At 39.2% G+C, this 57,671-nt stretch carries 59 protein-coding genes (1 of these 59 running past the window's edge); 8 read left to right on the top strand and 51 right to left on the bottom strand.

The annotated features are described in order from the left end of the window. Window positions 1-105: 105 nt before the first annotated feature. The 21 genes from spoIID to AB3M96_RS09700 form a co-directional block, all read right to left on the bottom strand. On the bottom strand, window positions 106-1,125 hold the full coding sequence (spoIID, locus tag AB3M96_RS09600; RefSeq protein WP_412967382.1) for a stage II sporulation protein D: 1,020 nt from the start codon (window positions 1,123-1,125) through the stop codon (window positions 106-108). A gap of 347 nt (window positions 1,126-1,472) precedes the next feature. Beyond that, a complete protein-coding gene (gene murA, locus AB3M96_RS09605) occupies window positions 1,473-2,771 on the bottom strand; it encodes a UDP-N-acetylglucosamine 1-carboxyvinyltransferase (RefSeq protein ID WP_412967383.1) in 1,299 nt (432 codons plus the stop codon). A 1,206-nt stretch (window positions 2,772-3,977) separates the two neighbouring features. Next, a complete protein-coding gene (locus AB3M96_RS09610) occupies window positions 3,978-4,211 on the bottom strand; it encodes a DUF1146 family protein (protein WP_412967384.1) in 234 nt (77 codons plus the stop codon). 293 nt (window positions 4,212-4,504) lie between these two features. Then, a complete protein-coding gene (nuoN, locus tag AB3M96_RS09615) occupies window positions 4,505-6,013 on the bottom strand; it encodes an NADH-quinone oxidoreductase subunit NuoN (RefSeq protein WP_412967385.1) in 1,509 nt (502 codons plus the stop codon). A 5-nt stretch (window positions 6,014-6,018) separates the two neighbouring features. Then, entirely contained in the window at window positions 6,019-7,530 is a 1,512-nt protein-coding gene (locus AB3M96_RS09620; RefSeq protein ID WP_412967386.1) for a complex I subunit 4 family protein, read from the bottom strand. Further along, the gene (gene nuoL, locus AB3M96_RS09625; RefSeq protein ID WP_412967387.1) at window positions 7,527-9,395 is read right to left on the bottom strand and encodes an NADH-quinone oxidoreductase subunit L; all 1,869 of its coding nucleotides are present in this window, start codon (window positions 9,393-9,395) and stop codon (window positions 7,527-7,529) included. The genes AB3M96_RS09620 and nuoL overlap by 4 nt, the downstream gene beginning before the upstream one ends. 124 nt (window positions 9,396-9,519) lie before the next feature. Further along, window positions 9,520-9,834, bottom strand: a complete 315-nt coding sequence (gene nuoK, locus AB3M96_RS09630) for an NADH-quinone oxidoreductase subunit NuoK (RefSeq protein ID WP_412967388.1) — start codon at window positions 9,832-9,834, stop codon at window positions 9,520-9,522. Further along, the gene (locus tag AB3M96_RS09635) at window positions 9,831-10,346 is read right to left on the bottom strand and encodes an NADH-quinone oxidoreductase subunit J (protein WP_412967578.1); all 516 of its coding nucleotides are present in this window, start codon (window positions 10,344-10,346) and stop codon (window positions 9,831-9,833) included. Before AB3M96_RS09635 ends, nuoK begins: the two co-directional genes overlap by 4 nt. 2 nt (window positions 10,347-10,348) lie before the next feature. Next, window positions 10,349-10,768, bottom strand: coding sequence for an NADH-quinone oxidoreductase subunit NuoI (gene nuoI, locus AB3M96_RS09640; protein WP_412967389.1), 420 nt, complete (start codon window positions 10,766-10,768; stop codon window positions 10,349-10,351). 354 nt (window positions 10,769-11,122) lie between these two features. Then, complete coding sequence (gene nuoH / locus AB3M96_RS09645; RefSeq protein ID WP_412967390.1) at window positions 11,123-12,124, bottom strand: NADH-quinone oxidoreductase subunit NuoH; 1,002 nt, start codon at window positions 12,122-12,124, stop codon at window positions 11,123-11,125. After that, entirely contained in the window at window positions 12,124-13,224 is a 1,101-nt protein-coding gene (locus tag AB3M96_RS09650; protein WP_412967391.1) for an NADH-quinone oxidoreductase subunit D, read from the bottom strand. The genes nuoH and AB3M96_RS09650 overlap by 1 nt, the downstream gene beginning before the upstream one ends. Window positions 13,225-13,227: 3 nt before the next feature. After that, complete coding sequence (locus tag AB3M96_RS09655; RefSeq protein ID WP_412967392.1) at window positions 13,228-14,622, bottom strand: NADH-quinone oxidoreductase subunit C; 1,395 nt, start codon at window positions 14,620-14,622, stop codon at window positions 13,228-13,230. A gap of 1 nt (window position 14,623) precedes the next feature. After that, window positions 14,624-15,136, bottom strand: a complete 513-nt coding sequence (locus AB3M96_RS09660) for a NuoB/complex I 20 kDa subunit family protein (RefSeq protein WP_412967393.1) — start codon at window positions 15,134-15,136, stop codon at window positions 14,624-14,626. Then, entirely contained in the window at window positions 15,127-15,504 is a 378-nt protein-coding gene (locus tag AB3M96_RS09665) for an NADH-quinone oxidoreductase subunit A (RefSeq protein ID WP_412967394.1), read from the bottom strand. The genes AB3M96_RS09660 and AB3M96_RS09665 overlap by 10 nt, the downstream gene beginning before the upstream one ends. A 188-nt stretch (window positions 15,505-15,692) precedes the next feature. After that, the gene (locus AB3M96_RS09670) at window positions 15,693-15,962 is read right to left on the bottom strand and encodes a hypothetical protein (RefSeq protein WP_412967395.1); all 270 of its coding nucleotides are present in this window, start codon (window positions 15,960-15,962) and stop codon (window positions 15,693-15,695) included. Between the two features lie 340 nt (window positions 15,963-16,302). Continuing rightward, window positions 16,303-17,115: an MBL fold metallo-hydrolase gene (locus tag AB3M96_RS09675; RefSeq protein ID WP_412967396.1), complete on the bottom strand. Its 813-nt coding sequence runs from the start codon at window positions 17,113-17,115 to the stop codon at window positions 16,303-16,305. A gap of 52 nt (window positions 17,116-17,167) precedes the next feature. After that, complete coding sequence (locus AB3M96_RS09680) at window positions 17,168-18,220, bottom strand: alpha/beta fold hydrolase (protein WP_412967397.1); 1,053 nt, start codon at window positions 18,218-18,220, stop codon at window positions 17,168-17,170. Window positions 18,221-18,345: 125 nt separating this feature from the next. Continuing rightward, window positions 18,346-19,695, bottom strand: coding sequence for an MFS transporter (locus AB3M96_RS09685; protein WP_412967398.1), 1,350 nt, complete (start codon window positions 19,693-19,695; stop codon window positions 18,346-18,348). Next, window positions 19,670-20,677, bottom strand: coding sequence for a DMT family transporter (locus AB3M96_RS09690; protein WP_412967399.1), 1,008 nt, complete (start codon window positions 20,675-20,677; stop codon window positions 19,670-19,672). Before AB3M96_RS09690 ends, AB3M96_RS09685 begins: the two co-directional genes overlap by 26 nt. A 228-nt stretch (window positions 20,678-20,905) precedes the next feature. Then, window positions 20,906-21,508: a short chain dehydrogenase gene (locus tag AB3M96_RS09695; RefSeq protein WP_412967400.1), complete on the bottom strand. Its 603-nt coding sequence runs from the start codon at window positions 21,506-21,508 to the stop codon at window positions 20,906-20,908. A 35-nt stretch (window positions 21,509-21,543) separates the two neighbouring features. Then, window positions 21,544-22,095 carry an NADPH-dependent FMN reductase gene (locus AB3M96_RS09700; protein ID WP_412967401.1) on the bottom strand — a complete coding sequence of 184 codons (552 nt, stop codon included), beginning with the start codon at window positions 22,093-22,095 and terminating at the stop codon, window positions 21,544-21,546. 142 nt (window positions 22,096-22,237) lie between these two features. Between AB3M96_RS09700 and AB3M96_RS09705 the strand changes: the two genes are divergently transcribed. Beyond that, the gene (locus AB3M96_RS09705) at window positions 22,238-23,968 is read left to right on the top strand and encodes an ABC transporter substrate-binding protein (protein ID WP_412967402.1); all 1,731 of its coding nucleotides are present in this window, start codon (window positions 22,238-22,240) and stop codon (window positions 23,966-23,968) included. A gap of 169 nt (window positions 23,969-24,137) precedes the next feature. Here AB3M96_RS09705 and AB3M96_RS09710 read toward each other — a convergent pair whose 3' ends face one another. The 12 genes from AB3M96_RS09710 to upp form a co-directional block, all read right to left on the bottom strand. Next, window positions 24,138-24,542 carry a F0F1 ATP synthase subunit epsilon gene (locus AB3M96_RS09710; RefSeq protein WP_412967403.1) on the bottom strand — a complete coding sequence of 135 codons (405 nt, stop codon included), beginning with the start codon at window positions 24,540-24,542 and terminating at the stop codon, window positions 24,138-24,140. A 25-nt stretch (window positions 24,543-24,567) separates the two neighbouring features. Continuing rightward, window positions 24,568-25,989, bottom strand: a complete 1,422-nt coding sequence (gene atpD / locus AB3M96_RS09715) for a F0F1 ATP synthase subunit beta (protein WP_412967404.1) — start codon at window positions 25,987-25,989, stop codon at window positions 24,568-24,570. A gap of 134 nt (window positions 25,990-26,123) precedes the next feature. Then, entirely contained in the window at window positions 26,124-26,981 is an 858-nt protein-coding gene (locus tag AB3M96_RS09720) for a F0F1 ATP synthase subunit gamma (protein ID WP_412967405.1), read from the bottom strand. Window positions 26,982-27,340: 359 nt separating this feature from the next. After that, the gene (atpA, locus tag AB3M96_RS09725; RefSeq protein ID WP_412967406.1) at window positions 27,341-28,849 is read right to left on the bottom strand and encodes a F0F1 ATP synthase subunit alpha; all 1,509 of its coding nucleotides are present in this window, start codon (window positions 28,847-28,849) and stop codon (window positions 27,341-27,343) included. Between the two features lie 18 nt (window positions 28,850-28,867). Continuing rightward, complete coding sequence (locus AB3M96_RS09730) at window positions 28,868-29,404, bottom strand: F0F1 ATP synthase subunit delta (protein WP_412967407.1); 537 nt, start codon at window positions 29,402-29,404, stop codon at window positions 28,868-28,870. Beyond that, window positions 29,401-29,934 carry a F0F1 ATP synthase subunit B gene (gene atpF / locus AB3M96_RS09735; RefSeq protein ID WP_412967408.1) on the bottom strand — a complete coding sequence of 178 codons (534 nt, stop codon included), beginning with the start codon at window positions 29,932-29,934 and terminating at the stop codon, window positions 29,401-29,403. The genes AB3M96_RS09730 and atpF overlap by 4 nt, the downstream gene beginning before the upstream one ends. Window positions 29,935-30,188: 254 nt before the next feature. After that, complete coding sequence (gene atpE, locus AB3M96_RS09740; RefSeq protein ID WP_412967409.1) at window positions 30,189-30,407, bottom strand: F0F1 ATP synthase subunit C; 219 nt, start codon at window positions 30,405-30,407, stop codon at window positions 30,189-30,191. Window positions 30,408-30,494: 87 nt separating this feature from the next. Then, window positions 30,495-31,229 (bottom strand): F0F1 ATP synthase subunit A, encoded by a 735-nt coding sequence (gene atpB / locus AB3M96_RS09745; protein WP_412967410.1) that lies wholly within the window; start codon window positions 31,227-31,229, stop codon window positions 30,495-30,497. A 72-nt stretch (window positions 31,230-31,301) separates the two neighbouring features. Next, window positions 31,302-31,670, bottom strand: coding sequence for an ATP synthase subunit I (locus AB3M96_RS09750; protein ID WP_412967411.1), 369 nt, complete (start codon window positions 31,668-31,670; stop codon window positions 31,302-31,304). A gap of 6 nt (window positions 31,671-31,676) precedes the next feature. After that, window positions 31,677-31,898 carry an AtpZ/AtpI family protein gene (locus AB3M96_RS09755; RefSeq protein ID WP_412967412.1) on the bottom strand — a complete coding sequence of 74 codons (222 nt, stop codon included), beginning with the start codon at window positions 31,896-31,898 and terminating at the stop codon, window positions 31,677-31,679. 535 nt (window positions 31,899-32,433) lie between these two features. After that, window positions 32,434-34,677 carry a S8 family serine peptidase gene (locus AB3M96_RS09760; protein WP_412967413.1) on the bottom strand — a complete coding sequence of 748 codons (2,244 nt, stop codon included), beginning with the start codon at window positions 34,675-34,677 and terminating at the stop codon, window positions 32,434-32,436. A gap of 141 nt (window positions 34,678-34,818) precedes the next feature. Next, window positions 34,819-35,448, bottom strand: a complete 630-nt coding sequence (gene upp, locus AB3M96_RS09765) for a uracil phosphoribosyltransferase (protein WP_412967414.1) — start codon at window positions 35,446-35,448, stop codon at window positions 34,819-34,821. A gap of 315 nt (window positions 35,449-35,763) precedes the next feature. Here upp and AB3M96_RS09770 point away from each other — a divergent pair, with 315 nt between their 5' ends. After that, on the top strand, window positions 35,764-36,606 hold the full coding sequence (locus AB3M96_RS09770) for an SPFH domain-containing protein (protein WP_412967415.1): 843 nt from the start codon (window positions 35,764-35,766) through the stop codon (window positions 36,604-36,606). A gap of 12 nt (window positions 36,607-36,618) precedes the next feature. Continuing rightward, window positions 36,619-36,780, top strand: a complete 162-nt coding sequence (locus AB3M96_RS09775) for a type II toxin-antitoxin system antitoxin (protein WP_412967416.1) — start codon at window positions 36,619-36,621, stop codon at window positions 36,778-36,780. A 209-nt stretch (window positions 36,781-36,989) separates the two neighbouring features. On the opposite strand, the gene glyA is transcribed toward AB3M96_RS09775, so the two are convergent. Next, the gene (glyA, locus tag AB3M96_RS09780) at window positions 36,990-38,231 is read right to left on the bottom strand and encodes a serine hydroxymethyltransferase (protein WP_412967417.1); all 1,242 of its coding nucleotides are present in this window, start codon (window positions 38,229-38,231) and stop codon (window positions 36,990-36,992) included. Window positions 38,232-38,408: 177 nt separating this feature from the next. Between glyA and AB3M96_RS09785 the strand changes: the two genes are divergently transcribed. Then, complete coding sequence (locus tag AB3M96_RS09785; protein ID WP_412967418.1) at window positions 38,409-38,813, top strand: GNAT family N-acetyltransferase; 405 nt, start codon at window positions 38,409-38,411, stop codon at window positions 38,811-38,813. Window positions 38,814-38,843: 30 nt separating this feature from the next. Here the strand turns inward: AB3M96_RS09785 and AB3M96_RS09790 are convergent, their stop codons facing one another. Then, window positions 38,844-39,851: an anti-sigma factor C-terminal domain-containing protein gene (locus AB3M96_RS09790; protein WP_412967419.1), complete on the bottom strand. Its 1,008-nt coding sequence runs from the start codon at window positions 39,849-39,851 to the stop codon at window positions 38,844-38,846. 2 nt (window positions 39,852-39,853) lie between these two features. Beyond that, complete coding sequence (locus AB3M96_RS09795; RefSeq protein ID WP_412967420.1) at window positions 39,854-40,396, bottom strand: sigma-70 family RNA polymerase sigma factor; 543 nt, start codon at window positions 40,394-40,396, stop codon at window positions 39,854-39,856. Between the two features lie 536 nt (window positions 40,397-40,932). Here AB3M96_RS09795 and lepB point away from each other — a divergent pair. Next, a complete protein-coding gene (gene lepB, locus AB3M96_RS09800) occupies window positions 40,933-41,472 on the top strand; it encodes a signal peptidase I (protein ID WP_412967421.1) in 540 nt (179 codons plus the stop codon). Window positions 41,473-41,608: 136 nt separating this feature from the next. Here the strand turns inward: lepB and AB3M96_RS09805 are convergent, their stop codons facing one another. The 8 genes from AB3M96_RS09805 to spoIIR all read right to left on the bottom strand — a co-directional run bounded on the left by AB3M96_RS09805 (window position 41,609) and on the right by spoIIR (window position 48,067). Continuing rightward, window positions 41,609-42,178, bottom strand: coding sequence for a TIGR01440 family protein (locus AB3M96_RS09805; protein WP_412967422.1), 570 nt, complete (start codon window positions 42,176-42,178; stop codon window positions 41,609-41,611). A gap of 133 nt (window positions 42,179-42,311) precedes the next feature. Continuing rightward, window positions 42,312-42,764: a ribose 5-phosphate isomerase B gene (gene rpiB, locus AB3M96_RS09810; RefSeq protein WP_412967423.1), complete on the bottom strand. Its 453-nt coding sequence runs from the start codon at window positions 42,762-42,764 to the stop codon at window positions 42,312-42,314. A 171-nt stretch (window positions 42,765-42,935) separates the two neighbouring features. Next, complete coding sequence (locus tag AB3M96_RS09815) at window positions 42,936-44,225, bottom strand: methyl-accepting chemotaxis protein (RefSeq protein ID WP_412967424.1); 1,290 nt, start codon at window positions 44,223-44,225, stop codon at window positions 42,936-42,938. A gap of 15 nt (window positions 44,226-44,240) precedes the next feature. Then, window positions 44,241-44,678 carry a low molecular weight protein arginine phosphatase gene (locus tag AB3M96_RS09820; RefSeq protein WP_412967425.1) on the bottom strand — a complete coding sequence of 146 codons (438 nt, stop codon included), beginning with the start codon at window positions 44,676-44,678 and terminating at the stop codon, window positions 44,241-44,243. A gap of 152 nt (window positions 44,679-44,830) precedes the next feature. Beyond that, window positions 44,831-45,391: a manganese efflux pump MntP gene (locus AB3M96_RS09825; protein ID WP_412967426.1), complete on the bottom strand. Its 561-nt coding sequence runs from the start codon at window positions 45,389-45,391 to the stop codon at window positions 44,831-44,833. Between the two features lie 69 nt (window positions 45,392-45,460). Further along, window positions 45,461-46,504, bottom strand: coding sequence for an L-threonylcarbamoyladenylate synthase (locus AB3M96_RS09830; protein WP_412967427.1), 1,044 nt, complete (start codon window positions 46,502-46,504; stop codon window positions 45,461-45,463). A gap of 399 nt (window positions 46,505-46,903) precedes the next feature. Beyond that, on the bottom strand, window positions 46,904-47,347 hold the full coding sequence (locus tag AB3M96_RS09835; RefSeq protein WP_412967428.1) for a GNAT family N-acetyltransferase: 444 nt from the start codon (window positions 47,345-47,347) through the stop codon (window positions 46,904-46,906). 78 nt (window positions 47,348-47,425) lie between these two features. Further along, window positions 47,426-48,067, bottom strand: coding sequence for a stage II sporulation protein R (gene spoIIR, locus AB3M96_RS09840; RefSeq protein WP_412967429.1), 642 nt, complete (start codon window positions 48,065-48,067; stop codon window positions 47,426-47,428). 172 nt (window positions 48,068-48,239) lie between these two features. On the opposite strand from spoIIR, the gene AB3M96_RS09845 reads away from it, so the two are divergent. Next, window positions 48,240-48,446, top strand: a complete 207-nt coding sequence (locus AB3M96_RS09845; protein ID WP_412967430.1) for a helix-turn-helix transcriptional regulator — start codon at window positions 48,240-48,242, stop codon at window positions 48,444-48,446. Further along, complete coding sequence (locus tag AB3M96_RS09850; protein WP_412967431.1) at window positions 48,443-48,916, top strand: hypothetical protein; 474 nt, start codon at window positions 48,443-48,445, stop codon at window positions 48,914-48,916. Before AB3M96_RS09845 ends, AB3M96_RS09850 begins: the two co-directional genes overlap by 4 nt. 257 nt (window positions 48,917-49,173) lie before the next feature. Here the strand turns inward: AB3M96_RS09850 and prmC are convergent, their stop codons facing one another. Continuing rightward, window positions 49,174-50,043, bottom strand: coding sequence for a peptide chain release factor N(5)-glutamine methyltransferase (gene prmC / locus AB3M96_RS09855; protein ID WP_412967432.1), 870 nt, complete (start codon window positions 50,041-50,043; stop codon window positions 49,174-49,176). Further along, window positions 50,043-51,110, bottom strand: coding sequence for a peptide chain release factor 1 (prfA, locus tag AB3M96_RS09860; RefSeq protein ID WP_412967433.1), 1,068 nt, complete (start codon window positions 51,108-51,110; stop codon window positions 50,043-50,045). Before prfA ends, prmC begins: the two co-directional genes overlap by 1 nt. A gap of 386 nt (window positions 51,111-51,496) precedes the next feature. Here prfA and AB3M96_RS09865 point away from each other — a divergent pair, with 386 nt between their 5' ends. Beyond that, window positions 51,497-52,012 carry a helix-turn-helix domain-containing protein gene (locus tag AB3M96_RS09865; protein WP_412967434.1) on the top strand — a complete coding sequence of 172 codons (516 nt, stop codon included), beginning with the start codon at window positions 51,497-51,499 and terminating at the stop codon, window positions 52,010-52,012. Between the two features lie 81 nt (window positions 52,013-52,093). Here AB3M96_RS09865 and AB3M96_RS09870 read toward each other — a convergent pair whose 3' ends face one another. The 5 genes from AB3M96_RS09870 to murA (AB3M96_RS09890) all read right to left on the bottom strand — a co-directional run. Further along, window positions 52,094-52,714 carry a thymidine kinase gene (locus AB3M96_RS09870; RefSeq protein ID WP_412967435.1) on the bottom strand — a complete coding sequence of 207 codons (621 nt, stop codon included), beginning with the start codon at window positions 52,712-52,714 and terminating at the stop codon, window positions 52,094-52,096. Between the two features lie 253 nt (window positions 52,715-52,967). Next, window positions 52,968-53,168, bottom strand: a complete 201-nt coding sequence (gene rpmE / locus AB3M96_RS09875; protein WP_412967436.1) for a 50S ribosomal protein L31 — start codon at window positions 53,166-53,168, stop codon at window positions 52,968-52,970. Between the two features lie 218 nt (window positions 53,169-53,386). After that, window positions 53,387-54,664 carry a transcription termination factor Rho gene (gene rho, locus AB3M96_RS09880; RefSeq protein WP_412967437.1) on the bottom strand — a complete coding sequence of 426 codons (1,278 nt, stop codon included), beginning with the start codon at window positions 54,662-54,664 and terminating at the stop codon, window positions 53,387-53,389. 851 nt (window positions 54,665-55,515) lie between these two features. Further along, entirely contained in the window at window positions 55,516-56,478 is a 963-nt protein-coding gene (glpX, locus tag AB3M96_RS09885) for a class II fructose-bisphosphatase (RefSeq protein ID WP_412967438.1), read from the bottom strand. 462 nt (window positions 56,479-56,940) lie between these two features. Beyond that, window positions 56,941-57,671 carry the 3' portion of a UDP-N-acetylglucosamine 1-carboxyvinyltransferase gene (murA, locus tag AB3M96_RS09890; RefSeq protein ID WP_412967439.1) on the bottom strand. Its footprint extends 556 nt past the window's final position, so the window shows 731 of its 1,287 coding nt (coding positions 557-1,287); its start codon lies off the right edge, out of view; the stop codon is at window positions 56,941-56,943.

The raw sequence follows: 57,671 nt of genomic DNA on the forward strand, positions 1-57,671 counted from the left end.
CCAAGAGGGGCTTTTTTTAATACATCGCTATAAGCTTTCCGGAACCATACGCCTAGCGTATGGTTTTCTTTTAACAATAAAGCAGAGGCCACACGCCTCTGCATTCTACTTTTTAACAGTCAGTTTATTCATAAAATCAGTAGCAGATGAGATCTGAACCCCTTGATAATAGTGGCTGACGATATCCTTATATGTTTTGCCTTCCTTCGCCATACCATCTGCACCAAACTGGCTCATTCCCACACCATGCCCATATCCCTTTGTTTGAATAACAACATGATTCCCTTTACGTTCCCATGTAAAATCGGTTGAACGGAGTCCAAGAGCAGTTCGAATCTCTCTCCCTGTAAACGTCTTTCCACCAACTTCAACACTTGCAACACGATTTGTGCTAGTTCTCGCTGTTACCTTACCAACTTCATTACTATCTCCAAGCTCAATACCTAATCTCTTTTCAAACTCTGAAATTGTCATCTCTGTTTGACTATGAAATTTTTCTGTATTTACATCCCACGGACTTTCAACGCTTTTTAAATATGGTAACTCTGCTTGATAATAGTCCTCCGAATTTTCCGTATAGCCATTGCTCGTTGAGAAAAATAATGCATCAATTGGCGCCCCATCATACGTTAAAATTTGTCCTTGAGTTTCTGCTACTGCCTTGGTAATCTTTTCAATTTTCCAGTCATAGTCTTCTTTATGAATTTTCTTTAATTCTTCACGATTATGATATACCTGGTGATCTGTTGTATCTGTAACAACTGCTCCCTGTGGTACTTCAGGTTTATTTTCGCTTAACATTTGCCTTACTATGTATGTTCTCGCTGCAAGCGCTTGTGCCTTAAGTGCTTCAAGTTCAAACTCTGCTGGCATCTCAGAAGCAAGAACACGAATGACGTACTCTTCTAAAGGTACATTCTCAATATTACTTGAACTTGCACGGTAAACAGCTACCTCGACTGTTGGACCTGATGCAATTTGAGGTGTTTCAGGATTGGACTGGTGCTCTTCCGCTAGTTTACCGGCTTCCTTATCAGAGAAAGGAAGGACTAGCATGGTTGGGATCACTATTGTCATGACGAAAAGAACTGAAACTAGTACAATGATTGGTTTTATTGGTTTCATGTATGTCGAGCCTCCATAATTAAATTAATGCACATTCCCCGAACATGCACCTATATATCAATACTATGGTGGTGGACAAGCATTTATGACACCAAAATGAACAATAAAAAATATGGGGGTGAGATTAACCTTGCTTACCTCATTCACAATATTCCCTTACTTAAGAGTACGATTTTCCTCTCAGTTATCAAGATTTACCTTTTACTTTTTCCGATGTACTGCCCAAGCACTCACCACAGCAAACTTTCAAACCAAAAACAAATCACCAAATATACCCAATGCATAAAAACTAAAAATGCTAGAGATATTACCATTTGTGGGTAATGTCTCTAGCTTTTTGTGGTTAGTCAAAAGTTTACGTTTGCCTCTTCAACTAGGCTTTCAGTTACTTCATTGATTCGTTCAATGTCTGCGCCTAGTGCAGAGAGTTTTTGATGGAAGTCCACATAACCACGATCTAAGTGCTTTAGCTCAGTTACGCGAGTATAGCCATCAGCAACTAATCCAGAAAGAATTAAGGCAGCTGCTGCACGTAAGTCTGTTGCTGCAACTTCAGCACCTTGAAGCTGTGACTCTCCATTTATGATAACGGAACGGCCTTCTATTTTGATATCACCATTCATGCGGCGGAATTCTTCCACGTGCATGAAACGATTTTCAAATACAGTTTCAGTAATCATGCTAGTGCCTTGCGCACGTAGTAATAATGCCATCATTTGCGATTGCATGTCGGTTGGGAAGCCTGGATGTGGCATTGTTTTAATATCCACTGCCTTTAGCTTCTCTGGTCCAATAACACGTAGACCATCTTTTTCTTCAATAATTGTAACACCCATCTCTTCCATTTTTGCAACTAGTGAGCTTAGATGTTCTGGAACTGCTCCTTGAACAAGGACATTTCCTCCGGTAATAGCTGCTGCTACCATAAATGTACCTGCTTCAATACGGTCAGGAATGATATTATGAATAGCACCATGTAATTCATCGACACCTTCAATACGGATTGTACCAGTTCCTGCTCCGCGAACTTTTGCTCCCATAGCATTTAGGAAGTTAGCCAAATCGACAATTTCAGGTTCTTTCGCACAATTTTCAATTGTAGTAGTCCCTTCAGCAAGTGTTGCAGCCATCATGATGTTTTCAGTAGCTCCTACACTTGGGAAATCCATATATACTTTAGCTCCACGAAGTCTTCCTTTGACTTCTGCATCAATATATCCATTTCCAACCTTTACAACTGCACCCATTGCCTCAAAGCCTTTAAGATGTTGATCAATTGGTCTTGACCCAATTGCACAGCCGCCAGGTAGAGCCACTCTAGCATGGCCATTACGTGCAAGCAATGATCCCATGACTAAAACGGATGCGCGCATTTTACGAACATACTCAAAAGGTGCTTCTGTTTTTAGCTCTCTTGATGCATCTACAACGATTTGATTGTTTTCGAAAGTTACATCTGCGTTTAAGTAACGCAACACCTCATTAATCGTATACACATCTGAGAGCGTGGGTACTTCGTTTATAATACTTTTTCCATTACTAGCTAACAAGGATGCAGCGATTACTGGCAAAACGGCATTTTTTGCGCCTTCTACTTTGACAGTGCCGTTAAGCTTACGACCGCCACGGACGATGATTTTTTCCAAGGTATTCCCCTCCGCGTCCCATTTTCTCTATATTAATATTCATGCATGACAATTGGTGTTCCTACTTGCATGTCTTTATGGAACCCAATCTTACACGTTTCATTTCTGATAGTGGAAAATTTATCTTTCACACTGCTGTAGTATATGCAAACACCCGGGCAAATGTCTCTACTCAAAAAATCGGGGTTGCAATGCAATGTAGATCTTTTTATGAACGATCGTTTTTCACAAAATCATTTTCATCATATCATTCAACCATCTCTGTGTACAAGTGAAAATTGTGGGATTTTCTAATAACGTGTCGACATTTGTCTTTTTATATGGAAGGATGATAATAGTACAATAACGAATAAATTCTAGTCATTCTTCACATGATACATTAAATTCGAAAGGAACTTCTTCTTTATGAGGGTTTTACGATGAGAAATTTGTCACATTACTTGCTATAGTACAAAAGTATTGTTTAGCAGTAGGTTCATCACATTAGAAAAAAGTCCTTTCTCCTTACAATATCAACCATTTCCCAATAATTGGTCATACTTCCTAGGTTTTCTTTTCCCTTATAATTACTGCGCTAAACCAACTTCACCTGGTCTGTTCCATAAAAAACCAACGTATTTTTCTTTATCATTGGCATACTAGGAAATGTTTTAATTCTACCTTTTCACTACTTCCTCTCCATAGTAACATTTTTGCCAAAACCACCATTCAAATACGTGGAATATAGTGGAGAAGCCTATACTATCCTTTACTTGAGCATATAGATTTCCACAATATCCACACTATCCCCAATGTGTTGTTCAGCTTCAGCGCCTAGCCAGTTTTCCTACCTGAATTATCTTCTTCGAGTATCTTGCGCAAAAGCTTTCGGAGCAAGCATAGCTTGCACCTGCGAAGGTTACTCTCCTAGAAGTCTTCCTTAGTGCTTTTAAGCAGCTCGAGACTAGCTTCACCCTTCCTGCGGAGGCTTGAGCCTCCTTCGTCAGGGTTTCGAAGCACAGGACGTGCAAGTGCCGACGAAGACATAAGGACGTGGCGACATTAGTCGGCCAGCACTTCTCGGACTTGCACATGATGTGCTGACATCGACGTTCGCCACAGGACGTGGCGGGTTTTAGTCGATGTTCCTATAAAAAAGCCTCAGCATTTCGGTGTGTCAGGCACCACAAAAAGACATTTGTATTTCTGGAGAGGACACTCCTCGTTTTAAAATAGCATCGGTAGTTGTTGGGACCATAGTAGGTAGTCTAGAAAGAAGTTGCTTACGGTTGAGCCGATTGCGATGGTTAGTAGGATTAATAAGATACGCGCTTGGATCACGTGATTGGGTTTAATTAGTTTTTCATAGCGGATACCTTGTAAGGCCCACCAGGTAATGATGATAAATATTAAATGAGAGATTATGCTAATTAGTGCTTGGTATCCAAAACCTGCAAGCATGAAAACACTCCTTTATGTATAATTTCAATAACAGTTATAAGTTAAATAACGCCGCGTTTAATTCCACACGATTTCTATTTTACAACACTCCATACATAAAATCCCTTGTTCAATTGTAAAATTTATTTCTTCTGTATTAACATCAACATCTGATAATACGTTTTAATCCTCTGTTCAACGTGCGTACATAAAAAAAAGAAGAGGCATCCCCATACCTCTTCCTTGTATAACACCCCTGCAATAATGAAAACTGCAGCAGCTATAACTCTCATATAGCTGCCGCTAAAAATATTTTATCTAATAAAGTCGGCAAAGTTCCCGAATTGTTGGATGAATTCAAATGCAACTCCTGGGAAAATACCGAAGCCGACTGTTCCTAATACTGCGATAATCACTACTGCTAGTACTCCTGCTGGGAGCTTAACTTTGCTATCATCGGTAGCAGGTCTAAAGAACATTTGAGTAAGGATTCCAAAGTAATAGAAATAAGAGATTACTGTTGTTGCAATCATAACCGATGCAAGTACATAGTGTGCTGGATCTGTTATAAAAGCACCGATAAAGATTTTAAGCTTCCCAATAAATCCTGCAGTACCAGGTATTCCAGCTAATGAAAGGATGAATACTCCTAACGCAACTGCAGTTACCGGTGAACGCTTATAAAGTCCCGCGAATTGGCTAATATCCTCAGAACCTGATTTTTGCGTAATCACTTGGAGTATCGCAAAGAAACCAAGGTTCATGAACAGATATGCTACGAGGTAGAACCAGATTGCATCCATCATAAAATAAGAGAAAGTGACAAATGCTACTAATAAGTATCCTGCATGCGCAATACTTGAATACGCCATTAAACGCTTGATATTACGCTGTCTTAGAGCAATTGTATTACCAATAATCATCGTTACACCAGCTAGAATAGCTAAGTAATCCTGAAGGTGGAACAATAAGTATGGTGCTTCTCCATCACCTGATGGCGCCTGAACGAACAGAGTGATTATCAGACGTAAGATAATGACAAAGCCTGCTGTCTTAGATACAACACTTAAAAATGCCGTAACTGGTGTTGGAGCCCCTTGGTAAACATCAGGTGCCCACATATGGAATGGAGCAGCTGCAATTTTAAAGGAAAGACCAACAAACATCATAAATAGTGCAATTGCCATCAAGTAAATATATTGGCTATCGGCCGGAGTACTAAGTACTAAAAAAATCTCTCTAATATTCGTTGTACCTGCTAATCCATATACATAACTTACACCGAATAAGAAGATTGCGGTTGAAATACTTCCATTAATAACGTATTTCATCGCCGATTCATTTGATAGCTTATTACGCTTTCGAAGTCCAGCCAAGACATAAGAAGAAATAGATAGTAATTCCAAACCGACAAATAATGTTATTAAATCTGAGCTTGACGTCATAATCATGGAGCCTAACAAAGCAGTTAGGAATAAGTAGTAAAACTCTCCACGGTGCTCGAGACCGTCGTTTGGTTCATAATTCATTGCTAAAAGTAAAACCAACCCAGCTCCGACCAGTAGTACTAATTTAAACGCAATTGAAAAGGAATCGAGACGGAATGTATCAAATAAGATAGACGTTACATCATTTCCAATGAAGGAAACGGTAAAAGCAATCGCCGCAATGATTCCTGCAATTCCTACCCACGCCAGTGGCTTACGATCCTTGTCTTTTCCCATAAATAAGTCTAATAATGACAGAAGGGTTGCAACACCGAGGATGATAAACTCTGGTGCCATGACTCCCCACTCATAACTTAACAGTGTATCTATATCCATCCGGCTTACCCTCCTAACCCAAGCATGATAGTTTCAAGTGTAATCTGCAGTGGCTGTGTAAGCACGTTAGGATAAACACCAATTAATACGATAAAGCCGAGTAAAACAAATACTGGTACCATTTCGATTGGACGTATATCGAATGCACCATCATACAAATTGTTTGCTTTTCCGTACGTCACATTTAGCACAGCTCGTAATAAGTACACAGCTGTCATAATTATACCGATTGCCCCGATGGCAGCAAGTACCGGCATTACTTTAAATAGACCTAAGAAGGCCATGAATTCACTTACGAACCCAGACATTCCTGGTAGCCCAAGTGATGCCATTGCACCTACTAGTAAAAAGCCTGCAGTAAGCGGCATAACTTTTGCTAGACCACCAAGTTTTTCGATATACGATGTTCCTACACGCTCATACATAACACCAATGAGGAAGAACAATAGTGCCGAAATTAATCCGTGAGATACGACTTGGAAAACCGCACCTTGAATTCCTGCTTCATTCATTGATCCAAGTCCGATTAAGACAATCCCCATATGCGAGATACTTGAGTATGCGAGGACCATTTTTAAATCCTTTTGTACAAACGCTAAAAATGCACCGTATAGAAGATTCACCACACCTAATACGGCGATGATTGGAGCCAGTGTCGTAAATTCTTCAGGGAAAAATCCCATACCAAAACGGATAATACCGAATGCCCCAATTTTAAGTAAGATACCTGAGTGAATCATAACAATTGCAGGTGGTGCTTGTACGTGAACCCGAAGCATCCATGTATGCAATGGAAAAATCGGAAGCTTGATTCCAAATGCAATTAGTATTGCGACTAACAATCCGTAACGTAAATCCTCTGAGAACTCACCTGGAATTGGCAGCTTATCAGGAGGACTCGCAAATATAGATGTTAGTGCTGAAATATTGGTTGTTCCTGCTTTAGCAAAAATTATCATGATGACAATTAATAATATTGCTGAACCAATTCCGTTATAGATTAAAAAGCTGAACGCTGCTTTTTCTTTTTCAAAGTAACCCCATTTCCCAATCAAGAAGAACATGGAGATAAGCGTCATTTCAAAGAAAACAAAGAATAAGATTAAGTTACTTGCGGTGAATACTCCAAGCATTCCTAGTTCAAGTAAAAGGAATAACATGAAATATCCTTTCCATTCCTTTTTAATATGAATGGAAGCAAGTGCTGCAAGTGTAGCAATCACCGTTGTTAACAGAACTAAAACTAACGACAGACCGTTTACTCCTAATTCATAGTTAACTTCCCATGGATTGCCCTTTGGTAAAAAGCCAAACCAATAAAGGCTTTCCTTAAACGTATCAAGCTCGCCGCCACCGCGGTAAAATCCGTACACATAGAGTGCAAGAGCAAGTGATGGTAAAGTAGCTAAAAATCCAACCAGCTTTAGTGTTTTTTCTTCTGTCTTTGGCACAAAAGTAAGAACAATTATACCTAAAAGTGGGAAGAATACTAAAAGTGAAAGTATGAATGAACTCATTTTAAGTACCCCCCTGTTAAAGCCATAACTAGTAGAAGAACTGCCAATCCAACAAACGCGATTGATGCATATGTTTGTGTTTGACCGTTTTGAATCTTAGCTCCAAGCTTACCAATACCTTGAGTTGCTGCAGCAACACCTTTGACAATTCCACCTACTAAGAATTCATCGATATAACGTAGGAAAATACTAAATACCTTTGTCGCATACACAATTGACATATTGTAGAACTCATCAATATAGTATTTGTTGTAAACAATGTTGTACAGAATTGGTGCTCGTGAGCTAAGCCAGTCTCTTGATACTGATTTTTTACTATACATTAAATAAGCTAATAAAATTCCTAGTAATGACACTACTGTAGCCACAATCATGATCCAAGCTGGACCTTCAATATGGCCATGTCCGTACGCTTCTGTACCTTCCACTAACCAGTCACCTAAAAATGTACCAAACCAAGGTGTATTCACATACCCAGCAACAACTGCAAGGATACCTAACACGATCATTGGAATTGTCATAACAGATGGAGACTCATGTACATTTTTTTGCTTTCCTCTTGATTCACCTGTAAATACCATGAAGAACAAGCGGAACATATAAAATGCCGTGAAAAATGCAGCAATAACTGCTAACCAGAATAAGACATAATTACCGTGTGCCCAAGTGGCAATTAAAATTTCATCTTTACTAAAGAAACCAGAGAATAACGGAACACCACTAATCGCTAATGTACCGATTAAAAATAACGGTCCAGTTACGCGAAGCTTTTTCCATAATCCGCCCATTTCTTCAATGTTCTGTGTATGAACTGCATGGATAACACTACCTGCAGCCAGGAATAGTAATGCTTTAAAGAATGCATGTGTCATCAGATGGAACACACCCGCTACATAACCTGCAGAACCTAAAGCTAACATCATATAGCCCAACTGACTTACAGTTGAATATGCTAACACACGTTTGATATCCTTTTGAGCTAAACCAATTGATGCTGCAAAGATAGCAGTGATTCCTCCTACAACCGCCACTGTTAACATAGCTGTTTCACTTGCTGCGAATAACGGGAAGGTTGTAGCTACCAAATATACCCCAGCCGCAACCATAGTTGCTGCGTGGATTAAAGCTGAAACAGGTGTAGGACCTTCCATCGCATCAGGTAACCATGTATGAAGTGGAAACTGACCCGATTTACCAACTGCTCCAACAAAGATTAAGATTGCCGTTAATGTGATCATTGTTGATGAAATGGCTCCTGCTTCTACTGCAGAGAAAATTTCATCATATTCAAAGCTACCTACTTGCCAGAATAATAGGATCATCCCGATTAATAAGCCAACATCTCCAATACGCGTCATAATAAACGCCTTTTTCGCTGCAGCCTTAGCTTCTTCTTTAAAGAAGTAGAAACCAATTAATAGGAAGGAACCGACACCAACTAGCTCCCAGAAAATATACGTTTGCAGAAGGTTTGGCGAAATAACTAAGCCAAGCATCGCAAATGTGAATAGACCAAGGTACGCATAAAATACTGGAAAGCGCTCGTCATCGTGCATATATCCCTTCGAATACATATGTACTAAAAAGCTGACAAGCGATACTACGACTAACATAAGTGCATTTAATTGATTGACTTCAAAACCCGCTGTTAAGTGAACATCCCCAATTGATAACCACGTGCTCTCATATTTATATGTTGGATTCCCAAAGCGATCAAAGAGAACCAACACCGAGTATACGAATGAAACAAGAGTTAACAGAATGCCTACGTAGGCACTCGACTCCTTCAATCGTTTACCGAATATAAGAAGGAACAAAAAAGAGATAAGCGGGAAAAGCGGTATGATCCATGCATTTTCCATCATCGTATCACAATCCCCTTCTTTGACTTACGGTTAAAAGTGTGGAATTCCTTCCACTATTCTTTTTACCGGTAATTTTCTAATACGATATCCCTTACTAACGATGTAAGGACTTGTTTGATTAAAGTTAATGCTTCATTGTGTTCATTTCATCAATATTAACTGTACGGCGGTTTCTGTATAACGCCATTAATATCGCTAATCCTACAGCAAATTCAGCTGCCGCAATTGCAATTGTAAATAGAGAAAAGATTTGACCAGTTATTCCTGGCGCAGCTCCGTATTTACTGAATGCCACAAAGTTGATATTCACTGCATTTAGCATCAACTCAACCGAAATCAATACAATTACAGTATTTCGCTTCGTAAGAGCACCATATAGGCCGATACAAAACAGCATTAATGCTAATACAAGGTAGGCTGCTAATGGAACTGAACTCATTCCCCATCCGCCTCCTCTTCATTGTCTTTTTTCGCTAAAATAATGGAACCAACTAGCGCAACGAGTAACACAACAGATGTTAATTCAAATGGAATCACATATTTAGAATAAAGCTCGATTCCGATTTGTTCAGTATTGTTTACATGTAATTCTGTTGCCTGCTGACCAAAATCTAAATTATAAATTCCAAAGTATACTGCAACACCGAATGTAAGAATTCCACCGATTACTAAAATCTGACGACCAACACTAACCACAGGTTCGCTTGTATCATTGTGGCGTGTAAGCATGATTCCAAATAACATTAGAATGGTAATTGCACCTGAGTAGATAAGCACCTGTACAGCTGCGACAAATTCTGCATGAAGCAATACGTACAAACCCGCGATACTAATAAAGGTGAAAACCAGTGCGATAACCATGTGTACGACTTTTTGGAGGTTAAGCATTAAAATACCGCCGCCAAGCGCACTAATTGCCAGGACTATAAATGCTAAAAATTCTCCAGTCAAACTCACGCTTTATTCTCCTTTCGCAAGTTTGTATCGTTTTCGTCTAACCATTGCAAGTTCTTAAACAAATCATCACGGCTGTACTCAGCTAGTTCGAAATTATTTGTCATGATAATTGCTTCAGTTGGACAAACCTCTGTACATAGGTCACAAAGGATACAAATTTCAAAGTTAATGTCATACGTATCAATGACCTTCCCTTTTTTCGATGGGTCAGGGTGCTTTTTACCAGTTAACTGAATACAGTCAGTTGGACAAATATTGGCACATTGATTACATACGATACACTTTTCCGGATAGAACTTCTGAATACCACGGAAGCGATCCGGTAGTGGTAGCGGCTCATTCGGATAATCATATGTTACTTTCTTTAACGTCAATTGATTAAGGGTATATTTCATACCTTTCAGTAAGCCAATCATGTATTGTCACCCCTTTTTTAAAAGTTGAGCATCTACGAATGGTAAAACAAATTAATTTCTTTTTTAAAAGTGTGCTATTTCTTGCTTTTTCAGTAAGGTGCGGATTAGAAGGTTTGGTGATTTCCGCTCCTGGCACTCGCTTTCCGCGGGCGGACCGTGAGCCTCCTCGTCGCAGGCTCCTGCGGGGTCTCACCTGACTTGCACAGGATGTGCTGACGTCTACGTTCGCCACAGGACGTGGCGGTTTTTAGTAGACGATCCTATGACTTTCCCGCAGGAGTCTCGTGCCATACGCTCCAATCACCCTTCGGAAAACATAGAATTCAGTTATTTATTTCCCTACTAAAGCAGCCCTTAATAAAACAATTCCTTAATTAACGCTGATAGGAATATATTCGCTAAAGCGATTGGTAAAAGTACCTTCCAGCCGAATTCCATTAGTCTGTCCGCACGTAAACGCGGGAAGGTTGAACGGAACCAGATTAGGATAAATACGATTAAACCAAATTTTAATGAGAACCAAACTGCACCAGGTATAAAGTCTAAGAATAAAACCGGCTTCCAGCCACCTAAGAACAGTACAGTTGTTAAAGCTGCCATTGCAAACATATATACATATTCAGCTAGCATAAAGAAGGCCCATCTAAAACCAGAGTATTCAACATGGAAACCTGCAACAATTTCAGATTCTGCTTCAGGTAAGTCAAATGGAACACGATTCAACTCTGCCACTGATGCGATAAAGAAGACGACAAATGCAATTGGCTGCGCAAAGATGAACCAAACCTTGTCCTGTGCTTCTACGATATCTGATAGATTTAAGCTTCCAGATAATAAAATAACTCCGATTACAGACATAACAAGTGGAATCTCATAAGATATCATTTGTGCCGCAGCACGCATTCCACCCATGAGCGCATATTTGTTATTGGATGCCCAACCACCTGCTACAATTCCAATTGTAGTGATTCCAGATATGGCAATATAGTAGAGTAATCCAACTCCAATATCAGCAAATTTATAGTTATCTGTAAAAGGAAGTGTTGCCACAACCATGAAAGCAGGAGCAAATGCGATTACCGGTGCTAAAATGAATAGCGGTTTATCCGCAACCTTTGGAATCACATCTTCTTTTAGTAGAAGCTTCAAAACGTCGGCTACTGTCTGTAAAAGTCCCCAACGTCCACCAACTTGGTTCGGACCTTGACGCGCCTGCATGAAACCCATTACTTTACGTTCAGCAAGTATCGCGTAAGTAACAAAGCCAAGGATAACTAAAAGTAATACGGTCGCTAATAAAAAGTAAATACCAAAATTCGCCCAGCTTGGAGGTGAATTTAATAAACTATCGATCATTAGCCGTCTACCTCCCCAAGAACAATATCAATTGCACCTAAGATTGCAATTAGATTTGCCATATTCTCACCTTTTAAAAGTTTCGGGAGGATTTGGAGATTGTAAAATGACGGACGTCGGAATTTCAAACGATATGGCTCTTTTTTACCATCACTTGCAATATAGCAACCAATTTCTCCACGAGGTGACTCGATTCTTACAAACGCTTCACCTTTTGGTGCTTTAATGATTTTCGGTACTTTTGCCATGATTTCTCCCTCTTCAGGGAATTGTTCAACAGCTTGCTCAATAATTTTTAGTGACTCTTCAATCTCAGCCATACGACAATGGTAGCGTGCCCACGCATCTCCACCATCTCTAGTTGGCACATCAAAGTCGAATCGATCGTAAATGGAGTATGGCTCATCTTTACGTAAGTCCCATTTAACTCCTGTACAACGAAGGTTCGTTCCACTTAATGAGTAGTTTAATGCATCTTCTTTCGTGTATTTTCCTACACCGATTACACGGTCACGGAAAATCTCATTCCCTGTTACAAGCTGATGATACCCAGGAAGTTGACTTCTCATATAAGGAACAAATTCTTTTACTTTTTCAATCCAGCCTTCTGGTGCATCCCACTTAACTCCTCCTACACGCATGTAGTTGAACGTTAAACGAGCTCCTGAAAGTTCATTTAATAGGTTGATAATCATTTCCCGTTCTCTAAACGCATATAAAAACGGTGTCGTTGCTCCGATATCAAGCAAATACGTTCCCCACCATACCAGATGGCTTGCAACTCTTCCTAACTCCATTGCAAGAACACGCAGATACTCCGCTCTCTCTGGTACTTGAATATCCATCATTGTCTCTACAGCATGACAAAGTACATAGTTATTTGTCATTGCTGATAGGTAATCCATGCGGTCTGTATAAGGAATAATTTGAGTATATTGCAGATCTTCTGCTAATTTTTCGGTACCACGGTGTAGATACCCAATTACCGGTGTAGCTTCCTTAATTATTTCCCCGTCAATTTTTACAACAAGGCGGAATACTCCGTGAGTACTTGGATGCTGTGGTCCTACGTTTAGGAGCATTTCTTCTGTACGAATCAAATGCTACACCTCCACATCATACGGTTCATAATCTTTTCTAAGTGGATAACCCACCCAATCATCTGGTAATAGAATTCTTGTTAAATTCGGATGACCAGTAAAGCTTATACCTAATAAGTCAAACGCTTCTCGCTCTGGCCAATTCGCACCTTCCCAAAGTGGCTGTAACGATTGAATTGTCGGTTCATCCCGGTCAATCTTCACCTTAAGAGCAACTGATTGTCTATTTTTGTATGAGAATAGATGTACATACACTTCCATATGCGTTTGAAAGTCGGTTCCGTGTAATTCGGATAGATAATCAAAACCCAATTGCTCATTATACTTTAAAAATTCTGCTATTTTAAAATATGTATCTGGCTTTGCCACTAGAGTAGGTACGTCTTTTGATAAAGTATTAATATATGAGTCTTCTAAAACTTCACCTAAATGTTCTTTTATTACTTTTACATACTTTTCTAGATATGGTTGATTTGGAGAAGGCTTTGTTTCTTCAACAACCTCATCTGCTCCAGCGTTTGCTGATTTAGCTCTAGCTGCTGCCGCTGCCTTTGCTTTTGCTGCTGCAATTGCCTTCGCTTTTTCTTTTGCAAGATCATCAGCATCTCCAGCTTCTCCACCTGCGGCTTTCGCTTTTGCCTTTGCCGCCGCTGCTGCTTTTGCCTTTGCTACTGCCGCTGCCTTGGCTTTCGCTTTTGCAGCCTCATCATCACCAGAATCTGCTCCAGCACCTTCCATTGCCTTTTGCTTTGCAAGTGCTGCCGCTTTTGCCTTCGCAGCTGCTACTGCCTTCGCTTTGGCTTTCGCTAAGTCGTCATCGTCGGATGAACTTCCCTTTGCAGCCTCTGCCGCTTTTTGCTTAGCTAATGCAGCCGCCTTCGCCTTTGCTGCTGCTACAGCTTTTGCTTTTGCCGTTGCAAGGTCGTCACCATCTGATGACTCTTCTTTTGAAGCTTCTGCTGCTTTTTGTTTCGCTAATGCCGCTGCTTTCGCTTTCGCTGCCGCTGCCGCCTTTTGCTTAGCAAGGTCTTTATCATCAGAAGAAGTTTCTTCATTTTTCGGCTCAGCCGCTTTCTGTTTTGCGAGTGCCGCTGCTTTCGCTTTCGCCGCTGCTGCCGCCTTCGCTTTTGCTAGATCAATATTTTCTTCTTGTGAAGTGTTTTCTTCACTTACAGGTTCAGCTGCTTGTTCTGCTGCTTTCTGCTTCGCAAGTGCCGCCGCTTTGGCTTTTGCTGCAGCTGCTGCCTTCGCTTTCGCTATATCTATGTTTTCTTCCTTAGGCTTTTCTTCACTCTTTGCCTCAGCTGCTTGTTTCTCAGCTAGACGTTGCTTCGCAAGCTCCTTCGCTCGCTCCGCAGCCTCACGTTTTTGTTGTTCCAGATCTTTTTCATCGCTCACGCTAGATCACCTTCTTCCCTGTCTTAGCCTCATAGCGAATCTTCTCTTTTAATTTATTAATCCCGTAAATAAGTGCCGCTGGATTTGGAGGACAACCCGGAATGTACACATCAACTGGTACGATTTGGTCTACCCCTTTAACCACCGCGTATGATTTTACATAAGGACCCCCTGCAGTCGCACAAGACCCCATCGCAATAACCCACTTAGGTTCAGGCATTTGATCATATAATCTCTTTAAAACAGGAGCCATTTTCTTCGTAACAGTACCCGACACAATCATACAGTCTGACTGACGTGGGGAAGTACGGAAAAACGATCCAAAACGGTCTAAATCATAGTGAGAAGAGCCTGTACCCATCATCTCAATCGCACAACAAGCCAGACCAAATGTAAGTGGCCATAGTGAATTACTACGTGCCCATCCCTTCACTTGCTCCAGCGTCGTTATGAATACACTTCTCTTCAATTCTTCCATCTCTAAATCTGAAATACCATCAATTTTTAAATCCATTTCAACACGCCCTTCTTCCATGCATAAACTAAGCCGATAACGAGCATTACAACGAAAATGAACATCTCAATTAACGCAAAAATACCAAGTTTATCGTAAGCAACAGCCCATGGATATAAAAAGACTGTCTCTACATCAAAAATAACGAATAATAAAGCGAAAATATAATACCTTACATTAAACTGTACACGTGAATCATGAAATGGTTCAATCCCACTCTCATATGTAGTAGCCTTCGCTTCACTCGGCGCATGAGGTCTCAAAAAACGACCAAGAGTCAATGCCACAATAGGTAAAATAATCCCCAACAACAAGAAGACAACCACAATTAAGTAATTGTTCAAGTACTGATTCAAAAAATCTTCCATGCAGCCCCCTCCGATATTCTCGAAAAATTTGTAGTGATAAAAATATTTAAACATGTAACCGATAACATTATAGCACTTTTACCAACAAAGTGTCGACCAAACCTGGCACATATTCACGGAAAATACCTTTTCAATAAAATGAATGAGAATGCCGCGGGAAAAGCTAGCTTTTCCAAGCAAATTCTCATTCATTTTATTGTTTCAGCCGATAGGCTGAAATGATGAAGCGTAGCTTCATCAAAAAGGTAATTTCCACCCCATATAGAAAGCCGTACCCAACTTGTCGACACCTTGTCCCCTCCCCCTAGCCAAAAAGCCGCCAGGCTTTTTGGCGTACTACCAGACTCAGAATTACTAGAATCTAAAAGGTTTTTTTCTTTTCTGGAATCTAGGGTTTTAAAGGAATTCATCATCTGGAACGAAGTTCCAGCTAATCTAATAATTCCACCTGTCCCCAATCCCCCAAACTATCGCACTAAAACATTATCCACCCCTAACCCTATTAAACTATTCAAAAATCGTCAATGACATGCATCACATCTTTCATATGAAATTTAACAATCACCTCCGTCTACTACCCAGCGCTTTTTAAATTTACCCATAATCACAAAAAATCCCTTTAATTTAAAGACCCGCAAGGGTCCATCCACCATTCTCACATTAACTCCAACCCCACAAAGTAACCAAAACCAAAAACCCCAAAAGCACTCCCGCTTCTGGGGTTAAATATAATATTCAATTCAATGCTAGCAGTTTTAATTAGCACTAACTCCTTTAGAACCAACTATCTTCCTAAATTTAATTACCTCTCTCAAGATGATAGATATAACGATCTGCTGATTTTATAACGGAACTTTTCCCATCCTTTTCAATTCTACTTTCGAAAGCACCATAAATAGAAGTGAATTCATATTTTTCTAGTATCTGTTTTATCTTTTTCACTTCATGAACAGGCAAAGGAATACGGTTTGGGTGACTATACATAAAACTAACCCAACCGGGGTCTGGTACAATAAAAATGGTATCTCCAACCAATAATGTCCCATCTGATTTCGAACCCTTTTTCCAATGTAACACGGAGCTCCCCTTAAAATGTCCACCAGTGTTAATAAGCGTTATATCTGGCATTAACACAGATTCCTCTCCATCCCACAAATGATAGCGAGGACTTTGTCTTGTAATCCATTGTTGATCTGATTGATGAATATAAACCGGGCAACCAAATACATCCGCCCATTCTACAACCGTGCTGTAATAGTGAGGGTGTGATAGAGCAATTGCCTGTATTCCTCCTAAATCATTGATTGCTTCAATCGTTCTACTATCTAGGTAAGTAATACAATCCCAAAGGACATTACCCTCAGGCGTTCGAACTAAATAAGCTCTTTGTCCTATGGCTATTTGTGGCTTTGTTTGAATACTATAGAGATTTTCTTCCAATTTGGTAATTTCATTCATATATGGTTCCTTCAAATAATCTTCCAACCTGGTCCATTCTTGACCACTGCTAGGAACATATTGTCTATCATCAGAACAAATGATACAGAGTTTTGGTTCCTCTTTCGTTGCGTCATACTGTACACCACATGTATTGCATATAAAATTGGTCATACAATCCCTCCTTTTTAAGGTAACCTTACTTAATCGTTTACCAATCTTTTAATTAGCCATTTACTACATAATCCACATTCTCTACTTGCCCCTCAAATCCGATTGGCAAAACCTTATTAATCAATAAATCAATAAACTTCTCTTTTTCCTCAAAGCACGCATAATGACCAGATTCTTCAAAAATTACGAGTTGTTTGTATTCCGCTTTTAAAAATAAATAATATTCCTCTATTAATTCTGGAAAGACAATGCGGTCGTGCTGTCCAGCAATCAAAAATACCGGAACTTTTACTTCAGGAACCAACTCAAAAAAGTTTAGGGCTGTTATTTCATCCCACAGATTTTTGGAGGAGAACCCAAATCCCTTCATAAAGGATACCTTTTCCTTTAACGTAAGATGAGTACTCATAATGTAACTCAGATTAACCAATGCAGCATTCATTTTATAAGTAACACCATTAAACTTTGTTAGCCATTTCCGTTGCAAAACCATATCCTCAATTTTTTGATAAACACCATTGGAAGGAGGCCCAATTTTTTTCAGTTCTCTTTGTGCCTTTCTATTTCCCTTTCTCTTTGCCATCTCATACGCATACTCATATGATCTTTTTTCTTCCTCCTCACGATGAATAGGTTGATTAATTCCTATATAGGCGTTAACTATTTCGGGGTACCTATGTACAAACAAAAGTCCATACGCAGCACCAACTGATTGACCCATTATGTATAATTTTCGCTTATAAAATTGGGCAAGTAAGTATTGGGAGAGCTCGTAGGCATCTGCTACTATTTGATTTACATTCATACTCTCTGGTGATACTCGAGAGGAATATGACTTTCCAGAACCACGTTGGTCCCAATTAACTACTACAAATTTTTCTTCCAGCTCAGCCAGGTACTTCCGCTGTGCACCTGTTTGGGGACTCCCGGGTCCGCCATGAAGAAATAATAATAGCGGTAAGTCTTTGTGTTTTCCTCTAACGGTAATCCATTGGTCCACACCTCCGAGATTTATTTTTTCTATTTTTGAAATGCTATTTTCAATTATATGACCCTCTTTGTCTAAAAATCGCGGTAGGTAGCCACCTATTACTTGCTTTATCACTATCATCACTCCTGTTTTTTACTAACGTTAGTTAGTATTATAAAATGAATAAACAACTGCTTTTTACGAGTTTTACGTATTATCTTTTTGATAAAAGGAATCTGAAATAAGCCCTTGATTCTCTATTACTTTGCTGTCTTCGCCACATTTTCTAAAAACATCCCAACAATTAATATGCTCAGAATAGATACCACCGAACTTAAAATAAATAAGTAGGAAAAACCAGATGGAAAGGCAACAATGAGTGCTCCTCCAATTACAGGTCCTAATGTTGATCCAATCGATCTTGTCAGGCTTAAATATCCCATCGCCAGACCGGTTTCTAAAGGATTAATTTCATTCATAATTAGAATGTTCAAAGGTGCACCAATAATAATACCTACTCCAAATCCCATAATCGTGATGACAACCATAAATAACTCAAGCGACGAAACAATAGTAGCCAACGATATTGAACCTATTAGTGAAATGAGGAATCCTAGGATTAGTACTTTCTTTGCACCTACTTTATCACTTAAAATTCCTGCAACTAGAGAAGCAATGGTTGATGAAACCGCAAATGGTGTAGCAAAAATTCCCGAACTACCTTTTTCTAAATGAAGGATTGCTTCAGAAAAATACGGTAAGAAGTTAATCGAAGTTGCCATTACAACACCTGAAAATAAAGACGTAACTAAAATGACAAGTGTTGACTTTCTTGTAAAATACGCACTGTTTAACACTGGGTCCGTTTGTTTCTTCTCAATTCCTAGCAGGATAGGAATTAATAGAATTCCTATTCCAATGAAAACTAGATTGCCGCTTGTTATCCCATACATGGTTGCTAATATTGTAATACTTACTAAAAAGATTCCTTTATAATCAATTGGTTTAACGATAACCTGCTGAGTTTGCTTGTACCTTGCAACCATCATTAACACAATAAATGAGATTGGAAGATTAATTAGAAAAATCCATTGCCATTCGAAGTAGGAAATAATGAGTCCTCCTACTGATGGTCCTAAAATCGTACCGATTCCAAACGCAACTCCTACATATCCTAATGCTCTTCCCCGTTTCTCTGGTGGATAGGTAGCCACAATCTGAGCCGATGTTATTGGGAATATTCCACCACTCCCCATAGCTTGTATAGCTCTCCCTATTAAAAACATTGGAAAATTGGCTGCAATTGCTGCAATTGTGGAGCCAATTGCAAATAATGATATCCCCAACATAAATGTTTGCTTTCTACCAATCCGATCAGAAAGTTTACTTAAGATAGGTATACTTATTGCAAACGTAAGAGTATATATCGTAAAACTCCAAGTTCCCCATGAAGCAGAAACATTGAAAGCCTCTAGAATAGAGCTCAGTGCAGGGCCAACAATCCCATGGTCAATCGCCCCCATAAAAACACCCATTAAAAATATAAATACAATGCTTTGATCTGATAGCCGATTTGCATTTTGTTTAATTCCTACTGTCTGTGTGTGCACGATTTTTACTACCTCCATTTATTACATATAATTTATGAAATTTTGATTCAGTGACCGACTCATTAATACTTCTCTTGCTAAGATTTGTACCTAAGACACCCATAATAATCATGAAGGAACCTATTATATGATATAAGTAAATTTCCTCATTAAGGATTAGTGCCCCAGCTGATATTGAAATGATTGTTGATAAATTCGAAAAGATACTCATATTGGTAGCCGAAAGCTTCGATAAAATGTAATTAGATAAATATGAGGTCAAGAATGTTGCAAGAACTCCTAAAAATAACACTGAAACTGTAAAGTCTACCCTCGTAATTAATAGGAAATACTCGATAAGAGTACCTTGAATTAACCGAGTAACAATGTTAAAACCGTTAAAGAAAACTAACCCGAGGGTTACCATCACATATGTTAACTGAATTGGAGTGTACGATACCGAGAGATACCTTGAAATTACAGCATAGCCAGAAAGGGAAATACATGAAATAATTAAAAATCCAATTCCCATTAACTTCAGATTTGAAACCTCAAGTGAGATACCATTGTTATAAAAAATATAGACAACTCCAGAAATTGATAGCGAGATAAACAGCAACTGAATCATGTTTATTTTTTCTTTCAGAAAGAAGAAGGCTAATATACTTGTTAACGCAGGAGAAAATGCTAAAATAATTCCTCCTTCTGCTGAAGAGGCAAAATTGACTCCAAATGCTTGAAAACTAAAAAACAGTACCGGGTAAAATAATGCCAATAAAGAGAGGGAAAGTATTGATTTATTGTTTGTAAGACTCAATTTTTTCCGGTCCTTGACCAAATATTTTCTATATAAAGTCAAGGCGATCCATGCAATTAAAAAGCGGTAGCCTAATGTATCCATAGGTGACGAAACTTCAATAGCGACCTTTGTAAACATAAAAGATAATCCCACTATCGTTGCATTCACGATAGCAGCAATATACACTCCAGTTAACTTATTCATATCGTTAACCCTCCAACTTTTTCTTGTTACTTTTATTATAAAATCCCTGTTTTAAACAAAAAGGGAACAAGTTAAGAAAATCTGACCTCTTTTAAGTAATCCAAAACCAAAAGATGTTTTATCGTTTCTATTAGAAAAAGCACCACAATTGGGGTGCCTTTTTTGATACATATCCATATTTAAACTCTTACTAAAAACAGGTAACGGAAAAACGTAAACGGTTATTTTCTAATACACTTTGTACGTTTTTCCAGTTTGCCCACCTTCCACACTTTTTCTGTATGCTTGTGCCACTCGTTCAACTGGTACCGGTACAAACCCAGGAAAGTATGTCCCATACTTCTCAATAGATTCCTCTAACACATTGGGACTAACTTCGTTAATACGGATACCACGAGGCATTTCTAACGACGATGCATGAACAAATGCTCTTACACCCCCATTTGCCATTGCAGCTGAGCTCCCAGCAATAATTGGATCATCTAAAATAACCCCAGTCGTTAACGTAAAACTGCCGTTATCATTTACATAGGATAAGCCATAAAGAACAAGGTTTATTTGGCCTTTTAATTTACTATCAATTGAGACTTCATTTTTCTCTGTTGTTAGTTCTTCAAGTGGTCCAAAATGAGTTGCACCCGCAGTACTAATTACAGAATCAACTTTCCCAACACGTTCATACAGTGCTTTTATGCTATTATGTGAAGTTATGTCGACATAGAAATCCGCCCCATTCCTGCCCGCTGTGATAATTTCATGGCCCACTTCTTCTAAATTCTTACGCACAGCACTTCCTAACGTTCCCGTTGCGCCAATAATTAAGATTTTCATTACTATCTCTACCTCCATCCAATAATGTGATTTTATTAAACTTTAGTCAGGCTAAAATTAACTTTTTTCATTAACTGTTGGACCAGTTCTTCCATAATAGAGAGTGCCCTTTCATCTGTTAGATGGCCATGTTCATTAAACTTCTGTAATGCTTGACCGATGAGTAATTCAGGTCGTCTTACAAGGTCCATATTTAAAGCAAAAAGAATCTCTCTTAAATGCATCTGTGCTCGAATCGTTGCTAGTACCCCTGGTGTTGCCCCCATAATTGCAACTGGTTTGTTCACTAGTGGCGTTCCAGTTACTGGCCTTGATAGCCAATCGAGTGCGTTTTTTAACGCGCCAGTAATCGAGGAATTATATTCTGGACAACTTATTAAGTAACCATCTGCATCACTAACGATAGCAACAAGCTCTTTTACAGAAACGGGTAAATCTCCCTCCAAATCTGAATCGAATAACGGTAAATTTGATATATCTGCAATTACCAGTTCAGAATCATTAGGAAGAAACTTGCTCGCTTCAACTAACAATGCCTTATTTATGGAATTACTTCGTAAACTTCCACAAATACCTACAATCTTCATATCCCTTCCACTCCATTTCCAAAAATGTATTTCTACATTAACTATACTTTTTGAAAAATTCCATAAAAAGGGTATAATAAACTTGAAATTGTCCTCTTTTCCTACCATTTAATAAAAAAATCTGAATGACACGGGTGTATCTATGAAACAATTAATGTACTATGAAATGCGTGCATATTTTTATCCCCGAGAGATTACTAATTCCGTAGAGTTTAAATTATCTGAGCTCGAAACTCTCTGGTTTTGTTCGCTTAAGAACGTAAAAAGGAAATTAAAGCAGCTTGCTGAAGAAGAAAAAATTGTTTATTCTCCAGGGTTAGGTCGTGGAAACTCCTCAACGATTACGTTCAAGCAACCGTTTCAAACAGAAATCGAGGAGGAAGCAAAAAAACTCATTCGTAAGGATCAAATCGAGGACATTATTCAGTTATTGCAGCTACCTATACCGAAAACATGGATTGCCAATATCTCAAGGGAAGTTCAGGAGTTGTTTGGATTACAAACGTCTACGGATTCAGGCGATATATTACGAACCATCATCTCACGAAAAATCACAACGCTAGACCCTTTACATACTTCAATGAACTTCGAGTCCTACTTACTTCAACAACTTGGTGATACTCTTGTAACGTACGATGACAATGAGGATTCTATTCACCCTCACTTAGCTCATCATTGGGAAAGCAGTGATGACCATAAAAATTGGATTTTTCACCTGCGTAAAGGGGTACGATTTCATAATCAGAGCTATCTTACAAGTGAGGATGTAAAACATACCTTTCAGAGATTTCAACAGAATTCGTCTTCGTTTCAATGGTTAATCGAGGATATTATCGAGATTACTTGTCTATCACTTTATAAAATTGAATTTACATTAAAAAGATCAAACCCCTTCTTCCTTAGATACATTAGCTCTCCTAATTTAGCAATTTTGCCAAAGGATGAACCGTTTGATGAGAGAATCTGGATCGGGTCGGGTCCCTTTCAAATGAAGCAAAATACAGATACTAAAATTGTTTTACGCGCTTTTGACCATTATTTTCTTACCCGCCCACTTCTTGATGAAGTTGAGATTTATAGTGTTAAGCATGAAACTTCTAAATACCTTACTTCCTTTGAAATCGGTAAAGACGGAGAGTCAAAGAATCCTATTAATAAAGAATCATTTGAAGTAGGTTTTCGTTTTTTAGCATTTAATTTTAAAAAAGAAACGATCGTACATAATCCTTTTATTCGGGAAGCAATCTTTCACCTTTTTGATGTTAATCGAATGGCAGTCGATGTCGGTAGAACAAACCTTAAAGAGTCTTCCAGTTATTTTTATTGGAAAGCCTCTCCCCAGCACAAGGATAGAAAACTTGTACCATATCTTTTAAACAAAGCCCATTATCAAGGAGAAGTTCTAACTATTTTTACAGTGGGTTATCCTAGCTATATTGAAGAAGCTGAATGGCTAAAGAGAGAAGCTGAGGAGTTCGGATTACAATTTGAAATAAAAACATATCAACTAAGTGAGTTATATGGCAAACGAATAGAAGAAGCCGATTTACTATTTATGGGGGATGTTGCTTCTACTGACTATCATCTTTCTTTTATAGGTGCATTTTTAAATAAATCTCTTATCTTTAATCGATTTTTTAGCGATGGCCAGTTGGAGTATATAAACAGTATTTTCGAGGAAATTAAGAATGAAGACGATAAGAATATAAGAGACCGTCTGATTGATAAAGTGGAGAGCTATATTAAAAGAGAAAATCTTTATTTATATCTCTATCACCCTATCAAGAAAAGAAGCTTTCACCCTTTAATCAAGGATGTCAAATTCACATCATTCGGATTTGTTGACCTGCAGAAAATCTGGATAAAGCATTAGAAGATTTGCTGGTACCTGTCCAGCTTCATCATACCGGGCAGGTACCCGATTAGCCACGAAGTTGCCCGATTACCACTATGCTTTGTAACCAGCTTTTACATTTTATATTTCCTAAACAAACACAAAAACCCCAGAGACTATTGATGCCTCTGGGGTTTTTACATAAATGTTAGTATTTATTCTGTGTTACGTTTAATCGATTGATGGCGCGTTTTAAAGCGAGCTCTGCTCGTTTAAAATCGACATTGTCTAGTTTCGCCTGCAAGCGTTCTTCAGCACGACGTCTTGCTTCACTCGCACGTTGAACATCAATGCTTTCAGCTGTTTCGGCAGCTTGAGCAAGGATTGTTACTTGATCAGGACGAACCTCAAGAAAGCCTCCACTTACAGCCACAAGTTCAGTGTTGCTTCCATTTTTAAGTCTGACTGCTCCTACTTGAAGGGGAGCAACCATTGGAATGTGTCCAGGCATAATACCAAGCTCACCACTTTGAGCCTTTGCACTTACCATTTCCACATCAGCTTCATAAACTGGGCCATCAGGAGTAACGACATTAACTTTTACTGTCTTCATTTTAAACCCTCCTAGGTCCCGTTAATTATGCTTCAACACCCATGCGCTTTCCAGCTTCAACTGCTTCTTCAATTCGACCAACTAGACGGAACGCATCTTCAGGAAGATAGTCGTATTTTCCTTCTAGGATTTCTTTGAAGCCACGTACAGTTTCTTTTACTGGTACGTATGAACCTGGTTGACCAGTAAACTGTTCCGCAACGTGGAAGTTTTGAGATAGGAAGTTTTGGATACGACGTGCGCGAAGCACGACTAACTTATCTTCGTCAGAAAGCTCATCCATACCAAGAATAGCAATGATATCTTGTAGCTCTCTGTATTTTTGTAATGTTGATTGTACTTGACGAGCAACATTATAGTGTTCTTCACCAACAACTTCTGGAGATAGAGCACGTGAAGTAGATGCTAATGGATCCACCGCTGGGTAGATACCCATCTCAGAAAGTTTACGCTCAAGGTTAGTTGTTGCATCTAAGTGAGCGAATGTAGTTGCCGGAGCCGGGTCAGTATAGTCATCGGCAGGAACGTAAATAGCTTGGATAGATGTAACAGAACCAATGTTAGTAGATGTGATACGTTCTTGTAAACGACCCATCTCTGTTGCTAGTGTTGGTTGGTAACCAACGGCAGATGGCATACGACCGAGTAGGGCTGATACTTCAGAACCTGCTTGTGTGAATCGGAAAATGTTATCAATAAAGAATAACACGTCCTGTCCTTGCTCATCACGGAAATACTCAGCCATTGTAAGACCAGTTAAAGCTACACGCATACGAGCACCTGGTGGTTCGTTCATTTGTCCGAATACCATCGCTGTTTTGCTAATAACTCCTGAATCTTTCATTTCGTAGTATAAGTCATTTCCTTCACGAGTACGTTCACCTACACCCGCGAATACGGAAATACCACCATGTTCTTGTGCGATGTTGTTGATAAGTTCTTGGATAAGAACTGTTTTACCTACACCCGCACCACCGAATAGACCGATTTTTCCACCTTTGATATATGGAGCAAGAAGGTCTACTACTTTAATACCAGTTTCAAGAATTTCAACCTCAGTTGAAAGTTGTTCGAAGCTAGGTGCTTCTCTATGAATTGAATCACGACGAGCATCAGCAGGAACTGGTGCATCAAGGTCGATATTTTCACCTAATACGTTAAATACACGTCCTAGAGTTACGTCACCAACTGGTACCGAAATTGGTTTACCAGTATCAGTTACCTCTAATCCACGTACAATACCGTCAGTAGATGACATCGCAACTGTACGTACAGTATCATCACCAAGGTGAAGAGCCACTTCTAATGTTAAGTTGATATCAACTTCATTTTCATCACGCGCAGCATGTTTAATTGTAAGAGCGTTATATATCTCAGGAAGATGCCCGCTGTCAAACTGTACGTCTACAACAGGACCCAATACTTGGGTAACGCGTCCTTTAGTCATCGCTTTCCCTCCTAACTTGCGTTTAGCAGTAGTTCAAAAAGACCGAAAAAAGTTCCGTCGAATCAATTCGTCAGCTCGATTCTCCACACATTTTGAACACCAATTTATAAAATGTTTTCAATTAATTTTTAATACTATTCAAGTGCTGCTGCTCCACCAACAATTTCCGTAATCTCTTGCGTAATTGCAGCTTGACGAGCACGGTTATATTGAAGGCTAAGGGAATTAATTAATTCCTTCGCATTATCAGTAGCATTTTTCATTGCTGTCATACGAGCAGCGTGTTCACTTGCTTTACCATCTAGGAGTGCACCATAGATGAGACTTTCAGCATACTGAGGTAGCAGAACTTCAAGAATTTCCTCTTGTGAAGGTTCAAATTCATAGGAAGTTCTCTTATCATTAGCAGAGATATCTGTTAATGGTAATAATTTTTTCTCGGTTACATCATGTTGAATTGCACTTACAAAGTGGTTATACCACATGTAAAGCTCATCATATGTCTCGTCCTGGAACATATTTACTGCGTTATTTGCAATTTCTTTAATCTCGGCAAAAGATGGTTGATCTGATAAACCAACGATTTCTAGAGAAACAGAAATTCCACGTTTTACGAAAAAGTCTCGTGCTACACGTCCAAGCGCAATAACTGTATACTCATCTGCGCTTTTATGACGCTTCTGCATCATTTGATAAGCACCACGAAGTACGTTACTGTTATAGGCACCTGCTAAACCACGGTCTGACGTAATAACGATATAAGCAGTCTTTTTAACAGGTCTACTTATTAGCATTGGATGATTCGCATCAGTGCTACCAGCTGCAATATTTGCAACGACCTCTTGTATTTTTTCCATATAAGGAACAAACGATTTCGCATTCGATTCAGCACGACTAAATTTAGAGGCTGATACCATCTCCATCGCTTTTGTAATTTGACTCGTCTTTTTTGTTGACGTAATTCTCGTTTTAATATCACGTAAGGATGCCAAAGGTTCTCACCACCTTTTTTGATCAAATGCGCCTTGGCGTATTTTTTCAGATAAGCGACGAGCTTAAGCACGTCGCTTCATTTATATTAATTGTGTCCAGCTTCAGCTCCCAACGACTAGCGAGACTTCCCTCACCCTCCGTACGACGACGCACAGGATGTGCTAGTAAGGCTAGCGCACAGGACGTGCGCTCACCTAGCCTTGAAAGTCAACATCGACTCACTTCGTTCATCGTGTTTCCTTTATCTCTGCGGATGAACACAGACTAAGTTCGCCACGTCCTGTGGCAACGTCTGTGTGACCCACATCGTGTGGGCCTCAGTCCGTACGTCGTTAAACGGTCGCTTCAGCATTTCGTTTTACTCAGAAACTGCAAATGTCTTTTTGAAGTCATTGATCGCAGAAGCGAATGCTTCGTCTTCTGGAAGTTTTCCAGTAGATTTGATATGATCAAAGATTTCTTTACGGTTATGATCTAACCATACATAGTACTCTTGCTCGAAGCGAGAGATATCTTCTACTGGGATATCATCTAAGAAACCACGAGTTAATGCATATAGAATTGCAACTTGCTTTTCTACTGCTAATGGCTTGTTTAGACCTTGTTTTAGTACTTCAACTGTACGAGCACCACGGTTAAGTTTAGCTTGAGTAGCTTTATCTAGATCTGAACCGAACTGTGCGAATGCTTCTAACTCACGGTAAGAAGCTAGGTCAAGACGCAGCGTTCCTGATACCTTTTTCATCGCACCGATTTGTGCAGATCCACCAACACGTGATACAGATAAACCTGCGTTAACGGCAGGACGTACACCTGAGAAGAACAAGTCTGATTGTAAGAAGATTTGTCCGTCAGTAATCGAAATTACGTTTGTTGGAATATATGCAGATACGTCACCAGCTTGCGTTTCAATGAACGGTAAAGCTGTTAATGAACCTCCGCCTTTTGCGTCAGAAAGCTTAGCTGCACGCTCAAGTAAACGGCTGTGTAGGTAGAATACATCCCCTGGATAAGCTTCACGACCTGGAGGACGACGTAGTAATAGTGAAAGTTCACGGTATGCAGATGCTTGTTTTGTTAAGTCATCATACACTACTAAAACGTGCTTGCCATTGTACATGAATTCTTCACCCATTGTTACACCAGCATAAGGAGCCAGGAATAATAATGGAGCAGGTTGTGATGCAGAAGCAGTCACAACGATTGTGTAATCTAATGCACCGTTTTTACGTAAAGTTTCAACAACACCACGTACTGTTGATTCTTTTTGTCCGATCGCAACATAGATACAAACCATATTTTCGTTCTTTTGGTTAAGGATTGTATCGATTGCAACAGACGTTTTACCTGTTTGACGGTCACCGATGATTAATTCACGTTGACCACGACCAATTGGAATTAAAGCGTCAATCGCTTTGATACCAGTTTGTAGTGGTTCATGAACAGATTTACGGTCCATGATACCAGGTGCTGGACTTTCGATTGGACGAGTTTTTGTAGTTTCGATTGGACCAAGACCATCAACTGGTTGTCCTAGAGAGTTTACAACACGGCCGATCAATGCTTCACCAACTGGAACCTCCATGATACGTCCTGTACGACGTACTTCGTCACCTTCACGGATATCAGTGAAAGGACCAAGGATGATAATACCAACGTTGTTTTCTTCAAGGTTTTGTGCCATACCCATGACACCATTTGAAAATTCAACAAGTTCTCCAGCCATGACATTGTCGAGGCCATGAGCACGTGCGATACCGTCACCAACACTGATAACCGTACCTACCTCGCTCACTTTAACTTCAGACTGATAGTTTTCAATTTGCTTTTTTATCAGCGCACTAATTTCTTCAGCTTTGATGCTCATGAATTTCACCCCTATCTTTTAGCGGATAAGTTCACGCTCTAAGCGTTCTAACTTACCTTTTACGCTTCCATCATATATACGATTTCCAATTCGCAGCTTAACGCCACCAATTAGACTAGAATCTACTACGTTTTGAATACGTAATGAACGTTTACCAATTTTGCTAGCAAACACTGTTGAAAGACCTGTTTCTTCATCTTTTGTTAATGGACGAACTGAGTAAACAGTCGCTTCCGCAATGCCTTTCTCATCGTTTACTAATGCAACAAACTCATCAGCAACATCAGCAATGATGTCTTCACGATGACGATCAATTAAGATATACAAAGTATTTAGCGTCATCTGAGAAAAACCAGCAAAGGCTTCTGTTACAATTGATTTTTTACTTTCAACTGTGAGTTTAGGATTTTTCAAGACATTTTGAAAGTCTTCATTATTTGAAAACACTTGTTTAACAGTGCGAATTTCTTCCTCGAACTGATCAAGTGCATTTTGTTCTTTTGCTACTTGAAAAAGAGCTACTGCATATCGTTTTGCTACGATTCCTTTGCTCATCGCCCTTCTCCTACCTCTTGAATATATTCGTTAATTAACTTCTCTTGATCTGCAAGGCTAAGTTCCTTTTCAATCACTTTAGAAGCAACTAACACTGATAGTGAAGCAACTTGTTCGCGTAAAGCTGTAACTGCTTGTTCTTTTTCTTGAACAATCTCAAGTTTTGCAGCTTCCTTAAGACGGTTTGCTTCTTCACGAGCAGCTTGGATAATGCCTTCTTTCTGCTCTTCACCTAATTTACGTGCATTTTCGATTAACTCAGCAGCTTCTGAACGTGACTTCTTTAAGAATTCGCGTTGCTCTTCTGCAAGTTTTTTCGCTTCTTGATGGTTTTTTTCAGCCGCACCGATTTCATTTGCAATGTGTTCTTCACGTTGCTTCATGATACCCATTAATGGACCGAATGCAAATTTACGAAGTAATGCAAGAAGGACGATAAATACTAGTAATTGGAAAATAATGTCTCCAAGGTTTACAAGCGGCTCATCATGTCCTGCTGCAGCACCTAAAACTAAAAGATCTATCAACACCCATATTCACTCCTTTCAGAGTTCCAATCATTGATGGAAGTCCCTAAATTCAGCTTCTATTCGAGGTAACGCAATTAGTAGATTTCTCTGCAAATCACTTACCTCTACTCTATAAAAAACACGTATTGTTTAATAACTACAAAGGAATGGCGAAGGTTCTCTTGGAATGATCTTCGCCATTTTGTTACTACAGATTTACCAATCTTCTAGAAACTAGGTTCAAAGAATGATGACTCTGCCAGAGAAATTCTATCTTATGAGTTAGCGCCGAATACCATGAACGCGATAACTACTGCGATGATAGGAATCGCCTCAACTAACGCAACCCCGATGAACATAGTAGTTTGAAGCATACCTTTTGCTTCTGGTTGACGAGCCATGCCCTCAACTGTACGTGATACGATAAGACCGTTACCAATACCAGCACCTAGTGCTGCTAAACCAATTGCAATTGCTGCTGCTAATAAACCCATTGAAAAAGTCCTCCTTTAATTGTATAAAAAATTATTTAGTAATTATTTTTGTGTCCAAAAAGTGTCTTTCTGGACAAGGTGTTTATTTTAATGGTCATGGCTCACTTTATGAGACATATAAACCATTGTTAACATAACGAAAATATACGCTTGGATGGCACCAACAAAGATACTAAATCCTTGCCATGCTAGCATCGGAATAAATGCACCGATTGAACCAAGGATACCACTTAGGATACTATCACCATAACCACTCACTGCCATTCCAGCTATTAAACCTAGCAAAATTTCACCTGCATAGATGTTACCAAATAGACGGAGACCGAGAGTAAGAGTGTTAGCAAACTCTTCAATAATCTTTAATGGGAACATAAATGACATTGGCTTAAAGAAATCTTTACCGTATTCCTTTGCGCCTTTCATCTTAATTCCATAATAATGTGACAATCCAACAACCATAACAGCTAGTGTTAATGTAAGGGTTGGATCTGCAGTTGGAGATTTCCACCATAATTCGTGGCCAACTATAACTGCGAACGGTAATCCTAACATGTTTGAAACAAAGATATACATTAATAATGTAATCCCTAATGTTAAGAAGCGTCCTCCTGTTTTCCAGTCCATCGTACTACCTACGATTCCCTTTACGAAATCCATAACCCATTCCATAAAGTTTTGAACGCCAGTTGGCTTCATCGCTAGAGTACGAGTTCCCAGTACAGCGATAATGAATACAATTACACTTGCAATTGTGATCATTAACATGTTTGATAGGTTAAAATAAAGTCCTAAAAATTCTCTAGTAGGAGCTTCGTGACCCAACAGTATTCACCTCTCTTCCCATTTGTTCAGCTCGGCGCTGACATGAAATGGTCATTGCGCTTTTGCTTAAGTCTATTTACGAAATTGTTGAAAAAAGAAATCTATCATAATGACGAAATAACACGTCATTAATCCCATAATTGTACTGCCAAGGTGAAACTGCTCTGGATATTCCATTACGATTAACACCGCTAGACCTGCAACTGCCATTCTAGATACTGACCCGAGTGAACGAACCTTGCGTCCCTCATCTACAGCCTGACTAAATTGCTTGTTTTTTCGAACCAAGGAAAATAGTATGTAGAGGCTTCCTACTGTTCCGAGGAACAAACCTAAGAAGATAGATTGGTATGCCGTAAATCCCCTGCCTAATGCGTAAATCGCCAGCAAAAAGAATATATATTTACGATACCTCGTAAACGCTTCGGATAAATCATGCATATCAAGTTAATCTCCCGAGAAATAGTGGTTGACTAGGCGTAGTGTTGCATACACTCCTGTAGCTAGTCCTAATAGAAGGCCGATAATTAAAAACAGCGGTTCGGTGTCTAGTGTCCGATCAATCCATCTACCGAGGAAAATGCCTACTAGAATTGATCCAACGAGTTGAGATAGAATACCAGACATGAGCGCATAGGCTCGTATAGGATATTTATCGTTTTTACGCATCCGCATTCCTCACTTCAGCGTGAAAAATAGGTTATCAAATACGCCTTGGCGTATTTGCGCCCGGATTTTATCGAGCTTGCTCGATAAATATCATTTGAAAATCCGTGGCATCCGCCGGTGGCTTTAACTGAATTCAGCTAAAATTCAACCTATATTGATATCGGATATCGTTAATTTTACCTCATCAAATATAGATGTGAGAGATTAATGTGCTGAATGAAGTTAAACAATCAGAAAATACTTAATATTACAAGTAATTTCTTATATGAAAACCTTCTCATTTATATCCTTTGTAAGCATACAATAGGCACATTTTAATGTCAATTGTTTGCAGTGAAAAAGTTCACACTCTCAGAATTGATTTTCCCTATATTTCATATGGTTTTATTTTACCAAAATGTCAGTGTTTTCAATAAGTACTATCAACGTAGTATTTATCATAGGTTTTTAGATGTTCACAAAACTTTCACATTTGTAAAATTTTATTTTTATTAACTAAAGCCTGTACTAGTAACAAAAAGAAAAACCACTATCTCTAGTGGCTTCCTATCATCGTGTCATCAAAGATGATTTCCGTTTCAAGTATATCCTCTTTACCTGCCTTTTTCACAAATATCACCGCTTTATAAATTCCGTTGAGATTTCGTTCTTTTCGATTTACTTCCTTTTCTACCAATCCCCTCGAAACATTTCGTTCCCAGTCAAGAAATTCAACGAAGCGTAATGTATCCGGATCATATAATGCAATCCCATATTCATCCGCACCTCCAGGTAAATACATTTCATACCGGAAAGTGTCTTTTTTATCGCCTTTACCAAACTGGAATCCCATGATTCTCGGGTAATCTGGCTCTTCTATTACATACATATATGGGATGTGAATTCTATTTTCTCCTTCGGTAATGTATAAATATCCATAATGTAATCCCGCACCGATAACACCAGGCGTTATTTCTACCTTAAACGTAATTTTCTTTTTCTTATTTGGTTCGATTAGAAATGAGGTTGGAAATTCCCATTGCAGGCCATTTATCTTTTTAGGGATTTCAAAGGAATAATGCTTTGTCTCTTTAGATTGATTATCAATGGTGATACTGATTTTTTTCTCTATTCTCTGATTTTCATGATGATACATTCCCATCGTGAAGGAACTTGGGTACACAAGCGTGGTTGCATGGATGGCTTCATGCAGTTGTATTCTCCCTGCACCTTGTTCATAAGGTTTATATAAACTCCCGTCTTCTTTTTCTAATAAACGGGCTGTATTCATTAGTGCAGCTTTGATTTGTTCCGGTGTCCACTCTGGATGTGCTTGCTTTAATAAGGCACTGGCTCCTGCAACATGTGGAGCAGCCATACTTGTCCCTTGCATCTCCATATACCCTTTTGGAATCGTACTTTCAATCGCAACACCTGGTGCGACAACGTCAGGCTTAATTTCCCATGTATGTGTAACAGGACCTCTTGAACTAAATTGTGCTAATGAATCCGCTTGTTGTTGATATGATGTTTTTAAAAGTGGTTTCTTCTTTTTTAGTAATTTCTTTATCCATTCGCCGTCTTCTTTAGAAATTGAAGCTACAGGTATTGGAAGCTGAGTTTCCATTGTACCTTCGAAGTTGCCCTCGGTGTTGTTGTAAATTAAAACAGCTACCGCTCCCGCCTTAAACGCCTTAATAGCCTTATCGGTAAAAGTAATCTCTCCGCGCTCCATGAGTGCAATTTTGTTTTTGGCGTTTGGAAAGGTCTTTTCGGTGCCAAGGCCCGCTTCAACTAAGTGGTACTGCTTAGTAAGCTTCCACGGCTTTGAACCTTGGAGTGTTTGAAGTTGAATCTTTTTATCTTCAAGACCAGCAGTTAGATACGGAATCTTTAAAGGTGGTGTCGATGCGCCAACAGATATTGCTTTTGAAGAAGTACCAGGTGATCCCACCGTCCACACATTTGGGCCTGAATTTCCACTGGAAGTGACTGAAACAATTCCCTTCTCTGTCGCCTTATCCAATGCAAGACTAGTTGGCCAATCGGGACCGTTTATCGTATTTCCAAGCGAAAGGTTAATCACATCTACTTTATCCTCAATGGCTTTGTCAATCGCAGCAATGACTTGCTCTGACGTACCCATTCCCCCCGGACCTAACGCCCGGTATCCGATAATTTCCGCTTCAGGAGCAACACCCCTCACTTTACCATTTGCCGCAATAATACCGGCAACATGTGTACCATGCATTGTAGATCGTCCAACGACCCCTTTCGTTTCCATCGGGTCTGAATCCCCATCTACAAGGTCATAGCCACCTCCAAAATTACGGCGCAAGTCAGGATGCGTATAATCTACACCTGTATCAATAACCCCAACCTTAACTCCTTTTCCGGTTAAACGGTGATCTTTTTTATCAAAATGCCCCCTTATATCATCACCACCGATAAATGGAACACTCTCCTCAATTGAGACCTTATAGGTTGAAACAGGAGAGCTGTGCTGAACGCCTTTTTCTTTCTTTAGAGCTTGAAGTTCACGTCTCTTCCCTGTTGCAGAAAAACCAGTAAACACATGTTTATAAACATGATTAATTTCAATCGATGGATACTTTTGCTTTGTTACCTCAACTATGGATTCGAATTGGTCTGGTTCGGTGATCACAATCTCATGAACAACTTCTTCTAAATCCTCTTTCGGTAAAGGAGGCCGGTTTGGAAATTCGGCAGCATGAGCAAAAGCACTTGATGTCATAAAAAGTAGTAAACACACACACACTGCTAAAATTCGTTGAAACAAAAAAACCACCTCTTTGAGATATCATCCCTCAAAAGGTGGCTTCCTATGAACAAAAATTGTATCCGAAAGTGTCCGCCTGGGGTGGATAAATCGGATCATTTGTATTTCTGTGGTGCCTGACACCTTAGAAATACATGCAGCTTATTTCGTGCCAAATAGGCGGTCTCCTGCGTCTCCAAGGCCAGGTACGATGTAGCCGTGGTCGTTTAGGTTTTCGTCTAGTGCTGCGATGTAGATGTCGATGTCTGGGTGTGCTTCTTTAATTGCTTCTACTCCTTCAGGTGCGGCGATTAGACACATAAACTTAATGTTTGTTGCGCCACGTTTTTTTAACGAGTTGATTGCTTCAACTGCAGAACCACCAGTTGCTAGCATAGGGTCAACTACGATAAATTCACGCTCTTCTACATCAGAAGGTAATTTTACATAGTATTCAACAGGCTGTAATGTTTCAGGGTCACGGTAAAGCCCGATATGACCTACTTTTGCAGCTGGGATTAAACGTAGAATGCCATCTACCATTCCTAGACCAGCGCGAAGAATTGGAACGATTCCTAACTTTTTACCTGATAATACTTTAGATTTTGCTTTTCTCACAGGAGTCTCAATTTCAACTTCTTCTAATGGCATATCACGAGTGATTTCAAATGCCATAAGGCTTGCTACTTCATCTACTAATTCACGAAATTCCTTCGTTCCAGTTTTTTTATCACGTATGTATGTAAGCTTATGTTGAATCAGTGGGTGATCAAAGACGTATACCTTGCCCATTAGTGATTCTCTCCTTTTTAATTGGATTCGCTTTTTGGATACTCGTTTTGTGTAGGACTGCTCTATTTATTCTTCCTTACTGAATGCTCCCTACTCAAATACTTTACAAAAAGTCTTAAGACTGACGCTATAACACTTCAATTGATTTTACAGAAAAACGTAGGCATGTTCAAGGCATATACGAAAAATATGAAAAACGTTTAGAAAGTTTTTCACATGAAGTTTATTAACTTATTCAACAGGAATATATTTTACAATTTTATACAAAAGTGATATCATAATAATATGAAAAAGATATAGAATGGAGATGATGGAATGAAGGAGAAACAAGTTTGGCGTATTAATGGTTTTTTAGGTATTTTGATTATTGCTGTTTTTACAGGGCTAGGTGTGTTGATGTTAATCAATACGAAGATTGTTGCGGCGATTCCCCTCTTACTTGCTGCAGTAATCCTTGCTACTGGAATCACTATTGTTCAACCTAACCAAGCAGGAGTAGTCATCTTCTTTGGAAGCTATTTAGGTACCATTCGAGATAGCGGACTATTTTTAACGGTGCCATTTTCCCTTCGCAGAACGGTTTCATTACGTGTAAACAACTTTAATAGTAAGCGTCTAAAGGTAAACGATGTCGAAGGAAATCCAATCGAGATTGCTGCGGTTATTGTTTACAAGGTAGTTGATTCTGCAAAAGCAGTGTTTGATGTGGACCATTATGAGGAATTTGTTGAAATTCAAAGTGAAACTGCAATTCGTCACGTTGCCACAAAGTATCCGTATGATACATTTGAAAATGTGGAGTTAACTTTACGTGGGAACTCTGAAGAAATCTCAAACGAACTTGCAACAGAGCTTCAAGCTCGTCTAAATGTGGCTGGAGTAGAAGTAATCGAAGCACGCTTGACTCACCTGGCATATTCAACAGAAATAGCGCAGGCAATGTTACAACGCCAGCAGGCAACTGCCATTATAGCTGCACGACAAAAAATTGTAGAGGGTGCAGTTGGTATGGCACAGATGGCCATTAAACAACTTGAACAGGATCGCATTGTTGACCTTGATGATGAGCGTAAGGTTCAAATGGTTAACAATTTACTTGTCGCAATCGTATCTGAAAAATCTACCCAGCCCGTAATAAATACAGGAAGTCTTTATTAATGAGGGCTCATCATGCCTAAGAAGAAAAGCTTTCCGTTACGATTAGACCCTGACCTCTACGAAGTTTTACAAAAATGGGCTGCTGATGATTTTCGAAGTGTAAATAGCCATATTGAATATTTACTGAGGGAAGCTGCAAAAAAGGCAGGACGAATCCCGAAGAATAAACAATAAAAGGTCGAGAACTCGCTGATTGGCGAGTTTTTTTGATATACAAAAAGTGTTTATGCATTATATTTGAGATTTCTGCACGATAACCTGAGATTTCTGCACGATAATAAAAATTTATGCATTTTAAAAACGATCTCCGCATTTTAATCGGAATTTATGGATTTTAGCAAAAATCAAAAAAGACAGCCCAACCCGGACTGTCCTCATCAATCTTAATATTCTTTATACAACGTAAACTTCCCTGTTAAAGCTTCCACACGTTGTTTAGCTTCGTTCAGCTTTTCTTCATTCTCTGCATTTTTCAATGTAAATGCGATAAGAGATGCAATCTCATCCATTTCTTCAAGACTAAAACCTCTACTTGTAACCGCAGCGGTTCCAATTCTGATACCACTCGTTACAAATGGACTTTCAGGGTCAAATGGAATTGTATTTTTATTAACTGTGATTCCTACTTCGTCTAATACTTTCTCAGCAACTTTACCAGTAAGACCAAGAGAACGTACATCAACTAATAATAAGTGATTGTCTGTACCATCAGATACAAGCTGTAAGCCTTCCTTTTTCAACGCTTCAGCCAGGCGCGCCGCGTTATCAATGATGCTTTTCACATATACTTTGAAATCATCTTGAAGTGCTTCACCGAAAGCCACTGCTTTTGCTGCAATCACATGCATTAATGGGCCACCTTGGATACCAGGGAAAATCGATTTATCAATTTTCTTTGCAAATTCTTCTTTACAAAGAATCATTCCTCCACGTGGTCCACGTAATGTTTTATGGGTAGTAGTTGTTACGAAATCTGCATAAGGTACTGGATTTTGGTGAAGACCTGCTGCTACTAACCCGGCAATATGAGCCATATCAACCATTAAGTATGCGCCAACTTCATCAGCAATTTCGCGGAACTTTTTAAAATCAATCGCACGTGGGTACGCACTCGCACCTGCCACGATTAATTTTGGATTATGTAATTTAGCTTTTTCACGTACATCTTCATAGTTAATAACATGTGTATCTGGATTAACTCCGTATTCAACGAAATTGTATTGAATTCCACTGAAGTTTACCGGGCTACCGTGCGTTAAGTGCCCACCGTGAGATAAGTTCATTCCAAGTACAGTGTCACCTTGCTCTAAAATCGTGAAATACACAGCCATGTTTGCTTGTGCACCTGAATGCGGTTGCACATTTACATGCTCCGCACCGAAAATTTCCTTTGCACGATCTCTTGCAATATTTTCAGCAACATCGACATGCTCACAACCACCGTAATAACGACGACCAGGATACCCCTCTGCATATTTGTTAGTTAAAACTGAACCCTGTGCTTCCATCACTGCTTCGCTAACAAAGTTTTCTGAGGCAATCAATTCAATCTTGGTACGCTGTCTTTGTAGCTCATCTTGAATAGCACTAAATACTAGCTGATCTTGCTCCGATAAATGTTTCATTGGAATCCTCCTTTTAATCTATTTATTGGTATATAATCTACTTTTTGCAAATTCTTCTCCATTGTAACACTTTTGCCACAAGGGAGGAAGATAGGGATTAATCTATCTAAAAGAGGGATTGCCTACAAAAAAATTGAATAGGGACATAGTAAATACATACACCAAGGAGTGGTACAAATGATTTATCAGACAAATCTAGAAAACATCAAACCTACGATGTTAGAAGGCTTTTTTGACGGCTGGCCAAGTCCACCAAATCCAGAAACTCACTTCAAAATACTTGAAAATAGTTATAGGATTATCGTTGCTATCGATGACCAAACCAACAAAGTGGTCGGGTTTATTACTGCGATTAGTGACGGAGTGCTATCAGCTTATATACCTTTACTAGAGGTATTGCCCAGTTATAAAAGTCTAGGGATTGGGTCAGAATTGGTAAAACGAATGCTAGAAGAGTTAAAGGATATTTATATGATTGATTTAATGTGTGATGAAAATCTACAAACCTACTATGAAAAATTTGGGATGATAAAAGCGAATGGGATGATTGTGCGTAACTTCGGGAGGCAATCAGGAAAATAAATAGACAAGGGGATTCCCCCTTGCCTCTCATTATTCCGTCCAGTTCCAATACTCAAACTCTCCCAGTTGAACGCTGCGGAACTCTGGTTCCTCGATTAGTTTAAGCAACTCTTTCACTGGTCCAGTTACAACAGCACCATACACTTGAAACCCATTTTCCTTCAAATACTCGTGCCGTTCTTCAAGATACCAGATTCCAAGTTCATGTTGAATATAATAATTGGTCTCATCCTCGAGGAGGTTTTTCATATTTTCCAGCATGGTTTTCTGATTTTCCTCGATGGTTTGACTATCTAGCATGTACATGGCATAGCCTCGAAAGTCATCATCCATTTTTACTGCTCTTGTTAAACCAATCGTATCCACCGACATATTTTGCCCGTCTCCGGTACTAGACCATCCTGCTTCAAATTCTGTAATTTCTCCCGCATAAACCGGCATCCAAAGAATGTCCACATCATATTTTTCAAGTTTTTCTAGCAACTCTTTAGGCTCATAATACTTACTTGTTGAAAAAGCCAAGTCTGCAACGGTACCTTCATGAACCTTTTCAAGTGTTTCTCTGGCAATTTCATCTCCATATGAACTTGCACCAATTTTCTTTCCTGTCCGAGGGTCCTCAGGCAAAACGAACCCAAACCGTTTGTTATCTGATGGCCTTAGATAGGATATATCTCTAGTGGAGGTAAATGGTAATAACCGCTTAGTTGCATTCCACTCACCGATAACCTGCTCTTCTTTCCCAACCGTTCGATACAACGGGATATTGAATTTTTGACTAAGAAAAGGGGTTATATCATTTGTTGTATGGGACGCATAATCACCATGAAGTCCTGATTGTGTCCAATCAATTCCTAGATTTATATGGAACGCATGCTTATCATCAATTTTTGAGGCGTTATAGCCAATCGTCAAAACGACCATGTATATTCCATAAATCAATAAGAGAAGCAGAACAACTCTTACGACTCGAACCGTTAGCAGAAAACGATATTTCCACATAACCTTTTTTTCTTTTTCCTTTGTCCATTCTGTCATCTTTACTCACCTTCCTTATTTTCCTTTTCCTCTGGGCTTGCTAGATATTCAATTCCCAAGGCTTGCAATTTCTTTCGCGCTCTATGAAGAGTCACTTTTACTTGAGAATCGGTTAACTCCATTGCCTGCTCAATTTCTTCATATGTGAATTCTGCCATTTCTCGTAAATATAAAATCGTTCGATAGTTTTCAGGAAGTAAATCAAGGATATCTGCCAGTTCAGTACTGGTTTCCTTCTCCACCATTACATCCTCTGGTACACCATATGGGCTTACCATCTCTCCTTTTTCATAAAAAGGGACCCATTTCCAACGTTGACGTTTTCTCCATTCATCAAGGTAGGTATTTCTAGCTACCCGAAAAAGCCACGGTTTTACATCTTCATACTTATAAAAGGCCAGAGAAACAGTAGCGCGGTAGAAGGTTTCCTGGACGAGTTCTTCTGCTAGATTGGGAGAACCAGACATACGCAGTAAATAATAATAGAGGGATTCCGCATACCGACGATAAATATCGTCGAGTTTTTCATTACGTTCTTTACTCACCTGCGTCCCCCTCTCTCCGAATTGCCATTTCTTCCATCATACATCACTTAGAAAACGAATGAAGGGGAGAAATGTTACACTGGTTTTTTTAAAAATTTTTTATTTTTTTAAGGGCTTTTTTTATACGATTGTTATTTGCCTTGTTACTTCGGTGTGAAAGGTTTATAAATTCGTGATTTGCGCTATACTCGCTTTCCACGAGCGGACTGATGCCTCCTACGAAATGCGGAGGCTTCTGCTCAGTAACGAGGAGTTTGAGATTTTTCGGGTATATAGTCGCTAAAGCAAGTCAAGTCGCAAGTTCTTTCGGGGTTTCACATAGACAAGGAAGGCTCCGGCACATCTGCATCCCACGAAGAAAATACATAGCATTTTGCAACATGTTAGAACATCTGCTACTGTTTTGTTTTGTGTACGAAGAATCAAATGAATTTGTGAAACAAACTCATTGTATATTGGAAATTTGTGTTAAACTAAGTAAAAATTGTACTAAACTACGGAGAAGTTGTTTATTGTTAAAAAAGGATGTGTCTAAAATGCTATACAAAAGATTACTAGGTGAGATTTTTAGTTGGAGTAAGGCGCTTTTATTTGCATTATTAATCTCAATAATTGTTAGTGCTTTTGTTCTCCAACCTTTTACAGTTAGCGGAAGCTCTATGGAGCCTACTTTTGATGGTAAAGATCCTACAAATAAAGATAAAATTGGAGACCGTGTTCTTTTATATAAAAGTGGATACCTTTTAGGTGAAAAACCAAAATACAATGATATCGTAATCATAGACAGTCGTGTTAATAAAAACAGAGGCATAAAAGATAAACTCTCTGAAAGCCCTATCGTTAGTTTTATTTTTGGAACTAATGATACCAACTATAGACTTTGGATAAAAAGAATAATTGGGAAAGAAGGAGATACTTTAGAATTTAAGGATGGCAAAGTTTATCGGAACGGTGAGGAATTAATCGAAGAGTACATAAAGGAAGACATGGCATTTCCATTTGAAACAATAGTTGTTCCTGAAAAACATGTTTTTGTTATGGGTGATAATAGGAATGGAAGTCGTGATAGTAGGTAAATAGGCCCTGTTCCAATTGATAACATTGTGGGTAAAGTATTGTTTAGATTTTATCCGTTCGATAAAATAAAAGAATTTTAATTGATAAGTATTTGTTCAACAAATCCCCTACTTTTCAGTATGTAGGGGATTTTCACTAGCACTTTTTATTTTCTTTTTTATCCGGGTAAACGGCTCTCTCGCCGCCGATTAGTTTTGGTCTTGTTTTAGCCATTGTGACATGAGCCCCGCCTAGCTCTTTAACCGAGCTGCGGATTGGAACTGCCACATGCTTAAGGTGCATTCCGATAAAAGTATCACCAATATCTATGCCCGCTTCTGCTTTAATAAATTCGATTACCACAGGGTCTGCTAGATGTTCGTATGCATACGTAGCCATTGCCCCTCCGGCTGAGCGTACCGGAACAACGGTTACAGGTTCATAATTTCGCTCTTTTGCTGTTTTTCGTTCAATAACCAGAGCCCGATTTAAATGCTCACAGCATTGAAAAGCAAGCTCCACTCCAACATCAGACTGTAGAGACTGTAGTTCAGAAAAAATCAATTCCGCCACTTCCGTTGATCCAGCTGTACCAATCCGCTCACCAATCACTTCACTCGTCGAGCAACCAATTACCAGAAGCTGCCCAGCCTCCAACGAAGCCTGCTCCACAAAATCCGATAAAATGGTTCTCAACTGCCCCCTCAACTCATCCAACTCCGTCATCCAACACACTCCTTCCTCAGTGGTCTTCTACCCACAATATCCACATTATACACAATGGTGTCAGGCACCACAGAAATACAAATGTACGCCTGAGGTGGACACACCAAAAGTTCCACCTGCAGGCGTTAAGATGTTATTCGCCAAATGGGCTGTTCTCGAAAGCTGAGATTTTGTTGATTCTGTTTTCGTGTCTGCCACCTAAGAATTCGGTTGTTAGCCATGCTTGTGCGATTTCTCTTGCTAGTCCTGGACCGATTACACGTTCGCCCATTGCAAGAATATTGCTATCGTTATGCTCACGAGTTGCTTTTGCGCTAAATACATCATGAACAAGTGCACAACGAATTCCATTCACTTTGTTGGCAGCAATGCTCATTCCAATACCTGTCCCACAAATTAGGATTCCACGGTCAAATTCTCCCGCTGCCACCTTTTTAGCCACTGGTAGCGCATAATCAGGATAATCTACTGATGTTGAACATTCACAGCCAAAGTCCTCATATTCAATACCTAGTTCATCCATTAAACCTTTAATTTCTTCTCGTAATACCAATCCGCCATGATCAGATGCAATTGCAATTTTCACGATAATCCCCCTATTCAACTTCTTTTAGTATTAGTATATTCAAAAATAACTACACGAACCAAACTGGAAGTTTTGCAATTCCGGAAGTAAAGGGTGCCTGTCACCTCCGCAAATCCTGCTCAACTATTATTAATCCTTATGTATAATCTAATGCCACTCTACCCACAACTATCAAACCGTAAACCGATCAATCATTTTCTTTAATTGACCAGCTTGCTTAGCAAGCTCTTGCGCCAATTGGTCAACCTCTTGAATCACACTTGTCTGTTGCTGAGTAGAAGCGTTTACTTCTTGTGCACCTGCAGATGTTTCTTCTGCGATAGCCGCAACTTCTTGAGATTGCCTTGAAGTTTCCTGGATACTTTCCATTTGTTTTTCAACTAATACAGCAATTTGCTTAACCGCATCCGCAACCTCATGAACTGACGTAGTCATTTCTGCAATCGCTTCATTCGTTTTTGTTCCTTTTTTCGCTTCCTCATTCGCTACAGCAACTTGTTCAGAAATTTGAACCACTACATTACTCACTTCTTGCTGAATGTTTTTTATCAATTCCGAGATTCCTTGTACTGCCTTCGAACTCGCATCCGCAAGCTTCCGAACTTCTTCTGCCACAACCGCAAACCCTTTACCGTGTTCCCCTGCTCTCGCAGCTTCTATTGAAGCATTCAAGGCTAGTAAATTTGTTTGTCCCGCGATATCTCCAACTAAAGAAATTATTTTTTCAACCTCTTTTGCATTTTCCTCGAGACGATTTACCGCTTCTAATGATGTCTTATTATTATCAACCAGCTTATTAATGCCTGTAATTAATGAATGAACAACTTCTTTGCTTTCATTCAAGGACGCTACCATCTCAACTGAAAGATTTTCAGAGATTTTTGCATTGCTTTGAACATCTTCCGCTATTTTTATAACATCCTCCACTGATTCTGCTGTCTCTTGAATGGAAACCGCTGATGAATCAGCTCCCTTAGAGATTTCAGTAATCGTTCGATAAATATTATTCGATTGCTCAGATGCCAAGCTCGAAGCTTTTGTTATTTCAATTACTTTTTGATTTGTATTATCAAAGTTCGCCTCAATATTCTGTACCATATCACGAAGGTTGTGTAGCATTTGATTAAAAGCTAAACTTAATGACCGGATTTCATCATCTGACTTGGAAACCGGGACGTCTTCTCGAATATTTCCATTGGCTGCTTTCATTGCCACTTGCTCTAACTTTTGAAGTGGCTTCGTGATAAAAAGCGCAGCAAAATAAGCTAGAATACCCGACCAGATAATCCCCATAAGTAATGTAGCCACCATAAAGATTTGTTCACTTACCAAATGCTCTAAATATGGATAAATAAAATAAATACATACCGCAGAAGCTGTATACGTTACGATAGCTAACACAGTTGTCAACAGCACCAACTTCAGCCGTAAACTAAACTTATACCGTTTCTTTTCCCCCATTTGTTCATCCCCCAGTTAGGCCTTTTTTAATTTTGTAATCAATGTCTCAATTATTGGTTCCATTTCATTGTACGTTTCTCGATAAATCTCTACTGGTCCACCGAAAGGATCAGAGATATCTCCAGTGCTGCCTACAAATTCCTTCAACGTAAACAACTTGCTAGAGGCTTCAGGATAACGGAATAAAATCTCCTGTTTATGACTATTCGTCATCGTCAAAATATAGGACGCCCAGTCAGTCAGCTCTTTTGATAGTAAAGAGGAAGAGTGAATGGAATCGATCCCTTTTTCTTTTAAAACGGCAGCAGTATTCACAGAAGCTGGAGTTCCGTTACTGGCAAAGATCCCGGCTGATTTCACTTCTATTCCATCTGTAGCCTTGGCTTTTAAAATTGCTTCCGCCATCGGGCTTCTACATGTATTTCCTGTACAAACAAATAAAACACGAACCATCAAATCACCCTTTACATTTTCTACACTCGTTCAGACATTTTTCGACTAATATCATTATTATAAGACAGTTCGATTTTTAGACATAGTCGAAAATGAAAAAAGAGCAAGGATTTCCACCCTTGCTCACAAAATTGTTAAAATTTCACCTAATCTCACAATGGAAATAGTAGTTTCACTCCAAATGCTAGTAAAATACTGCCCCCTAGAGCTTCGCTATATTTACCTAACCATGTTTGGACCTTTCGTCCAAGTAACAGTCCCACCCAAGTTAAAACCATACTGACAACTCCAAACATGAAAATGACGACAATTGTTTTTGCTCCGTAAATTCCTAACGATAAACCTACCGAAAAACTATCTAAGCTAACACTTAATGCAAATATGAGCAAACCAAATCCAACAGGAGTAATCAACCGTTGGTCATCATCCTTAAAGGAAGAAACAATCATTTGCAAACCTAAAAGAAGTAGTAACCCTCCACCTGCATATGTAGCAAAAACTCCAAATTGCTCTGATAAAAAGTCACCGATTATCAAGCCAACTAGAGGCATCCACATGTGAAAGATACCAATTGTTACCCCTATGAAAAAAATTTGTTTTAGCCTTAGCTGAATCATTCCCATTCCAAGTCCTACGGAAAAAGCATCCATTCCTAAGGCAAATGCCATGATAAATAATGTTAAAAACTCTCCAGCCATTGCAGCGATATCCATCTTCTACCTCCTCGGACTTGCCTATTTCAACATATGCATGTACCAAAAAAAATAGAAGAAGATTTATTTTTATTCCTTAATGATTTGATGCCCCGCTGCTTTGGTAAGTCTATTCATAATTGCCTGCCCAATTCCTTCATTAGGAAAGCTTTCACTAAAAATAATTTCAATGTTACTTTCATCAAAAGAACGAAGCACATCGTATAATTGATTTGCCACCGTAACTAAGTCCTGACGAGAGCCACAAGCAATCACTTTATCTGCCTGATACTCATTCTTACTTTCACTCGTAGTGAGAACGCCAACCCTTTTACCTTGTTCCTGTTTTTCCTGTACAAGTGTTTGGATATATTCTTTTGAGCCGTTAACGATAATAAGTGGAGCCTTTGGTGCATAATGAGTATATTTCATCCCAGGTGACTTAGGTGCTTGTCCCTCTTTAATAAGAGCTTGGTCAATCTCTACCCTTCCACACACTTCTTCCAACTGTTCCTTTGTAACCCCGCCTGGACGTAAAATCACCGGCACATCACCTGAACAATCAAGAACAGTGGATTCAAGTCCTACGCCAGTCGCACCACCATCAATAATCCCCGCTATTTTACCTGTAAGATCATGAGTAACATGTCTCGCATGCGTTGGACTTGGTTTCCCTGATAGATTTGCACTTGGAGCAGCTAACGGAAGACCAGAAGTTGTAATCAAGGCAAGCGCGATCGGATGGTCAGGCATTCTAACCGCAACCGTATCAAGCCCCGCAGTTACCCTTTCAGAAACGGCATTCTCTTTTTTCTTTAAAACAAGTGTTAAAGGTCCTGGCCAAAATGTATCTATTAACTTGTTCGCGAGCTGAGAAATATCTTGTGCAATTTCGTTTAACTGCTCTTTTTGGGATATGTGGACAATCAGTGGATTATCACTCGGACGTCCTTTTGCTTTATATATTTTATTCACAGCATCATCAGAAGTAGCGTTTGCACCTAACCCATACACTGTTTCTGTTGGAAAAGCGACGACTTCATTCTGTTTAAGAAGCTCTGAAGCTTCCTTGATTTGTGGATAATGTTCTAAATCTTTCATACCTTTATCCACAACCCATTGTTTTGTATCCATTTACTGCAACTCCTATAATAAATTTCTAAGAAACCCTGTATTACCAAGACTCTTTTTATTATCACAATATAGAAAAGTATAGAATTTCAATTCATAGAAAACAAGTATTATCCACATTTTGTGGATAAAAACTATCAAAAAGTGGATAACTTTGTGGATATACCCAATTTTGCCACGAACTATCTCCATATAAACAATATTACCAAAATAAAAGGATCTGCCCAGCCTTACATAGTTTCACTGTACTTCCTTATCTCAGGCACCAAACCTATCCACATTTTCCACAAACCCCACAATGGTGCCTGACACCCTAAAAATACAAATACCCCAAATTGTCCACCTCTGGCGGACATTTCGGGGCGTCTAAATATAGAATATGCTCATTGTATGTTTTTTACCCTAACTCACATTTGAAATCATAAACTTTGGTTCTGTTGTTTCAAAGAGTTGGGTAATATGGTTTGAAGTTTTAATATGCTCTGGTAATTCCTCGGTCACAACTTCACTAAATCCCAGCATTGCAAAGAACTGAATGGATGCCTGTTTGTTTGTTGCTAGGTATAAGTGCTCAAGCTCCTTATGTTTTGCTAGTGAAATAGCACTTTTAAACAATGTAAGTAGATTGGTTTGTTCTACCTTTGATGTTATGACAAGTGAACGTAACAGACCATCTCTTTCAATACGCTCAATACCCAAAGTAGCTACAAGATTCTTTTCTTCATCTTCCATTAAAATAAAGTGGTCGATCATTGAATCGATTCCGATCGTGCTGACATCTGCTTTTTGCAAAAAATCTTTCACAGTCTCAATATCTTGTTCATTCGCAGTTCGTATTTGTTTCATATCCTCTTCACCCCATCAAGTAGTTTTCTACTACCTACTCTATGAGCCGTATGAAAAAATAGAACCAAATACTAGATTTTAGCTAAATAAGTTAGTAAAAAATTCTACTAAGAAGAACTTTACTTCCACCTCTTCTTTATCTTCTTTTTTCTCTTTTTTCTCTACTTCCGCTACCTCTTCAACTTTTACGTCTTTTCCTTCTTCATCAGATGCCTTAACCGCATCTCCTGTTGAGAAATCTAGAAAGCAAAGTGGAGGGAATAACACACACCACCAGTTTGCACCTTTTGCTTCACCCAATGAAATGAGAATAGCTTCATACTCACCCGCAGGATATAAAAAGTTCCCATATAGCTTCGTTGGAAACTGAACATCACTACCATAGTTAACAGTAAACGATTGATTACTATTTTCTTTCTCTAAAACTTCCTCAACGATTTTCTCGATTTCTGGTAATCTCTCTTTTATTAGATCTCTTGCTGCTTGGATAGAAGTAAGCTCCTCTACCCAAACGGTAATTTCTTTATTTACTTCATCTCGAATTTTTCGTTTTAAGGTCTGGTCTTCTTCTGAATCACTATTTGCTAAAATGCGAAGGCGAATTGCTTCATCCGGTATCATCACTGGACCTTCTGCACTTGTTTGATCTATAAAAAAATGGCTATTTGCCCCTATTAATAATAAAAAGATAAATGAAATGATTGCGTATTGTTTTTTCATTTTCTAGCACCGTCCCTTCACTACACCATTGTGGACAGGAATTCTAATTCTTAAACTAGTAAAGTGAAAAAAATCTAGTAAACTATAATTTTTCAATAAAATGTAAAGTTCACTTTACAAAATGTATAGTTGACCTTACAATGAGTGTATAACTAATTGGAGGAAATTGTAAATGGAGATTAGAAACCGGGTGAAGGAGCTACGCGCAAAACATAATTTTACACAGGGCGCACTAGCTGAGATGGTCAATGTAACACGCCAAACAATTGTTGCCTTGGAAAAAGGAAGCTACATTCCTTCACTTTTACTCGCTATGAATATTGCCCGAACCTTTCAGTTGCCAGTTGAAGAAATCTTTTATTTGGAGGATGAAAAATGAGTGTATTTCGTAATGTTTTGTATTCAGTAATTTCGTTACTATTATTTGGCTGGGGTTTATCCACAATGTATTATGCACAAATGGACTTTGCAACGATTGTAAAAAGCAATCAAGAACCACCTTGGTTCATTGAGATTAATACAACACCTATTTTTGCAACAATACTAATCGGAACTATTTTTGCATTAGTAACGTATCCAAAATTAAAAAGAAAACGTAAGACCTGGAAAAGAGTCCTACTACTTCCTACTGAATTTGTAGAGGGTGACGAACGGGAAAAGGAACTAACAGCGAAGGCTTGTAGAGCATCTTATATAAGCATGTGGTACGCGTTTCCGATTCTAGCTAGCCTACTTCTTCTGTACCCGTTTATCTCTGACATCGTACCTTATTACCCAATCATTCTTTTTCTGCTTTTTCCATTCGTACAAATTGTTGTGTATTTTATTTCTTGGAAACGAAACTATTAGCTCTACCTATTAAGAAAAGCGCGAGCGCCTTGGTCAGCCCCGACAAGCGCTGGAACCCTGACGAGGAGGCTCGAAAAAAAGCAAAGCTTTTTTCCTGCGGGGATTATCCTCACGAAGCATTCCTTAGTGTTGCCGCCGCAGGAGGGGTGAAGCGACCACGAGGGGCTAGGCGCTGGCGCTAGACAGCAAAACTAAGTTAAATACTTTATACTTTCTTATCTCATAAAAATAGCCTGGACTCACATCCAGGCTCACTCTTAAAAACCAATTTCCGCATAAACCATTCTATCTTTTCCATTAATATCATCCACAACTTCTACGGTTGCTTGTGGATATGTTTCTCTCAATAATTTAGCAACTGCTTCACCCTGTCCAATTCCCACTTCAAATGCTACAAGTCCTTGCGCTTTTAATACCTGTGGAATTTCCATCATAAAGCGTCGGTAAAAATCTAGACCATCCACACCACCAACTAGCGCTCTAATCGGCTCATGATCCTTAACCACTGTGGATAATGTTTCAATATCCTTCTCTGGAATATAGGGAGGATTTGAAACCACCACATCTACTTTTTTTCCTTTTTCAATCAACGGTTGAAGTAAATCACCTTCAAAAAATGTAACAGATGCACCTAATTTTTTAGCATTTTCCTTTGCTACCTCTATTGATGCCGGCGCTATATCAACGGTCATAACATCAAGATTTTTATTTTCAAGTGCTAGTGAGATGGAAATCGCTCCACTCCCAGTCCCCACATCAACAACCTGCAAACTCTGTTCCGTTCCACATAAACGAGAAATACGTGATAAAACCCCGAGTACTAATTCTTCTGTTTCAGGTCTTGGAATAAGGACTTCCTCATTTACCAAGAACCTGCGACCATAAAATTCTTCATATCCAATAATATATTGAACAGGTACTCCCTCACCAACCAGCTCAAGTGCCTTTAAGAACTCCATTTTAACAGACTCATCCAAGGCCTCTCGCATCTCAGCTAACAGCTGGGCTCTACTTAACCCAAGATAATGACATAAAAGCAACTCACCGATATTTGTGTCCCGACCTTTTTCCCGTAAAAAAGAAGAAGCCCAATTGAGGGCTTCGTATATCTTTTGAAAGCTTTTCATTACTCTGCTTGCTCCATTTTTAACGCTTGGTCTTCCATGATAAGAGCGTCAATCACTTCATCTAGCTTACCAGTTAGAATTTGATCAAGCTTTTGGATCGTTAACCCAATTCGGTGGTCGGTCACACGGTTTTGTGGGAAATTGTACGTACGAATACGCTCTGAGCGATCCCCAGTTCCAACCGCCTGCTTACGGTTTTGGTCGTATTCCGCTTGTGCTTCTCGTTGGAATTTATCATATACACGTGCACGTAATACCTTCATTGCTTTTTCTTTATTTTTAATTTGTGATTTTTCATCCTGACAGGAAACCACTGTTCCAGTCGGTAAGTGTGTTAAACGAACTGCTGACATTGTGGTGTTAACACTCTGTCCTCCAGGTCCACTTGAAGCAAAGGTATCAACACGAATATCCTTTTCATGAATTTCTACCTCAACCTCTTCTGCTTCTGGTAAAACAGCAACTGTTGCAGTCGATGTATGGATACGTCCACCTGACTCTGTTTCAGGAACACGTTGAACTCGGTGCGCACCATTTTCAAACTTCAGACGAGAATAGGCACCTTTACCATTAATCATAAAGATAATCTCTTTATAACCACCAACGCCTGTAGAACTAGCTTCCATAACCTCTGTTTTCCAACCATGAGTTTCTGCATAACGGCTGTACATACGGTATAAGTCACCAGCAAACAAGGCTGCCTCGTCTCCACCAGCCGCACCACGGATTTCCATAATAACGTTCTTATCGTCATTAGGGTCCTTTGGTAGTAATAAAATGTGTAAACGTTCCTCAAGAGCTTCAATTCGCTCTTCAAGTTCGCCAATTTCCTCTTTTACCATTTCACGCATTTCGGCATCAAGCTTTTCTTCAAGCATCGCCTTTGCATCGTCAAACTGTTCCTTGACTTCTTTGTATTCTCTATATGCTTCAACAGTTTCTTGTATATCGGATTGTTCCTTTGAATAATCACGCAGCTTAGTCGTATCATTCACAATATCTGGATCACTTAATAATTCATTCAGCTTCTCATAACGAGCCTCTACAGCTTCTAAACGATCAAACACGTTCTTCACCTCAAAATTTAGTCCATAACATTCTAATTATAGTATAGGGTACCCAACCCGTCAAAGCAAATCACCAAAAATCATTCCATCCCCTATCCACATTATTCACAGTATCCCCAATGGTGTCAGGCACCACAAAAAGACATTTGTCCTCTCCAGAAAGACACCACTAGAAATTTGTTGTCGAAGTGAAGGAATTTTGTTGGATTGGTTCTTTCTTTGACGAATGTGTGCTAGTTTTGTCTTGCTTGAAGGATTTTTCAAAAATTAGGAGAAAAGATATATATCAACTAAATTTTATTGGGTAGCCATGGTATGCTTCCCTTATATATATTTGATTGTTGACGTTGGTGATTATAAGTACACTTGGAAAGGGAGTGGAGGAGTTGAATACAGCTGAGTTTGCCAGAAAGTTAGGAGTTTCACCTAAAATGGTACGGAAATGGATTAAGCATTTACATATACCTTGTACAAAAAATGAATATGGCCACTATGTATTTGAAGAAAATGATCTCCCGTTTTATAAAGAAATAAAAAATCAAGTGAAATCTGGTATCCCAACGGATAAAATAGATATAAAGGCGCTACAACCACGAAAGGGGACCGTACGGAAGATGCTCCATGTTTCAGACAAAACAATTGAGGACAAGCTTGCCGAACTCTTGGAACGCGTTAAGCAAAATGAGAAATGTATTGAAAAAAAGGCGAGCGATGTTGTTTCCTATCAACTACTACAACACCGTAAAGAAATTGATGAACTACAGCAAAAGGTTCGTTATTTAGAGGAATATATTCAGCAGCTTGAAACTGAAAGAAGAGAGGTAAAGAAAGAATTGCCTGTCGTTCTTGAAAAGGTGGACAAGCCAAGGAAACGAAAAAGGATGATTAGTTTTCTTACTTAAAAGATCAGATGGGATTCCATCTGGTCTTTATTTGTGAGGATTCGAGAAGTTCCAAAACAAAAAGCACCCCACCGGGAGTGCTTATAATTTCATCGTACTATTTTGAACAAATGATTGTACAATTGGTTTACCTGGTACTTCATGATGATGGCGACAGCGTGGTTCGTAAGATTCTGATGCACCTACAAGGATAACTGGATCATCAAAAGAAGCAGGGCTTCCATTAATTAAGCGTTGTGTTCTGCTTGATGGAGAACCGCAAACAGAGCATACCGCTTGTAGCTTTGTAACTGTTTCTGCTAGAGATAACAACTCCGGAACTTTTCCGAAAGGTTCGCCACGGAAGTCTTGGTCTAAGCCAGCCACAATTACACGGTGACCTCGGTTTGCTAATGCTTGTACAACTTCCACAATTCCATCGTCAAAAAATTGTACTTCATCAATTGCAACCACATCTGTGTTAGCTGAAACATCTTCTAGGATATCAGTTGATTTTGCAACTGGTTTCGCATCAAATGATGTACCATTGTGAGAAACTACTGCTTCTGCAGCATATCGGTTGTCGATCCTTGGTTTAAAAACCTGAACGGTTTGTCTTGCAAATTGAGTTCGACGTACACGTCTAATAAGTTCTTCTGATTTACCTGAAAACATGCTTCCGCATATTACTTCGAGCCAGCCAGTTTGCTTCATTACGTACATGAAACGGCCTCCCTTTCCTCGGTTGTTTCCCACCTGAGTCAATTGATTGACCGCAAATTAGAGGATTTTGTTTTAGAGTTTATTAAAAATGGGGTAATAATGTATATGATTGCAAAAACACGCCTTGGAATTAATCTAGTCCGAGGCTTCACTTCGGGGTGTAACACCGAATAAATAAGTAAAAAGTAAGTATATAAGTACAAAAAACAGGCAAGGAGTAAAAACTTGCCTGTTTTGGCTGTTAAAAACGGAATTATTTAATACCGTATTTTTTATTGAATTTATCTACACGTCCACCTGCATCAGCGAACTTCTGACGGCCTGTATAGAATGGGTGACACTCTGAGCAAACCTCAACGCGTAACGCTTCTTTTACAGAACCAGATTCAAATTCGTTTCCACAAGCACAAGTCACCATAACTTTTTTATAGTTTGGATGAATTCCTGATTTCATTTTCGTCTCATCTCCTTCCGCCCTGAATCATTTATCGAAAAAGAGTTACGTCCAAGAATTTAGTAAGATTGCATGTACAATCTCAAATATCTCAAACGCACATGATGAAATTATAACAAGTGAAGCTTATATTTGCAACTCAATCTGAACGTATTTACACAATAATCCGCAACAAATTTCTTCCATCCGTAACAAAACGAAGGGAGAGTTCGGATTGTCTATTGATTTCTTCTCGCCTGAGCCGCTTTTCTCTCAGCTTCAAGTACTTCAAAAAACTCCGCATTTGTTTTTGATTGTTTCAGCTTACGTAAAAATTTCTCAGCAAAGTCAGGTGAATCTGACATCGCTTTACGGATTGCCCAAATTTTATCAAGTTTATCTTTTTGAATGAGAAGCTCTTCTTTTCTTGTTCCTGAACGACGGATATCAATTGCAGGGAAGATACGACGTTCTGCTAGAGAACGATCTAAGTGAAGCTCCATATTACCTGTACCTTTAAATTCTTCATAAATGACATCATCCATACGTGATCCTGTATCAACTAAGGCTGTAGCTAAAATGGTTAAGCTTCCGCCTTCTTCAATATTTCTCGCCGCACCGAAGAAACGCTTTGGACGGTGGAAAGCAGCAGGGTCTATACCACCTGATAATGTACGTCCACTTGGAGGAATAACAAGGTTATACGCTCTAGCAAGACGTGTAATACTATCCATTAATATGATAACATCTTTTTTATGCTCAACCAGGCGCATTGCTCTCTCAAGCACTAGTTCAGCAACCTTAATATGATTTTCTGGAACTTCGTCAAATGTTGAACTTACTACATCACCAGCAACTGAACGTTCAATGTCAGTAACCTCTTCCGGACGCTCGTCAATTAACAACACAATAAGCTCGGCTTCCGGATTATTAGTTGTAATGCTATTTGCAATTTCTTTAATAAGCATAGTTTTACCAGCCTTAGGAGGTGCAACAATTAGTCCACGCTGCCCAAAACCAACTGGAGCTAAGATATCCATGATTCTTGTTGAGATATAGTTTGGTGTAGTTTCTAGAATGACTTGACGATCTGGATAAAGTGGAGTTAGTCCAGGGAAGTGAACACGCTCTTTTGCAGATTCAGGGTCATCTCCGTTTACTGCTTCAACATGCAGTAAGCCGTAGTATCGCTCATTTTCTTTTGGAGGACGTACTTTACCTGATACCTTATCACCATTTCTTAAATCAAAACGACGAATTTGGGATGCTGAAATATAAATGTCCTCTGAGCTCGGAGAATAGTTGATCGGACGTAAAAATCCAAAGCCTTCCGATTGGATAATTTCCAGGACACCTTCCATAAATAAAAGTCCATCTTGTTCAGCTCTTGCTTTTAAAATAGCAAAAATAAGTTCCTTTTTCGATAGCTTGCTGTAATATGAAACCTTGTATTCGCGAGCAAGTTCATATAGTTCTTTTAATTTCATGTTTTCTAAACTAGATATTGTAATACTCATTCGTACACCACTCTTTAATTTTTTAAAAAATAGATTTAACCTGTTCCTAAAATGCTCTTTTCATTGATTAAATAATGAATTCTTCCACCAAGGTTCGTTTCTATGTAGGCACTATTTTATGTAAGGCAGACAACAACGAAGACGAAACATTTTACTATAAAAATAAAGATGGAATGAATGTAGATAAAGAAGCATTATGAGGGTTACTTTGAAGTTTTCATATAAGTCGTTTTTTCGCGGTACTTTTTCTCTTTGTTTTTGGTAGATGGTTACCCTAAATGAAATGGAAAATAGAAGACCATAGAGATGTCCTTTTTATTTTACCCTATAATCTCTTTTTTAATCAATACTATTCTTTAGATAGTGTTATTAAGAATTCTTTTTCTTATTGAAAAACCCTTATTTGTAATAGTGTGTATTACAGAGTTTGGTGATTTCCGCTCCTGGCACTCGCTTTCCGCGGGCGGACCGTGAGCCTCCTCACTGAAATGCTGAAGCGGCTTGGTCAGAAACGAGGAAATTGGAGACTCCGACAAAAGAGGCGTCTTTTGCCTCTGGCGGAGGAGTTGAAATTTCTCGAGTTTCTAGCCGCTGAAGCTAGACAAGTCGCATGCTCCTGCGGGGTCTCACTTGGTCACGCTATTCCCGCAGGACTTTGAGAGGCTCCTTTGAATTCTCCCACGCACGAAGAAAATGCAAAGCATTTTCGAGGAGTCTCGTGCCATGCGCTACAATCACCTTGTTGTTGATAACATTAATAGCTACAGTTTTTTTGTAAAATCAAGCTTCACCTTAGGGAACTATTATTTATGCAAACAAAGAAAAGCGAGTTCTCCCACTCGCCTCTTATTCTATTTAATTACTAGATTTGGCTTTTTCTTCAGGCTATGTCTTCCATCGATAAAACGAACTGTGCCTGATTTTGCACGCATAACAACTGAGTGCGTCGTGCCAATTAAACCTTTAAATTGAACGCCACGTAAAAGCTCACCATCAGTTACACCTGTCGCTGCAAAGATTGCGTCATCTCCGCTTACTAAGTCCTCCATGCGAAGAACCCGGGTTACGTCTAGCCCCATTTTTACACAACGAGCAAGCTCTTCATCATTCTGAGGCACTAGCTTCCCCTGGATTTCTCCTCCAAGACATTTTAAGGCAACAGCGGATAAAACGCCTTCTGGAGCTCCTCCGGAACCAAATAAGATATCAACACCAGTATGATCGAACGCGGTGTTAATTGCACCCGCCACATCACCGTCATTAATAAGCTTAATTCTTGCACCCGCTTCACGTAATTGCGAAATAATATGTGCATGTCGCGGTCTGTTCAAAACAGTTGCCACAACATCTTCTATATCTTTGTTTTTTGCTCGAGCGACCGCTCGTAGATTATCTATAATTGGCGCATCAATATCAATTAACCCAACAGCTTCTGGACCAACTGCAATTTTATCCATATACATATCAGGTGCATGAAGCAAGTTTCCATTATCTGCAACCGCTAAAACAGACAATGCATTCCAGCCACCAGAAGCTAAAATATTAGTACCTTCTAATGGATCGACTGCAACATCCAATCGAGGTCCATAACCAGTTCCTAACTTTTCTCCTATATATAGCATTGGAGCCTCGTCCATTTCTCCCTCTCCAATTACAACCTGCCCCTTCATAGGGATTGTATCGAACACATCTCTCATTGCAGATGTTGCAGCACCATCAGCCTCATCCTTTTTTCCGCGCCCCATCCAGCGTGCTGATGCCAACGCCGCTGCCTCGGTAACACGGACTAGCTCCATCGATAAACTTCTCTCCATGATAAACCTTCCCCCTCTAGAAAACCAATGTATTAATAAAATATGTAACATCCTAATCAAATGCGCCATAGCGTATTTGCGCCCGATTTTTTTCGAACTTGCTCGATAGAGTGAAACTTAATCAGTGGTGTTTTTCCACTGATTATTAGTTGAACTAATCAGGCTTTTATTGGCAGTTTGCCCCAAGGGCTTACTGCCAGTTAACGCGTGAAAAACTTCCTCTGAAAAATCGTGGCATCCGCCGGAGGCTTTAACTTTATTCAGTGGGGATTGAACATATATTATATAAAATTCTGATTTCGTTTCACCCAGCATCTATAAATACAGCGAATTCCATGAATAAAATTAAATGTGTTATACTATTTAGTGTACACGAAAAACCCCACTATTGTAAGTGGGGTTCTGTAATTTTGTTATCATATTTTACAAAAAGGTTATACTATTTCGTTTCAGGTTAACACATTAAGAATTTTGCACTTGTTCAATTTCTTCCTCAGTTAAGCTTTCACGCCAAATTGTAGCTCCAAGGCCAGTTAACTTTTCTTCAAGATGACTATAACCGCGATCAATATGTTCTAAGCCGGTAATTTCAGTAACACCTTCAGCCATTAAACCAGCCACAACAAGTGCCGCACCTGCGCGTAAATCACTTGCTTTTACCTTAGCCCCTTGTAATTGAACAGGACCGGTAACAATAGCTGATCTGCCTTCCACCTTGATTTGAGCACTCATTCTTCGAAGTTCATCGATATGCTTAAATCGTGCTCCGTAGATCGTATCCGTAACAACACCTGTACCACTTGCTTTTGTTAAAAGAGAAGTGAACGGTTGTTGAAGGTCGGTTGGAAAGCCCGGGTAAACAAGGGTTTTAATATCAACCGCTTTAAGGTCCTTACGTCCAGCAACCCAAATTTGATCGTTGCTTGTTTCAACTGTAACTCCCATTTCTCTAAACTTCGCGATAAGTGATTCAAGGTGAAGAGGAATAACATTGTCAATCAATACTTCGTCACCCATTGCAGCACCTACAATCATGTACGTGCCAGCTTCGATACGGTCAGGAATAATCGTATGACGACAACCTTGCAGGGAATCAACACCGTCAATTCGAATGACATCTGTACCTGCACCCTTAATTTTCGCACCCATACTTGTTAATAATGTCGCAACATCAATAATTTCTGGCTCTTTTG

It is taken from the genome of Ferdinandcohnia jepli (genome assembly GCF_047246645.1).
Lineage (GTDB): Bacteria > Bacillota > Bacilli > Bacillales > Bacillaceae_L > Ferdinandcohnia.

Excerpts from the sequence above, each read along its gene's own strand:
- spoIID (WP_412967382.1), bottom strand. The coding sequence starts at position 1,125 with ATGAAACCAATAAAACCAATCATTGTACTAGTTTCAGTTCTTTTCGTC.
- AB3M96_RS09610 (WP_412967384.1), bottom strand. The coding sequence starts at position 4,211 with ATGCTTGCAGGTTTTGGATACCAAGCACTAATTAGCATAATCTCTCAT.
- nuoN (WP_412967385.1), bottom strand. The coding sequence starts at position 6,013 with ATGGATATAGATACACTGTTAAGTTATGAGTGGGGAGTCATGGCACCA.
- AB3M96_RS09620 (WP_412967386.1), bottom strand. The coding sequence starts at position 7,530 with ATGAGTTCATTCATACTTTCACTTTTAGTATTCTTCCCACTTTTAGGT.
- nuoL (WP_412967387.1), bottom strand. The coding sequence starts at position 9,395 with ATGATGGAAAATGCATGGATCATACCGCTTTTCCCGCTTATCTCTTTT.
- nuoK (WP_412967388.1), bottom strand. The coding sequence starts at position 9,834 with ATGAGTTCAGTTCCATTAGCAGCCTACCTTGTATTAGCATTAATGCTG.
- nuoI (WP_412967389.1), bottom strand. The coding sequence starts at position 10,768 with ATGATTGGCTTACTGAAAGGTATGAAATATACCCTTAATCAATTGACG.
- nuoH (WP_412967390.1), bottom strand. The coding sequence starts at position 12,124 with ATGATCGATAGTTTATTAAATTCACCTCCAAGCTGGGCGAATTTTGGT.
- AB3M96_RS09660 (WP_412967393.1), bottom strand. The coding sequence starts at position 15,136 with ATGGATTTAAAAATTGATGGTATTTCAGATTTAGAGATGGAAGAATTG.
- AB3M96_RS09665 (WP_412967394.1), bottom strand. The coding sequence starts at position 15,504 with ATGGAAGATTTTTTGAATCAGTACTTGAACAATTACTTAATTGTGGTT.
- AB3M96_RS09675 (WP_412967396.1), bottom strand. The coding sequence starts at position 17,115 with ATGACCAATTTTATATGCAATACATGTGGTGTACAGTATGACGCAACG.
- AB3M96_RS09690 (WP_412967399.1), bottom strand. The coding sequence starts at position 20,677 with ATGAATAAGTTAACTGGAGTGTATATTGCTGCTATCGTGAATGCAACG.
- AB3M96_RS09695 (WP_412967400.1), bottom strand. The coding sequence starts at position 21,508 with ATGAAAATCTTAATTATTGGCGCAACGGGAACGTTAGGAAGTGCTGTG.
- AB3M96_RS09700 (WP_412967401.1), bottom strand. The coding sequence starts at position 22,095 with ATGAAGATTGTAGGTATTTGTGGAAGTTTACGAAGTAATTCCATAAAT.
- AB3M96_RS09705 (WP_412967402.1), top strand. The coding sequence starts at position 22,238 with ATGAAACAATTAATGTACTATGAAATGCGTGCATATTTTTATCCCCGA.
- AB3M96_RS09710 (WP_412967403.1), bottom strand. The coding sequence starts at position 24,542 with ATGAAGACAGTAAAAGTTAATGTCGTTACTCCTGATGGCCCAGTTTAT.
- atpD (WP_412967404.1), bottom strand. The coding sequence starts at position 25,989 with ATGACTAAAGGACGCGTTACCCAAGTATTGGGTCCTGTTGTAGACGTA.
- atpA (WP_412967406.1), bottom strand. The coding sequence starts at position 28,849 with ATGAGCATCAAAGCTGAAGAAATTAGTGCGCTGATAAAAAAGCAAATT.
- AB3M96_RS09730 (WP_412967407.1), bottom strand. The coding sequence starts at position 29,404 with ATGAGCAAAGGAATCGTAGCAAAACGATATGCAGTAGCTCTTTTTCAA.
- atpE (WP_412967409.1), bottom strand. The coding sequence starts at position 30,407 with ATGGGTTTATTAGCAGCAGCAATTGCAATTGGTTTAGCAGCACTAGGT.
- AB3M96_RS09750 (WP_412967411.1), bottom strand. The coding sequence starts at position 31,670 with ATGCATGATTTATCCGAAGCGTTTACGAGGTATCGTAAATATATATTC.
- AB3M96_RS09755 (WP_412967412.1), bottom strand. The coding sequence starts at position 31,898 with ATGCGTAAAAACGATAAATATCCTATACGAGCCTATGCGCTCATGTCT.
- upp (WP_412967414.1), bottom strand. The coding sequence starts at position 35,448 with ATGGGCAAGGTATACGTCTTTGATCACCCACTGATTCAACATAAGCTT.
- AB3M96_RS09770 (WP_412967415.1), top strand. The coding sequence starts at position 35,764 with ATGAAGGAGAAACAAGTTTGGCGTATTAATGGTTTTTTAGGTATTTTG.
- AB3M96_RS09775 (WP_412967416.1), top strand. The coding sequence starts at position 36,619 with ATGCCTAAGAAGAAAAGCTTTCCGTTACGATTAGACCCTGACCTCTAC.
- glyA (WP_412967417.1), bottom strand. The coding sequence starts at position 38,231 with ATGAAACATTTATCGGAGCAAGATCAGCTAGTATTTAGTGCTATTCAA.
- AB3M96_RS09785 (WP_412967418.1), top strand. The coding sequence starts at position 38,409 with ATGATTTATCAGACAAATCTAGAAAACATCAAACCTACGATGTTAGAA.
- AB3M96_RS09790 (WP_412967419.1), bottom strand. The coding sequence starts at position 39,851 with ATGACAGAATGGACAAAGGAAAAAGAAAAAAAGGTTATGTGGAAATAT.
- lepB (WP_412967421.1), top strand. The coding sequence starts at position 40,933 with ATGCTATACAAAAGATTACTAGGTGAGATTTTTAGTTGGAGTAAGGCG.
- AB3M96_RS09805 (WP_412967422.1), bottom strand. The coding sequence starts at position 42,178 with ATGACGGAGTTGGATGAGTTGAGGGGGCAGTTGAGAACCATTTTATCG.
- AB3M96_RS09815 (WP_412967424.1), bottom strand. The coding sequence starts at position 44,225 with ATGGGGGAAAAGAAACGGTATAAGTTTAGTTTACGGCTGAAGTTGGTG.
- AB3M96_RS09820 (WP_412967425.1), bottom strand. The coding sequence starts at position 44,678 with ATGGTTCGTGTTTTATTTGTTTGTACAGGAAATACATGTAGAAGCCCG.
- AB3M96_RS09825 (WP_412967426.1), bottom strand. The coding sequence starts at position 45,391 with ATGGATATCGCTGCAATGGCTGGAGAGTTTTTAACATTATTTATCATG.
- AB3M96_RS09830 (WP_412967427.1), bottom strand. The coding sequence starts at position 46,504 with ATGGATACAAAACAATGGGTTGTGGATAAAGGTATGAAAGATTTAGAA.
- AB3M96_RS09835 (WP_412967428.1), bottom strand. The coding sequence starts at position 47,347 with ATGAAACAAATACGAACTGCGAATGAACAAGATATTGAGACTGTGAAA.
- spoIIR (WP_412967429.1), bottom strand. The coding sequence starts at position 48,067 with ATGAAAAAACAATACGCAATCATTTCATTTATCTTTTTATTATTAATA.
- AB3M96_RS09845 (WP_412967430.1), top strand. The coding sequence starts at position 48,240 with ATGGAGATTAGAAACCGGGTGAAGGAGCTACGCGCAAAACATAATTTT.
- AB3M96_RS09850 (WP_412967431.1), top strand. The coding sequence starts at position 48,443 with ATGAGTGTATTTCGTAATGTTTTGTATTCAGTAATTTCGTTACTATTA.
- prmC (WP_412967432.1), bottom strand. The coding sequence starts at position 50,043 with ATGAAAAGCTTTCAAAAGATATACGAAGCCCTCAATTGGGCTTCTTCT.
- AB3M96_RS09870 (WP_412967435.1), bottom strand. The coding sequence starts at position 52,714 with ATGTACGTAATGAAGCAAACTGGCTGGCTCGAAGTAATATGCGGAAGC.
- rpmE (WP_412967436.1), bottom strand. The coding sequence starts at position 53,168 with ATGAAATCAGGAATTCATCCAAACTATAAAAAAGTTATGGTGACTTGT.
- rho (WP_412967437.1), bottom strand. The coding sequence starts at position 54,664 with ATGAGTATTACAATATCTAGTTTAGAAAACATGAAATTAAAAGAACTA.
- glpX (WP_412967438.1), bottom strand. The coding sequence starts at position 56,478 with ATGGAGAGAAGTTTATCGATGGAGCTAGTCCGTGTTACCGAGGCAGCG.